General features: G+C 74.0%; 37 protein-coding genes (1 of these 37 cut by a window edge). 23 read left to right on the plus strand and 14 right to left on the minus strand.

Annotated features, from left to right (window positions below; genetic code table 11):
* Positions 1–1,276 carry the beginning of a DEAD/DEAH box helicase gene (locus tag GMA12_RS08010; protein WP_156268843.1) on the minus strand. Its footprint begins 1,895 nt before the window's first position, so 1,276 of the gene's 3,171 nt are visible here — the first part of the coding sequence; the start codon lies at positions 1,274–1,276; the stop codon falls past the left edge of the window.
* A gap of 541 nt (positions 1,277–1,817) precedes the next feature.
* Between GMA12_RS08010 and GMA12_RS08015 the strand changes: the two genes are divergently transcribed.
* The 6 genes from GMA12_RS08015 to GMA12_RS08040 all read left to right on the plus strand — a co-directional run bounded on the left by GMA12_RS08015 (position 1,818) and on the right by GMA12_RS08040 (position 7,869).
* Entirely contained in the window at positions 1,818–2,363 is a 546-nt protein-coding gene (locus tag GMA12_RS08015; RefSeq protein ID WP_370830779.1) for an HNH endonuclease family protein, read from the plus strand.
* Positions 2,364–2,817: 454 nt separating this feature from the next.
* Positions 2,818–4,098: an MFS transporter gene (locus GMA12_RS08020; RefSeq protein WP_156268847.1), complete on the plus strand. Its 1,281-nt coding sequence runs from the start codon at positions 2,818–2,820 to the stop codon at positions 4,096–4,098.
* A 14-nt stretch (positions 4,099–4,112) separates the two neighbouring features.
* A complete protein-coding gene (locus GMA12_RS08025) occupies positions 4,113–5,228 on the plus strand; it encodes an NAD(P)-dependent alcohol dehydrogenase (RefSeq protein WP_156268849.1) in 1,116 nt (371 codons plus the stop codon).
* Positions 5,229–5,230: 2 nt separating this feature from the next.
* Positions 5,231–6,133 carry an AraC family transcriptional regulator gene (locus GMA12_RS19540; protein ID WP_206064654.1) on the plus strand — a complete coding sequence of 301 codons (903 nt, stop codon included), beginning with the start codon at positions 5,231–5,233 and terminating at the stop codon, positions 6,131–6,133.
* Positions 6,134–6,186: 53 nt separating this feature from the next.
* Positions 6,187–6,825 carry a membrane protein YczE gene (gene yczE, locus GMA12_RS08035; protein WP_156268851.1) on the plus strand — a complete coding sequence of 213 codons (639 nt, stop codon included), beginning with the start codon at positions 6,187–6,189 and terminating at the stop codon, positions 6,823–6,825.
* A gap of 183 nt (positions 6,826–7,008) precedes the next feature.
* Positions 7,009–7,869: a serine hydrolase gene (locus GMA12_RS08040; RefSeq protein ID WP_156268853.1), complete on the plus strand. Its 861-nt coding sequence runs from the start codon at positions 7,009–7,011 to the stop codon at positions 7,867–7,869.
* 50 nt (positions 7,870–7,919) lie between these two features.
* On the opposite strand, the gene GMA12_RS08045 is transcribed toward GMA12_RS08040, so the two are convergent.
* Entirely contained in the window at positions 7,920–8,345 is a 426-nt protein-coding gene (locus GMA12_RS08045; protein WP_156268855.1) for a hypothetical protein, read from the minus strand.
* Between the two features lie 134 nt (positions 8,346–8,479).
* Between GMA12_RS08045 and GMA12_RS08050 the strand changes: the two genes are divergently transcribed.
* The 4 genes from GMA12_RS08050 to GMA12_RS08065 are packed head-to-tail and all read left to right on the plus strand — an operon-like array spanning position 8,480 to position 13,538.
* Positions 8,480–9,325 carry an ATP-binding cassette domain-containing protein gene (locus GMA12_RS08050; RefSeq protein WP_156268857.1) on the plus strand — a complete coding sequence of 282 codons (846 nt, stop codon included), beginning with the start codon at positions 8,480–8,482 and terminating at the stop codon, positions 9,323–9,325.
* Positions 9,322–10,095 carry an ABC transporter ATP-binding protein gene (locus GMA12_RS08055; RefSeq protein ID WP_370830789.1) on the plus strand — a complete coding sequence of 258 codons (774 nt, stop codon included), beginning with the start codon at positions 9,322–9,324 and terminating at the stop codon, positions 10,093–10,095. The genes GMA12_RS08050 and GMA12_RS08055 overlap by 4 nt, the downstream gene beginning before the upstream one ends.
* A gap of 51 nt (positions 10,096–10,146) precedes the next feature.
* Positions 10,147–11,703, plus strand: coding sequence for an ABC transporter substrate-binding protein (locus GMA12_RS08060; RefSeq protein WP_206064656.1), 1,557 nt, complete (start codon positions 10,147–10,149; stop codon positions 11,701–11,703).
* Positions 11,700–13,538, plus strand: coding sequence for an ABC transporter permease subunit (locus GMA12_RS08065; protein ID WP_162459625.1), 1,839 nt, complete (start codon positions 11,700–11,702; stop codon positions 13,536–13,538). The genes GMA12_RS08060 and GMA12_RS08065 overlap by 4 nt, the downstream gene beginning before the upstream one ends.
* Before the next feature lie 145 nt (positions 13,539–13,683).
* Here GMA12_RS08065 and ykgO read toward each other — a convergent pair whose 3' ends face one another.
* Both ykgO and GMA12_RS08075 read right to left on the minus strand, forming a co-directional pair.
* Positions 13,684–13,806, minus strand: coding sequence for a type B 50S ribosomal protein L36 (gene ykgO, locus GMA12_RS08070; RefSeq protein ID WP_026544400.1), 123 nt, complete (start codon positions 13,804–13,806; stop codon positions 13,684–13,686).
* Positions 13,807–13,872: 66 nt separating this feature from the next.
* Positions 13,873–14,988 carry a GTP-binding protein gene (locus GMA12_RS08075; protein ID WP_156268859.1) on the minus strand — a complete coding sequence of 372 codons (1,116 nt, stop codon included), beginning with the start codon at positions 14,986–14,988 and terminating at the stop codon, positions 13,873–13,875.
* Positions 14,989–15,084: 96 nt separating this feature from the next.
* Here GMA12_RS08075 and GMA12_RS08080 point away from each other — a divergent pair, with 96 nt between their 5' ends.
* The 7 genes from GMA12_RS08080 (at position 15,085) to ulaA (ending at position 21,425) form a co-directional block, all read left to right on the plus strand.
* Positions 15,085–15,903, plus strand: coding sequence for a metal ABC transporter ATP-binding protein (locus tag GMA12_RS08080; RefSeq protein ID WP_156268861.1), 819 nt, complete (start codon positions 15,085–15,087; stop codon positions 15,901–15,903).
* Between the two features lie 2 nt (positions 15,904–15,905).
* A complete protein-coding gene (locus GMA12_RS08085; protein ID WP_156268863.1) occupies positions 15,906–16,826 on the plus strand; it encodes a metal ABC transporter permease in 921 nt (306 codons plus the stop codon).
* Positions 16,827–16,828: 2 nt separating this feature from the next.
* Positions 16,829–17,221, plus strand: coding sequence for a Fur family transcriptional regulator (locus GMA12_RS08090; protein ID WP_370830794.1), 393 nt, complete (start codon positions 16,829–16,831; stop codon positions 17,219–17,221).
* Positions 17,222–17,280: 59 nt separating this feature from the next.
* The gene (locus GMA12_RS08095) at positions 17,281–18,288 is read left to right on the plus strand and encodes a metal ABC transporter substrate-binding protein (protein WP_156268867.1); all 1,008 of its coding nucleotides are present in this window, start codon (positions 17,281–17,283) and stop codon (positions 18,286–18,288) included.
* Between the two features lie 122 nt (positions 18,289–18,410).
* Positions 18,411–18,950: a hypothetical protein gene (locus tag GMA12_RS08100; RefSeq protein WP_156268869.1), complete on the plus strand. Its 540-nt coding sequence runs from the start codon at positions 18,411–18,413 to the stop codon at positions 18,948–18,950.
* A gap of 80 nt (positions 18,951–19,030) precedes the next feature.
* The gene (locus GMA12_RS08105) at positions 19,031–19,858 is read left to right on the plus strand and encodes a PTS sugar transporter subunit IIAB (RefSeq protein ID WP_156268871.1); all 828 of its coding nucleotides are present in this window, start codon (positions 19,031–19,033) and stop codon (positions 19,856–19,858) included.
* A 13-nt stretch (positions 19,859–19,871) separates the two neighbouring features.
* A complete protein-coding gene (ulaA, locus tag GMA12_RS08110; RefSeq protein WP_156268873.1) occupies positions 19,872–21,425 on the plus strand; it encodes a PTS ascorbate transporter subunit IIC in 1,554 nt (517 codons plus the stop codon).
* Between the two features lie 53 nt (positions 21,426–21,478).
* Here the strand turns inward: ulaA and GMA12_RS08115 are convergent, their stop codons facing one another.
* The 3 genes from GMA12_RS08115 to GMA12_RS08125 form a co-directional block, all read right to left on the minus strand.
* A complete protein-coding gene (locus GMA12_RS08115) occupies positions 21,479–22,579 on the minus strand; it encodes an alanine racemase (RefSeq protein ID WP_156268875.1) in 1,101 nt (366 codons plus the stop codon).
* Between the two features lie 67 nt (positions 22,580–22,646).
* Entirely contained in the window at positions 22,647–23,621 is a 975-nt protein-coding gene (locus GMA12_RS08120; protein WP_162459627.1) for a M56 family metallopeptidase, read from the minus strand.
* Positions 23,622–23,625: 4 nt separating this feature from the next.
* Positions 23,626–23,955: a BlaI/MecI/CopY family transcriptional regulator gene (locus tag GMA12_RS08125; protein ID WP_156268995.1), complete on the minus strand. Its 330-nt coding sequence runs from the start codon at positions 23,953–23,955 to the stop codon at positions 23,626–23,628.
* A gap of 143 nt (positions 23,956–24,098) precedes the next feature.
* Between GMA12_RS08125 and GMA12_RS08130 the strand changes: the two genes are divergently transcribed.
* The 3 genes from GMA12_RS08130 (at position 24,099) to cydD (ending at position 30,263) form a co-directional block, all read left to right on the plus strand.
* On the plus strand, positions 24,099–25,688 hold the full coding sequence (locus tag GMA12_RS08130) for a cytochrome ubiquinol oxidase subunit I (protein ID WP_156268877.1): 1,590 nt from the start codon (positions 24,099–24,101) through the stop codon (positions 25,686–25,688).
* Between the two features lie 91 nt (positions 25,689–25,779).
* Positions 25,780–26,886: a cytochrome d ubiquinol oxidase subunit II gene (cydB, locus tag GMA12_RS08135; RefSeq protein ID WP_156268879.1), complete on the plus strand. Its 1,107-nt coding sequence runs from the start codon at positions 25,780–25,782 to the stop codon at positions 26,884–26,886.
* Positions 26,883–30,263, plus strand: a complete 3,381-nt coding sequence (gene cydD / locus GMA12_RS08140; RefSeq protein ID WP_156268881.1) for a thiol reductant ABC exporter subunit CydD — start codon at positions 26,883–26,885, stop codon at positions 30,261–30,263. Before cydB ends, cydD begins: the two co-directional genes overlap by 4 nt.
* Positions 30,264–30,284: 21 nt before the next feature.
* Here the strand turns inward: cydD and ald are convergent, their stop codons facing one another.
* Positions 30,285–31,406: an alanine dehydrogenase gene (gene ald, locus GMA12_RS08145; RefSeq protein ID WP_156268883.1), complete on the minus strand. Its 1,122-nt coding sequence runs from the start codon at positions 31,404–31,406 to the stop codon at positions 30,285–30,287.
* Positions 31,407–31,522: 116 nt separating this feature from the next.
* Between ald and GMA12_RS08150 the strand changes: the two genes are divergently transcribed.
* On the plus strand, positions 31,523–32,029 hold the full coding sequence (locus GMA12_RS08150) for an Lrp/AsnC family transcriptional regulator (protein ID WP_240898720.1): 507 nt from the start codon (positions 31,523–31,525) through the stop codon (positions 32,027–32,029).
* A 16-nt stretch (positions 32,030–32,045) separates the two neighbouring features.
* On the opposite strand, the gene GMA12_RS08155 is transcribed toward GMA12_RS08150, so the two are convergent.
* The 4 genes from GMA12_RS08155 to GMA12_RS08175 all read right to left on the minus strand — a co-directional run bounded on the left by GMA12_RS08155 (position 32,046) and on the right by GMA12_RS08175 (position 36,876).
* The gene (locus GMA12_RS08155; RefSeq protein ID WP_156268887.1) at positions 32,046–33,869 is read right to left on the minus strand and encodes a glycoside hydrolase family 15 protein; all 1,824 of its coding nucleotides are present in this window, start codon (positions 33,867–33,869) and stop codon (positions 32,046–32,048) included.
* 85 nt (positions 33,870–33,954) lie between these two features.
* Positions 33,955–34,431, minus strand: coding sequence for a hypothetical protein (locus GMA12_RS08160; RefSeq protein ID WP_156268889.1), 477 nt, complete (start codon positions 34,429–34,431; stop codon positions 33,955–33,957).
* Between the two features lie 368 nt (positions 34,432–34,799).
* The gene (locus GMA12_RS08170; protein ID WP_162459628.1) at positions 34,800–35,513 is read right to left on the minus strand and encodes a sulfite exporter TauE/SafE family protein; all 714 of its coding nucleotides are present in this window, start codon (positions 35,511–35,513) and stop codon (positions 34,800–34,802) included.
* Between the two features lie 13 nt (positions 35,514–35,526).
* Positions 35,527–36,876 carry an MFS transporter gene (locus GMA12_RS08175; protein ID WP_156268891.1) on the minus strand — a complete coding sequence of 450 codons (1,350 nt, stop codon included), beginning with the start codon at positions 36,874–36,876 and terminating at the stop codon, positions 35,527–35,529.
* 186 nt (positions 36,877–37,062) lie between these two features.
* On the opposite strand from GMA12_RS08175, the gene ppgK reads away from it, so the two are divergent.
* Both ppgK and GMA12_RS08185 read left to right on the plus strand, forming a co-directional pair.
* Complete coding sequence (gene ppgK, locus GMA12_RS08180; protein ID WP_156268893.1) at positions 37,063–37,920, plus strand: polyphosphate--glucose phosphotransferase; 858 nt, start codon at positions 37,063–37,065, stop codon at positions 37,918–37,920.
* Between the two features lie 80 nt (positions 37,921–38,000).
* A complete protein-coding gene (locus GMA12_RS08185) occupies positions 38,001–38,492 on the plus strand; it encodes a nucleoside deaminase (protein ID WP_156268895.1) in 492 nt (163 codons plus the stop codon).
* Positions 38,493–38,562: 70 nt separating this feature from the next.
* Here the strand turns inward: GMA12_RS08185 and GMA12_RS08190 are convergent, their stop codons facing one another.
* The gene (locus GMA12_RS08190) at positions 38,563–39,585 is read right to left on the minus strand and encodes a zinc-dependent alcohol dehydrogenase family protein (protein ID WP_156268897.1); all 1,023 of its coding nucleotides are present in this window, start codon (positions 39,583–39,585) and stop codon (positions 38,563–38,565) included.
* Positions 39,586–39,877: 292 nt separating this feature from the next.
* A complete protein-coding gene (locus GMA12_RS18885) occupies positions 39,878–40,822 on the minus strand; it encodes an energy-coupling factor ABC transporter permease (protein WP_156268899.1) in 945 nt (314 codons plus the stop codon).
* Positions 40,823–41,091: the final 269 nt, after the last annotated feature.

Here is a 41,091-nt window from a genome sequence, read left to right on the forward strand (position 1 = left end):
CAAAGGCATCGGGGGCGAAGCGGCCCAGGTTCTTGGTGTTGAGGGATTGAATCGACGCAAAGACGTGCCTCCCTCGGACTGGCTGATGGCCGTCGACCATGAGTTCGCCGAAGGCGCCGTCACGCAACACCGTGGCGTAAGTCTGACGTGCCTGCTCGAGAATCTCTCGGCGATGGGCCACAAAAAGCAGCGAAAGCTCGTTGAGGGTGTCGGCCTGCAACCGGCGATAGTCCAAAGCCGCGACGATGGTTTTTCCCGTGCCTGTCGCGGCGACCACGAGATTCCGATGGCGGTCGTGAATGACACGCTCGGCCTCCAACTCCTGGAGCATTTGCGCTTGGTAGGGGTAGGGCTGGACATCCAGGTGCGCGATGGACACGTCCGAGGACACCCGCCCGCTGCCTGCGGCGAGGGCCCTCGCCAGGCGTTCGCCGTCATCGTCCGGGTTGTAGGGCTCAAAACTCTCTGACGCCCAGTAGCTCTCGAAGGTCGCCTCAAACTTCTGGAGAAGCGCCGGCGTCGCGACGGAGGAGAGGCGCACGTTCCACTCCAGCCCGTCCAGCATGGCGGCGTGCGACAGATTTGAACTGCCGACATAGGCCGTGCTGAAGCCGGTCCTGCGGTGGAACATCCACGCCTTGGCGTGCAGGCGCGTATTGCGGGTTTCGTAGCTGACTCGAACTTCCGCGCCGTACTTGCGCGCCAATGCGTTGATGGCCTTGGCGTCGCTGGCCCCCATGTAGACCGTGGTGAGCACCCGGAAAGGCACGCCGCGGTCCTTCAGATTCTGCAGCTCCTTGTCCATGACATGGAGCCCAGACCACTTCACGAAGGCGATCAGGAGATCGACCCGGTCCGCACTTTCCAACTCCTTCGCAATCTCCCGGCCGACTTGTGGCTCGTGTGGAGTATTGGTGAGCAGAGCCGCGTCTGACAGGGGCGTTGCCGGCCTCCGCAAAGGCGTGCTGGCCTCCTGGGTGACGGCCATCAATTGGCGAGGACCCGGCGCAATGTAGAACGCTTCATCTGCCCCTCGGTCAAGAAGTTCCAGAATGCGATTTGCCTCGTCGACGCGATGCCGTGCTGGAACCGACTGCAAGTGCCTATGAATGCGATGCGCCAGGTAGCGGCTCAAGACGTGGGGGCTGTCCGCATCATCGACATCGTCGAGCGCTACCCTTCCGGGCGCCAACGTCGCTATTTGCTGAGTAAGCCGCTCATCCTCGAGATGCTCGTACAAACCGGGGAAGAGTCGCTCGTTGTCAGTGGAGGGCATTGGACGCATAGGCGCAGCCTAGATGCAATACATGGTCTGACCCCGTCGAGGACAGGGCTTCGAGTGTCGCGGCTGCGGTGCCCGAAAGGAATCTGGGAACTGCTCCAGTCCTGGTTTTCGGGATCGAGCGATATGCGTTGAGCGCTCACCCCGTAGTCAGGGGTGAGTCGGGGCGCTTCCGCCTATGCCATCCTGCAGATCGAGTCCGTAGCCAGTACGCACCGATGGCGAGGCTTTAGGCCCACCGTGGAGGAATGTCCCCATAAGTGTGATCACGCACGGGGCGACACGCCACCGCTATTTGCAGTCGTAATGCCAAGATGAGAAGACGCCCCCGCCGGCGCCTCATCCCCCATTCTGGAGGCCCCCGATGCTTTTCGGACTCTTTTCCCGTGCCCGCACTGCTGTTTCCGAATCGCTCGCTGCCCGTGGCCAGCACCGGGCTACCGCCGCCTCTGTGGTTGTGGCAGGACTGCTCCTCGCCGGTGGCGTGATGCCTGCCGAAGCCGCGGGTACCTACAGCGCCCCGTTGCGCACCGCGGTGAAGTCCCTCCCTGTGGCTGGGGAGAACAACACCGGCTACGACCGGGACCGGCAGTTCGGCGACTGGAACGACGCCAACCGCGACTGCCAGAACACGCGGGCCGAGGTGCTGCAGAACGAGTCCAAGGTGAAGACCAGCTTCACCACGGCCAAGCGCTGCACCGTCAAGGGCGGGCGCTGGGTCACCACCTGGGACGGGAAGACCCACACCTCGGCCACTACCGTGCAGATCGACCACACCGTGCCCGTCCACGAGGCCTGGGGATCCGGGGCCCGGTACTGGACCAAGGCCAAGCGGGTGGCGTTCTACAACGACCTCGGGGACCACCGCACGCTCAGCGCCCAGACCTCCAAGCTGAACTCGACCAAGCAGGCCCGCGGCCCCGAGGCGTGGATGCCGCCGAAGCACCGCTGCGCCTACATCGGGGAGTGGGTGGCAGTGAAGCATCGCTGGGGCCTCAAGGTCGACAGCGCCGAGAAGGCCGCCCTGACCCAGATTGCAGGCTCCTGCCCCAACGTCACCCTCACCGTCAGTAAAGCCTGATCGCCGATCGAAAGCCGAGCGCCTTGCGGCAAAGCCTTGAGCACTGCTGTGCCCGGGGTGCCCACGGCGTTTCGGGAGGTCTAGTGGTGAATTAGAAGCAAGGGAATGCTGCACAGTCGGATTCACAACCAAGACGTCACCGCCAGAGAAGCCCGGAAAAGCTGGATCTACAGGCTGGTATCTGCCCCTGAATAGGACGCTCAGCGCTGGTTCGTGGCCCATCCTCGGTGTTATGCGGGCCGCCGAGGAGTTCAACGCAATGGGATACCGGCCCGGTGCGCTTTGGCGTCACCATGCACCCTGGTTGTGAGCACACAAAAGTATCAGCCCGTGCGGGATTAATCGGCTAGTGGCCCGCATCACACCTCCGTAGCGTTGAGGGCATCGCGCACCGGCTGCCCGCTCTTCTGCTCGCCAGGTGCATCCCACCTGGTGTCCACGAAGGAGTGCCCGCATGTTCGGCATGCCCCGCCGCCTGCTCTTCGGCTATCTCGCCCTCGCCGTCTTCATGACCGGTGATGGTTTTGAGCTCACGTTCCTGTCCCGCTTCCTCGTCGAGAACGGCTTCACGCCCACCCAGGCCGGCCTCGTCTTCACCGTCTACGGCCTGGTGGTCGCCGTCTCGGCGTGGACCACCGGCGTGCTCGCCGAGGTCGTGGGCGCCAAGCGCCTCATGGTCCTCGGCGGCGTGCTCTGGATGGTGCTGCACGTCCTGTTCCTCACCGTGGGGCTGCAGAGCGTGCTCGGCACCATCCTGATCTACAGCCTGCGCGGGGTCGCCTACCCGCTGTTCATGTACTCCTTCGTGGTGCTCATCGCGCAGTCGGTGCACCCCAGCCGCCTGGCCTCGGCCATGGGCTGGTTCTGGGCCTCCTTCTCCCTGGGTATCGGCGTGATGGGCGCCTACGTGCCCAGCCTGCTGGTCCCGGTCATCGGCGAGTACGCCACCCTGTGGGCGTCCCTGCCCTTCGTGGCGGCCGGCACCCTGATGTGCGCCTTCCTCGTCCCCGGCGCCCCGCCCGAGACCGACCTCTCCCAGCAGCTGCACGGCGCCGAGCGCACCCGCGAGCTGCTGCGCGGGGTGACCATCCTGGTGGAGAACCGGCAGATCGCCCTCTCCGTGGTCATCCGGGTGCTGTGCAACCTCACCCTCTACGCCTTCCCGATGATGATGCCGCTGTACCTGACCACCGGCGAGATCGGCGGCGCGGCTTGGTTCTCCCTGCCCGAGTGGATGATGCTGTGGGCGATCATGAACACCCTCACCATCGGCGCCAACATCGTCTGGGGCCGGCTCGGGGACCGCTACGGCTGGATGCGACAGATGCGCTGGTTCGGCTTCGGCGGCATGGCGATTGCGGTCCTGGCCTTCGCCTACGTGCCGGTGTGGTTCGGCCCCAGCTTCCCGCTGATGGTCGGGGCCGCCGTGCTCTTCGCCCTGTCCGTCACCGCGTTCGTCCCGATGGGCGCGATCTTCCCGGCCCTGGCCCCCGAGCACCGCGGGGCGGCGATCTCCGCCCACAACCTCGCCTCCGGGCTGACCACGTTCCTCGGCCCCGGCATCGCCACCCTGCTGCTGCCCGTCCTCGGCCCGGTGGGCGTGTGCTGGGTCTTCGCCGGCCTGATGCTCCTGGGCACCGTCACCACCTTCTTCATCCACCCGCCCCAGCCCGGCATCACCTCCGACGACGGCCGGATGCTGCCGCGCCGCGAGCGCCTTGCCGTCGCCGCCTGAGGAGACCTGAGACCATGAACCCCACGACGCTCACCACCACGAGTCCTGCGACCACCGCCCCGAAGACCTCGAACACCCAGGAGAGCCCCATGGACGCCGTCGTCCTCGAACGCCAGCACGAGATCCAGGTTCGCCCCGTCCCGGGACTGCGCCCGGTGGGCCCCGGCGAGGTGCGCATCGGCGTGCACACCGTGGGCATCTGCGGCAGCGACGTCCACTACTTCACGCACGGTCGGATCGGGCCCTACGTCGTCGAGGCGCCGATGGTCCTCGGCCACGAGGCCTCCGGCACGGTGCTGGAGGTGGGGGAGGGCGTGGAGCACCTCGCCGTGGGGGACCGGGTCTGCATGGAGCCGGGCATCCCCAACCCGCGCTCGCGCGCCGCGCGGCTGGGCATGTACAACGTGGATCCGGACGTGCAGTTCTGGGCTACGCCGCCGGTGGACGGCTGCCTGCAGCCCGAAATCATCCACCCCGCCGACTTCACCTACAAGCTCCCGGAGCAGCTCTCGCTGGAGGAGGGCGCCCTGGTCGAGCCCTTCGCCGTGGCGGTGCACGCGGTGACCAAGGCCGGCCTGGCGCCGGGCGACGTCGTCGTGGTGGTGGGCGCCGGCACCATCGGGGTGCTCACCGCCATCGCCGCCGCCGCGAGCGGGGCGTCCCGGGTGTACATCTCGGACGTGGCGCCGGAGAAGTTCGCCAAGATCGAGGCGTATCCGACCATCCATGCCGTGGACGTCTCCCGCCAGGACCTCGGCGAGGTGGTGCGCGAGGCCACCGACGGCTGGGGCGCGGACGTGGTCTTCGAGGCCAGCGGCAGCCCGCACGCGTTCGGCAACCTGTGGGAGATCCCCGCCCCCGGCGGGACCGTGGTGCTGATCGGCATCCCCGTGGACCCGGTGCCGCTGGACGTCGCCGCCGCCCAGGCCCGAGAGCTGCGGATCGAGACCGTGTTCCGCTACGCGAACTCCTATCAGCGGGCGATCGAGCTCGCCGCGTCCCCGGCGGTGGACCTGGGCGCCCTGATCAGCGCCACCTATTCGTTCGAGGAGGCCGTGGCCGCCTTCGAGCGCGGCGCCGAGGGCCGGCCCACCGACACGAAGATCCAGATCCGGGTGGCCGGAGCCTGACCGTGGCTACCGCCGCACGGAGCACGACGCCGGAGGACGCCGCCTCCCCGGTCCGGGAGCTGGTGATCCCGGACCCGTCGAGCTCCGTGCGGTGGCACGAGCACGACTGGCCCCATCCCCTGGCCCGCTGGCACTACCACCCCGAGGTGGAGGTGCACCTGATCCGGGAGTCCTCCGGGACGGTCATGGCGGGCGACTACGCCGGGCCCTTCGGTGCCGGCCACCTCAGCATCATGGGCTCCTTCCTGCCGCACAACTGGATCTCCCACCGCGACGACGACGCCGTGGTCCGCAACCGGGACGCCGTGCTCCAGTTCGACCAGGAGCGGTTCTTCGCCGCGGCCGGGACGCTGCCGGAGCTCGAGGCCCTGCGGCCGCTGCTGGAGGCCGCGGCCCGGGGAATCGAGTTCACCGGCCGGACCGCGCTCGCCGGTGCGGCGGCGCTGGAGGCGGTGAACGGGACGTTCGGGCTCCGCCGGCTGGCCGCGGTGGCGGAGCTGCTGGGCGTCCTCGCCGAGTCCCCGGAGTCCGAGCGGCGCTACCTCGACAGCCACGGCGGGTCCTACCGCCTGGACGCCGACGAGGCCGAGATCTTCAACCGGGCGCTGGGCTACATCACCGAGCACCTGGACGGGCGGATGCTCGTGCCCGAGGTGGCCGAGGCCGTGGGGCTGAGCCGGGACGCGTTCTCCCGGCTGTTCGCCAGGGCCACCGGTGTGGGCTTCAACCGCACGGTCACCCGGATGCGGCTCACCGAGGCCTGCCGGCTGCTGCGCGGCACCGACCTGCCGGTCTCGGACATCTGCTACCGGGTGGGCTTCACCAACCTGTCCAACTTCAACCGGCACTTCCGCGCCACCACGGGCACCACCCCGTCCCGGTACCGGCGGCTCGACGAGGTCTGAGCGCGGCCGGTCCGGTGCGCCGCGACCGCCTCACCGGTGCGAGGATGGTGGGCATGCATTGGCGTCCGCGCGGCCTGGTCCGCTCAAGTGACCGTCCGGGCTCGCGCCGGCTGCCCCGGCGGCTCGTCCAGCTCTACGCCGGCCTGGTGCTCTACGGCATCACCATGGCGCTGTTCGTGCGGGCGGAGCTCGGCGTCATCCCGTGGGACGTGCTTCACCAGGGGCTCTCCCGGCAGCTCGGGGTGAGCATGGGCACGGTCGTCATCGCCGTGAGCCTGCTGCTGCTCCTCGTGTGGATCCCGCTGCGCGAGCGGCCCGGCATCGGCACCCTCAGCAACGCGGTGGTGGTCGGGCTGGTGCTCGACGCGACCCTGGCGGTGCTGCCGCCGGTCGAGTCGCTGCCGGTGCGGGTGCTGTTCGTGCTCGCGGGCGTGCTCCTCAACGCCGTGGCGACCGCCGCCTACATCGGGGTGCACCTGGGGCCCGGTCCGCGGGACGGGCTGATGACCGGGCTGGTGCGGCGCACCGGAGGGTCGGTGCTGATCGTGCGCACCTCGATCGAGGTGGTCGTGGTGGTCGCCGGGTGGCTGCTCGGCGGCACCGTGGGCCTGGCCACGGTGCTCTACGCGCTGGCCATCGGGCCGCTGGTCCAGGTGCTGATGCCCCGGCTGAGCGTGCCGCTCGACCGCTGACGTCGCCCCCGAGGCCCAGGACCGGCGGCTCCTGCCGGTGCCGCGGTCCGGGGCGTCGGATCCACCGTGCGGGTCAGACGGGCCACGGCGAGGGGTGGCGGAGGATCACTGCGGGGAACAGAATGGCCCGTGTCGCCGGGACCGCCCCGGCCGCGACTCGTCCGGGGGGAACGGAGACGCACCATGCACTCAGGAACTCGATCATTCACGCGCCGGGGGCGCCTCGCGGCGGCCCTCACGGCGCTGCTTCTCGCAGTGGGCGGTGCCGGCACGGCCGCCGCGGCGCCGACCTCCGCCGTCGAAACCACCGATCCGGCGGTCACCCGCCTGCAAGCCGATCTGGACGCGCTGGCCGCCCAGGTGCCGGGGGAGCTGGGACTCGTGCTCCTCGATCCGGCCGGTGGAGAGGTGGTGACCCGCAACCCGGACCGCTCCTTCACCAGCGCCAGCCTGTACAAGCTCTTCCTGGCCCACGCCGTCCTCGACCGGGTGGACCGGGGTCTGATCGCCCTGACGGACACCGTGCCGGGCACGACCTTCACCGTCCGGGAGGCCGTGGAGCGGATGATCACCTGGTCGGACAACGTCTCCGGCGCGGCCCTCGGGCGGTGGCTCGGCTGGCACGAGGTCCAGGTGTTCGCGCAGGGGCAGGGCTTCGAGTCCACGACCTACGACCCGGACACCGGGGAGGCGCGGACCGTGGCCATGACCACCACACCGGACGACGTCGCCGACCTCCTCGACCGGCTGCGCGGAGGCGAACTCCTCTCCGGGCCCTCGACCACCCTGCTGCTCGGCTTCCTCGCGGCCCAGCAGCTGGACTACGCCCTGTCCACGGGACTGTCCCCGGACGTGGAGTTCGCGCACAAGACCGGCCTGCTGATCCAGGTCTCGCACGACGCCGGGCTCGTGCGGCTGAACGGCAAGGAGTACGTGGTGGCCGTGCTGACGGACGGCTGGTCCGGCTACGACGACGCGAGGCCGTGGTTCCGGACGGCCGGGCAGGCGATCGACGCCTACCTGCACGCAGCAGCGGCAGCCTGACCGCCGGGGAGCTCGCCGGGCATCGGTGACCGACTCCCGGCCGGGCCGGGTCAGTGGGCGCGACGCGCGACGGCGGGAGGCGGTCCGAAGCCGCTCACGGCGTCCCGCAGGCACCGGGGGGCGCCGTGCTCGGGCTGGTGGATCCGCTGGGGGCCGCCCGAGGCCACCCAGCGGTTGAGCGCCTCCGCGCGGTCCGCGTCCTCGAGCCCGCTCAGCCACACGGTGGGGCCGACCTGCCCGCTGGGCCCGTCCCGTCGGGCGATGGCGACCAGCGAGGCCATCTCGCACCGGCCCATGCACGACGACGAGATCAGCACGGCTCCTGCCGTGCCCCTCACCACCTCCTGGAGGTGCTCCACCTGATCGGCCGTCCCGGTCAGCCGGCGCAGGCCGGCGCACCGGTGACCCTGGCACACGGCGACCAACGGCCCGCCGGCATCGGTGGGGGTCCTGCTGGGGGTGCTCTTGCCACTCATGGGGGGTGCCTCCCGGGTCGAGGGGCGAGGTCGTAAGCCGATGGATCCGGTGACCCGCCCGTGTCGGATTAGTTGTTGAGAATGAAACTCATTACCATCACATCGTGTGGAGTCGATATTGGCAAGGGGGACGCATGGGTGACGGGACCGGTACGGAGCTGCGGGACCTCGAGGTCTCCGTGGCCGGACAGCCGTTGCTGCACCACGTGGGCCTCCGGGTGCAGCCCGGCCGGCGGGTGGCCCTGCTCGGGGCCTCGGGCTCGGGCAAGTCGCTCACGGTGCTGGCGTTGCTGGGCCTGCTCGGGCCGCAGTTCCGCGTGCAGGGCACCCTGCGGGTCGACGGCCGTGAGCTGCCCTGGCGTCAGGCACCGGGGCGGCGCCCGGGCATGGCGGCGGTCTTCCAGGACTCCCAGGCCGCGCTGAACCCCGTGGTGCGCCTGGACCGGCAGCTGCTGCCCGCCGTGGCCCGCCGCCGCCGGACCGGCGCGGCGGAGGCCGGTCGGATCGTGGCGGAGCTGCTGCGCGAGGTCGGCTTCGAGGACCCGGAGCGGATCCTGCGGGCCCATCCCTCCCAGCTCTCGGGCGGGCAGCGACAACGCGTGTGCCTGGCCCTGGCCCTGGCCTCGGCGCCGGACCTGCTGGTGGCCGACGAACCCACCACGGCCCTGGACATGATCAGCCAGCGGCAGGTCGTCGAGGCCCTGCGCCGCTGCACGGGGCCGGGGCGCAGCGCGCTGCTGTTCATCACCCACGACCTCGCGGTCGCCGCCGACCTCTGTGACGACGTCGTGGTCCTCGAGCGGGGGCGGGTCGTCGAGGCCGACCCGATGCCGCAGGTGCTCCGGTCGCCCCGGGCGGCGTTCACCGTGGCCCTGGTCGCGGCCGCCCGCGCCGGCCTCCGGCCCGCCGCGGCGCCGCAGGAGCCGGACGCACGCACCGGCCTCGAGCCCGTCGCCGTACCGCTGGGCGCGGTCTCGTGACCCGGCAGGCAGGGCCGACGACGCTGCGCGGCACCGGACTCACCCGGACCTACCGCACCCGCTCCGGGGAGGTGACCGCGGTGCGCGGGGTCGAGCTCGAGGTGCGCGAGGGCGAGGCGCTGGGCGTGGTGGGCCCCTCCGGGTCGGGCAAGTCCACGCTGCTGTCCCTGCTCCTGGCCGTGGAGCGCCCGGACCGGGGCGAGGTCCTCTTCGACGGCGCGCCGCTGACGGGCCGGCAGCAGATCCGGCGAGCCCGGCAGGCCGTGCAGCACATCCCGCAGGACCCGGCCTCCAGCATCGATCCGCGGCGCAGCGTCGAGCGCCAACTGCGGGAACCGCTGCGGCGCTTCCGCGTCCCGGGCGACCACCTGCGCCTGGTCCGGGACGCCCTGGAGCAGGTGGGGCTCGGCGCCGAGCACCTGGGCCGGCGGGCCCACGAGCTCTCCGGCGGCCAGGCCCAGCGCGTGGCCATCGCCCGGGCCCTGGTGACCCGCCCCCGGATCCTCCTGGCCGACGAGGCGGTCAGCGGCCTCGATCTGCCGCTGCGCCACCAGGTCCTGGACCTGCTGCGGGACCAGCACGAGCACCGAGGTCTGGGGCTGCTCTTCGTCTCCCACGACCTCACCGCGGTCCGTTCCCTGTGCGAGCGCGCCCTGGTCCTCGACCACGGGCAGGTGGTGGAGGAGGGCTCTGCCGACCGGCTCCTCGAGAGCCCCCGCCACTCGACGACGCGGCAGCTGGTGGACGCCGTGCCGCGCCTGCCCGCCTGAGACCTGCCCTCCCCGACCGTTCATCGCCCACCACACCGAAAGAGCCTTCTGATGCCCCCTCGCTCCTCCGTCCCCGTCCACCGTTCCGCCCGCGGAGCCACCGGCCTCGGGCTGGCCGGGGTCGGCCTGCTGCTGCTCACCGGCTGCTTCGCCGAGGGCTCCGGCGCCTCCTCCGCCGAGGGCTCCGGCGACAGCACCGACGCCCGCGTGGAGCTGGCCATGCTCCAGCCGCCGCGCTCGGGGCTGTCCCCGCTCAGCGACGACGCCTTCAAGCTCTCCCGCTGGTCCACCGCCGAGACCCTGGTCCGGCTGGACGAGGCCGGGGACGCCCAGCCGATGCTGGCCACCGCGTGGGAGCAGGTCGACGACACCACCTGGTCCTTCACGATCCGGGACGGGGTCACCTTCCACGACGGCACGGAGCTCACCGCCGAGAACGTCGCCGCCTCCCTGGACCGGGCCGTGCAGGCCGAGCCCGCCCCGCGCATCCTCGACGGAGTGGAGATGACCGTGGCGGCCGAGGGCGACACCGTGCGGGTCACCACCGCCGAGACCGACCCGCTGGTCCCGCAGCGGCTGTCCAGCCCGCAGCTGTCCGTCCTGGCCCCGGCCGCCTACGAGGGTGCCGCGGTGGACCCGGTGGGCCACGGCACCGGACCCTTCGAGCTCACCGCCGTGGACGGCACCTCCGGCGCCACCCTGGAGCGCTACGACGACCACTGGAACGGCGCCGCGGCCGCCGCCGGCATCGACGTGTCCTTCGTGCCCGACGGCACCGCCCGGGCCGCCGCGCTGCGGACCGGGGAGGCCGACGTCGTCGAGGCCGTGCCGGTGGGCCAGGCCGCCCAGGTGGAGGAGGACCTCCTGGAGGAGGTGCCGATGCCGCGCACCAACACCCTCTACCTCAACACCGGGGAGGGCCCGTTCGCCGACCCCGCCCTCCGCGCGGCCGCCCGCGAGGCCCTCGACCCGCAGAGCGTCGTGGACGGCGTCTACGAGGGCCGGGCCGACGTGGCCGCCGGCCTGCTCGGACCCGCCATCCCCTACGCCGCGGAGGGCCGCGACACCGACGCCTACCGCGAGCGGCTCGCCGACCGGCCCGAGGCCGGGGACCCCGCCGGGCGGAAGATCACCATCGGCACCTTCACGGACCGCGCCGAGCTGCCCGAGGTCGCCGTGCAGCTCCAGCAGCAGCTGGAGAAGGCGGGCTTCGAGGTGGAGCTCGACGTCCGGGAGTACCAGTACATCGAGACCGACGCGATCGAGGGCGCGTTCGACGCCTTCATCCTGTCCCGGGCCACCGTGCTGGACTCCGGGGACCCGGTGGCCTACATGGTCAGCGACTTCGGCTGCGAGGGCTCCTTCAACATCTCCCAGTTCTGCTCGGAGGCCGTCGACGCCGCCCTGGACACGGCCGGGAAGGCCGCCCCCGGCGAGGAGCGCCGGACGGCGATCATGGCGGCCGAGGCCGCGATCCTCGCCGAGGACGCCGCGATCCCGATGCTCCACGAGCGCGTCATCCAGGGCGAGCAGGACGGCGTGGCGGGCGCGGCCCGCGACCCCCGCGAGCGCGAGCTGATCACCGCCCAGACCAGCGTCGCCGAGTGAGGGTCCGGGGAGGGGCGGCGGCCCTCGTCTCGCGGGTCGTGGCCTTCACCGCCGTCGTCGTGCTGATCGGCGCCCTGCCGTGGCTGTCGGGCAACAGCCCGGAGTACACGGTCCTGCGCGCCCGCTACGCCGACCGGGAGGCCACCCCCGAGGTGCTGGCCCAGATCCGGACCGAGCTGGGCCTCGACCGCGGTCCGGCCGCGGTCTTCGCCGACTGGGCGTCCGGGGTCCTCACCGGGGACTTCGGCACCTCCTGGATCAGCGGCCGGCCGGTCCTGCCCGGTGTGCTGGAGGCCCTGGGGGTGTCCGTCACCCTGATGGGTGCGGCCCTGGCCGTGGCCCTGCTCGTGGCCGCCCTGACCTGCGTCCCCACCGTCCGCGTCGGGCTGGCCGGGCGCCCCGCCCGCGGGGCCGGGGCCGCGGCCGCCGCGCTGACCGCGCTGCCGGAGTTCCTCCTGGCAGCCGTCCTGCTGATCGTCGTGGCGGTGTGGTGGGGCTGGCTGCCGCCCTACGGGTGGCGCGGCCCGCAGCACGTGGTGCTGCCGGCCCTGGCCCTCGGGCTGCCCGCGGGCGGGCTGATCGGGCGGCTGCTCAGCACCGCGCTCGCCGGGGCGTTCACCGAGCGCTGGGTGCACACCTGGGCGGTGGCCGGGCACTCCCGGGCCCGGATCGCCCGCGCCGTCCTGCACCGGGCGCTGCCCGGAGTGATCGGGCAGGTCGCGCTGGTCGTCGTCGGGCTCACGGGCGGGGCCGTGGCGGTCGAGGAGGTCTTCGCGATCCCCGGCCTGGGCCGGTCCCTGCTGGGGGCCGCCGCGGCCCAGGACATCCCGGCCCTGCAGGCCGGGGTGCTCCTGCTGCTCGTCCTCGCGGCGGCCCTGGGGGCCCTGGCCGCCCTCGTCCGCCGGTCCCTGCTCGGGCCGGCCGCCCGCTCCGGGGACCTGCCCGTCCCCGGCCCCCCGCCGGCTCCGCGCCGGTCGTGGTGGGTGGTGCCGGCGGTCTCCGCAGGCGCGCTGCTCGCTGTGATCGTGGCCGGGCTGCTCCGGGACCCCTACACCTCCGCCCACGCCCGGCTCGAGGCGCCGTCCTGGGCGCTGCCGCTGGGGGCGGACGCCGCCGGCCGGGACGTGCTGGCCCGGGTGGGCCACGGCGCGCTGGACACTCTCGGCCTGGCCCTGGCCGTGGTCGCCGCGTGCCTGTTGACCGGGCTGCTCGTCGGGATGGCCGGGGTGTGGTCCACCGGCCCGGTGGAGGTCACCAACGCGGCGCCCCCGATCATCGCCGGCATCCTCGTCGTCGCGGTGGCCGGGCCCTCGGCGGCCGGGGCCGCCGTGGCCGTCGCGCTGGTGAGCTGGGCGCCGCTGGCCGCCCACACCGCCGCCCTGGTGGCCGAGATCTCGGCCCGCCCCTACGTGCGGGTGCTGCCCCTGCTGGGCGCGGGGCGCGCGCGCATCCTGGCCGGCACGGTCCTGCCCACCCTGCTGCCCGAGGTGGCCCGGCACGCGGTCCTGCGCCTGCCCGGCACCGCCCTGGCCATCGCCGCGCTCGGCTTCCTGGGTCTGGGGCAGCAGCCGCCGGCCCCGGAGTGGGGGCTGCTGCTGGCCGAGGGCATCGGCTACGTCGAGCGCGCCCCGTGGACCGTGCTCGGTCCCGCCGGGGCGCTGGTGCTGGCCTCCGTCCTGGCCGTCTCGCTCTCCAGCGCGGAGAGGGCGCGGCGGGTCTCCCGTCCCGGACCGGGGCATGCCGCCGTGGCCCCCGTGCCCGGTCCCGGCCCGGAGTCCACGGGGTCCGCAGGGAGTGCGGGCGCTGCCGAGCGGGCGCGGCAGCTGCAGACCTGATGACGTGCTCGCCCGGCGGTGCCGGCGTCCGGGCGGCCGGGGCCGGTCTCGCCCGAGGGCTGGGCGCCGTGGGCTCATCTCGAGAATGCGCGAACGGCCGCTGCCGGACCGGGGTCCGGCAGCGGCCGTCCGTCGTCGTCCGGGCTCAGCCCTGGCGGGCCTTCATCCGGGGGTTCTTCTTGTTGATGACGAAGGTGCGGCCGCGGCGGCGGACCACCTGGGCGCCGGGGACCTTCTTCAGGGCGCGCAGCGAGTTGCGTACTTTCATGTCGTCCTCCTGATTGTCGTGCTGGTCGTCGTGCTGGTGGCGGAGTCCGGTGCGGACCACCCGGGTTCAGTGGGGCGAGCTGATGCCGAACGGGTCGGTCAGCCCGGTGATCCCGGCCCGCAGCTCCTCCTCCGTCAGCTGGCACGCGGCGGGCAGCCCGGTCAGCTCGGCCGCGTCCAGATCGGCGCCCGTGGCGGCCAGCACCGTGGCGTGCTCCCCGGGAGCGGCCGGCACCGCGTCCGCGCCGGCAGCCTCGGCGGTCCCGTGCGGGTCGCGGAGCTCGAGGCGGGGCGCCGCCGGCCACGGCCCGGCGTTCTCCAGCCACACCCGCGGGCCGACGCCCTGGACGAGGATGCGGTGCTCCGGGGCCACCGCCAGGCAGACGTGCCCGCGCAGCCAGCAGCAGCCCGCTGCCAGCGCGGAGAGCGCGTGCCGGAAGCGCTCCGGGTGCAGCGGGCGCTCCACCCGGTGCACCACGGTGGTGAACGGGGAGGACGGCGTGCCCCGGGGAGGTTCCAGGCACCCGGAGGCGACGCGGTGCAGGGCCTCGGCGGGACGGTGGCGTCCCGGGCGGATCTCCGCGCCGTGCTCGACGACGTCCGCGTGCCGGGCCAGCTCCCGCAGCAGCTGGACACCGCGGGCGCGCTGCTCGGCGTCGACGGGCACCAGCTCGGGATCGGCCAGCAGCACCGTGTCGGCGAAGGCCAGCTCCTCGACGAGGAACTCCCCGCAGGTCCGCTCGTCCCCGTCCACGGCGGTGCAGCCGGCCTCGGCGAGGGACTGCCCGTCCCAGATGCGGTCCTCCACCGCGGCGGGGGAGCAGGCGAGCACCGCCGACTCCACGGCCGGCGGCCGGTCCAGCAGGTGCTGCAGGGCGCGGGTCGCCGTGGAGGTCGGCACTCCCGGCGACAGGCCCACGACCACGCGCTCCGCCCCGGCCTCCTGCAGGCGGGCGAGGGCCGGGACGAGGTCGAGGCGGACGGCGCAGCTGGGGCAGCCGTGCTCCAGCGGAGTCGTCTCCCGCTGGGCGGCGAAGCCCGGCCGGAGCGTCCGGCGGACCACCGTGCCGTCGTCGAGCAGGTCCTGCAGCACCACGACGGCGCGGGGGAGGGCCTCCGCGAGGGACGCGCAGGCCCGCCCGCGGCTGAGGGCGTCCAGGGAACTGACCATGACGAGGTGCATGCCCGCCACTCTACATAAGAACCATTCTCAAAGAAAGAACGGCTGCCGGCCGTCGGCGAATTGACCATCGTTCTCATTTTCTTGAGAATGGGTCTCATGAAACTGCGATCCACGCCGGCGACCCCGGCTCCGGGGGCCGGTCCGGCGATCCGCACGGAGGGACTCACCGTGGCGTTCGGCGCCACCCCCGTGCTGCGCGGGGTGGACCTGTCCGTGGCCGACGGCGAGGCCGTGGCTCTGATGGGCGGCAACGGCTCCGGCAAGTCGACGCTGCTCAAGGCCCTGCTCGGCATCGTGCCCGTCGCATCCGGGGAGGCCCGGCTGTTCGGCGCCGACGTCACCGTCCGCCGGAGCGTGCCGTGGTCGAGCATCGGCTACGTCCCCCAGCGCGTCGGCGTCGGCGCCGGGGTGCCGGCCACGGCGCTGGAGGTCGTGTCCGCCGGGCTGACCGGCCACCGGCGGCTGCGCCCGGGTGCCGGCGCCCGGCGCGCCTGCCTCGACGCGCTCGAGCAGGTCGGCCTGGCCGACCGGGCCGGCGAGAGCGTGGCGATCTTCTCCGGCGGCCAGCAGCAGCGGGTGCTGATCGCCCGGGCGCTGGTGCGGCGCCCGCGGCTGCTGCTGCTGGACGAGCCGCTGTCCGGGGTGGACCAGGTCTCCCGGGAGGCCCTGGCCCGCATCCTGGCGCAGCTGCGGGCCGAGGGCACCACGCTGCTCGTCGTGCTGCACGAGCTGGGCGGGCTGGCCCCGCTGCTGGACCGCGCCGTGGTGCTGCGCCACGGGCACGTCGTCCACGACGGCAGCCCCCCGCAGCCGGCCCCGGGCCACGACGCCCCCGACCACGAGCACCTGCACCTGCACGGGGACGTGCCCGCCGCCGTTCCCTCCGCTCCCGATTTCCACGGAAAGCCGCAGTGACCATGATCGAGACCCTCACCGCCATGCTGGCCAGTCCGCTGATGCAGCGCGGTCTGCTGATCGCCGTCCTGGTCGGGGTGTCCGCGCCGGTGATCGGCACCTACCTCGTGCAGCGGCGCCTGGCCCTGCTCGGGGACGGCATCGGCCACGTGGCCCTGACCGGGGTGGCCATGGGCTGGCTGGCGGGCTCCGCGGCCGGGCTCACCGCGCACGACGCCCTGGCCGTGCCCGGCGCGGTGGTCGCCGCCGTCGTGGGCGCGGTGCTCATCGAGGTCATGCGCACCCGGGGACGCACCAGCGGCGACGTCGCGCTGGCCCTGCTGTTCTACGGCGGCATCGCCGGCGGGGTGCTGCTGATCGGGCTGGCCGGCGGGACGTCGGCCAACCTCACCGGCTACCTCTTCGGCTCCATCGCCACCGTCACCACCACGGACGTCTGGCTCACCGCCGGACTGGCCGCGGTGGTCCTCGGCGTCGGGCTCGGCCTGCGCCCGGCCCTGTTCTCCCTGTGCCACGACGAGGAGTTCGCCCTCGCCACCGGGCTGCCCGTCCGGGCGCTGAACATCCTGGTGGCCGTCATGGCCGCCCTCACCGTGTCCGTGTCGATGCGCGTGGTCGGCGTCCTCCTGGTCTCGGCGGTGATGATCGTCCCGGTCGCCGTCGCCCAGCTGCTCACCCGCTCCTTCGCCGGGACCATGGGCACGGCCATGGCCGTGGGGGCCGCGGTGTGCGTGACGGGCCTGTCCATCACCTACTTCCAGCCCCTGTCCCCGGGCGCCATGATCGTGGTCCTGGCCATCGGCTGCTACGTGCTCGCCCTGCTCGTCCGCCCCCTCCTGGTGCGCGTGCGGCCCCACGGCGGGCCCCACGGCGCGGAGGAGATCCACGGCGTCGAGGACGACCTCCAGCTGCGAGGAGCATGACCATGTCCCGGACCACACGGCAGCGCTCCGCCCTGACCGAGCTGCTGGAGCGGACCTCCGAGTTCCGCTCCGCCCAGCAGCTCCACGCCATGCTGGCGGAGCAGGGGGAACCGGTCTCCCTCGCCACCGTCTACCGCAACCTCAGTGCCCTGGCCGAGGCCGGGGAGGTGGACGCCCTCGCCGCCCCGGGCGGAGAGATGCGCTACCGCCGGTGCGCCCGCACCGAGCACCACCACCACCTGGTGTGCCGCCGCTGCGGGCACACCGTGGAGGTGGCCGAGACGGCGGTGGAACGGTGGGCCGCCCAGGCCGCCCGCCGGCACGGCTTCACCGACGTCGCGCACGCGATCGAGCTCCACGGGATCTGCGGGGCCTGCCGGTCGGCCGTGTCCTGAGCTCCTCGGCGGCGACCCTGGATTGACAACGGTTCTCACTTTTCACGAGAATCGTTCTCATGACCCCTCGTCGCGCTCTCGTTGCTCCCCTCTCCCTGGCCGCCGCTCTCGCCCTCTCCTCCTGCGCCGCGGACTCCACCGACCCGTCGGCGGCCACCGCCGGCGGTGGATCGGGGGAGGCGCTGACCGTGCAGGCGTCCTTCTACCCGCTGCAGTACGTCACCGAGCGCGTCGGCGGGGACCTCGTGGAGGTGGAGTCGCTCACTCCGGCCGGGGCCGAGCCGCACGACCTGGAGCTGTCCCCCGCAGCGGTCGACGGGCTGCGCACCGCGGACGCGGTGGTCTACCTCTCCGGGTTCCAGCCGGCGGTCGACGACGCCGTGGCCCAGGCGGCCCCCGAGCACGCCCTCGACGCCGCGCACGCAGGAGTGGAGGGCGAGGAGGCCCACTCGGCGGAGGAGCACGCGGCCGCGGACGAGTCCCACAGTGCCGAAGCCCACAGCGGGGAGGAGCCCGCCGAGGCGGCCGGTGAGGACGGCCACGACCACGGCGGGGAGGACCCGCACTTCTGGCTGGACCCCGAGCGACTCGCCGCGGTCGCCACGGAGGTCTCCCACGAGCTGGCCGAGGTGGACCCGGACAACGCCGCCACCTACGAGTCCAACGCCGAGCAGCTGACCACGGAGCTGACCGCCCTGGACGAGGAGTTCACCGAGGGACTGGCCACCTGCGAGCGGGACACCATCGTGGTCGCCCACGAGGCCTACGGGTACCTGGCGGACAAGTACGGCCTCGAGCAGGTGGGCATCGCCGGGCTCGACCCCGAGACCGAGCCCTCCCCGGCCCGGCTGGCCGAGATCGGCGAGATCGTCGAGGCCGAGGGCGTCACCACGGTGTTCTCGGAGTCCCTGGTCAACCCGAAGGTCGCCGAGACCCTGGCGGCCGAGCACGGGGTGGAGACCGCCGTGCTGGACCCGGTGGAGGCCCAGGCCGACGAGAACGCCGACTACCAGCAGGTCATGCGGAACAACCTCGAGGCGCTGCGCACCGCGCTGGACTGCGCGTAGGGCGGCGGCGGTCCGCGCGGGCCCGGTCCACGACCGGTCCCCGGCGGCGTAGCGTAGGGCGTCCGGGAACGGCCAGCACACGGTCGTCCCGCCGCCCGCCGAACGCCAAGGAGACAACACCCGTGGAACCCCTGCCGCTGGAGCCCCTCACCCGATTCCTCGCCGTGGACCGCGCCGAGGACCTCGCCGGGCTGGCCGCGCGGATCCCCGGCTCGGGCTTCCTGTGCTTCTACCCCAACGACGAGGAGTACGCCGGCTTCGTCGACGGGACCGGCCGGCTCTGGCTGCGCGGCGACGACGCCAGCCCGGCCCGGGAGCTGCTGGAGGTGCTCGAGCCGCCGTTCCGCATCGCCTATCCCGTGGCCCCGGCCGTCACCGGCGACGAGGAGGCGGTGGTCTCCGCCGGGGTGCTGCAGACCCCCGAGGAGCTGGAGGACTACCGGGCCCGCTTCGCCGACCTGGAGGGCGGCGTGGACCTGGACCACCAGGCCCACGCCGTGGACGCGAACGGTCAGCACTGGACCCTGATGGTCGGACCCGATCCCGCGACGGTGCTCGCCCTGTGCGTGGGCCGCGACGAGGACGGCAACCCCTTCTCCGAGCAGATCGCCTTCGACGCGCAGTCCCTGCCGCTGCCGGTCACCGTCGTCGAGCTGGACTGAGCTCGGGGGCCCGAGCCACCGACGGCCCGCTCCGCGCCCGCGCCGCCGGCACCGGTGGCGCTCCGGCCTAGGATGGTGACATGTCTGACATCAGTCGTCTGCTCCATCTCGCCTCCATCCGCCTCGACGAACCGGTGGACGACTGGCGTGCCGCCATCAGGTGCGCCGGCGGGCTCCTCGAGCGACAGGGCGCCATCAGCGCCGAGTACACCCGGGCCATGATCACCAGCGTCGAGGAGAACGGCCCGTACATCGTCGTCGCCCCCGGGTTCGCCTTCGCCCACGCCCGGCCCTCGGAGGCCGTGCACCGCACGGCGATGTCCTGGGTCCGGCTGGCCCACCCCGTCGAGTTCGGGCACGCCTCCAACGACCCCGTGAGCCTGGTCGTCGCCCTCTCGGCGACGGACCGCAAGGAGCACCTGCAGGCCATGCGGCAGCTGGCCACCCTGCTGGCTGCGCCGGAGACCCGGACGGCCCTGGACCGGGCGGCGACACCCGAGGAGGTGCTCGCCCTGCTCGGACAGGACGCCCCGGCGCCTGCGGCGACCGGATCGGCGCCCGCGACGGCGGCACCTGCGTCCGTGGAGACGTCGGGCACGACGACGGGGGCGGTCACGGAGAGCCGCCACAAGATCCTCACCGTCTGCGGCAACGGGCTCGGCACGAGCCTGTTCCTGAAGAACACCCTGGAGCAGGTGCTCGACCGCTGGGGCTGGAGCCCCTACCTCACGGTCGAGGCCACCGACACCATCTCGGCCCGCGGCAAGGCCAAGGAGGCGGACTTCATTCTCACCTCCGGGGAGATCGCCCGCGCCCTGGGGGACGTGGGCGTGCCCGTGAGGGTGATCGAGAACTTCACCAGCACCACCGAGCTCGACGCCGCCATGCGCGACCTCTACGACGTCTGAAAGCAGGCCCGCAATGAACTGGCTCGTCAGTATTCCCGAGTTCCTGGTCAGCGAGATCCTGGCCGTCCCCGCCTTCCTCATCGGCATCATCACCGCGGTGGGCCTGGTGGCCCTGCGCAAGAGCACCGGCCAGGTCATCGGCGGGGCCATCAAGGCCACGCTCGGCTTCCTGCTCATCGGCGCCGGCGCCACCCTCGTCGTCGCCTCCCTGGAGCCCCTGGGCGCCATGATCCTCGGCGCCACCGGTGCCCAGGGCGTCATCCCCACCAACGAGGCCATCGCCGGGATCGCCCAGGCCGAGTACGGGGCCCAGGTGGCGTGGCTGATGATCCTCGGCTTCGCCGTCAGCCTCCTGCTCGCCCGGTTCACCCCGCTGCGCTACGTCTTCCTCACGGGGCACCACGTCCTGTTCATGGCCACGATGCTGACCATCATCCTGGCCACGGCCGGCTACGACGCCTGGGTGACCGTGTCCCTGGGCGCTCTGCTCCTGGGCATCCTCATGGTGTCCCTGCCGGCCTTCGTCCACCCGTGGACCCGCCGGATCACCGGCGACGACAGCGTGGCCATGGGCCACTTCGGCACCGCCGGATACATCGCCGCCGGGGCGGTGGGACAGGTGGTGGGCAGGAACAGCCGCTCCACGGAGGACGCGAAGCTGCCGGAAGGACTGCGCTTCCTGCGCGACTCCATGGTCGCCACCGCGCTGTCCATGGCCATGATGTACGTGGTCCTCGCCGTGCTCTTCCTGGTCCGGGCGGGCTCCGAGGAGGCCTTCACCGCGTTCGAGGGCGGCGCCACCGGCGTGGGCAACTACATCATGATGTCGATCACCCAGGGGCTGCAGTTCGGCGTGGCGGTGGCCGTGATCCTCTTCGGCGTGCGCACCATCCTGGGCGAGCTGGTCCCGGCGTTCCAGGGCATCGCGGCCAAGGTGGTCCCCGGGGCCATCCCGGCCCTGGACGCGCCGATCGTCTTCCCCTACGCGCAGAACGCCGTGCTGCTGGGCTTCATCTCCAGCTTCGTGGGGGGCCTGATCGGTTTGTTCGTGCTCTCCGTGTGGCTCAACCCCGCCATCGGCATCGCCCTGATCCTGCCGGGGCTCGTCCCGCACTTCTTCACCGGCGGCGCGGCCGGCGTCTACGGCAACGCGACCGGCGGACGCCGCGGGGCGCTCGCCGGCGGCTTCGTCAACGGCCTGCTCATCACGTTCCTGCCCGCGTTCCTGCTCTCCGTCCTGGGCGCCTTCGGCTCCGAGAACACCACCTTCGGCGACGCCGACTTCGGCTGGTTCGGGATCGCCGTCGGCTCCGCGGCCAAGATCGGCTCCGTGGGGGGCATCGTGGTGATCCTGCTGATCGGCCTCGCGGTGCTGGGGCTGGCCGTCCTGGTGCAGCGCCGGCTGGTCGACACCGGGTGGGACCCGGCGGCAGGCCGGGCCTGGCCGGGCGCTGCGGGCTCTCCGGGCGAGCGGGAGACCGCGGCGGCCGCCTCGGGCCCTTCTGCCGCGCACCCCAAGATCGCTCCGCCGAAGGGCGCCCCGGTACCCCCGCCGCCGCCGCGCTGAGCGCCCGGCCCCGGGGCACCGGGCGGTCGGCGCGGGGTGCGGAACGGGCCGCTTCAGGAGTTGCGGCCGCGCGCGGCCACCGTCCAGCGCTCCAGGAGCACGCCGTCACGCACCACCGCCACGTCGTCGACGAGGTTCATCGTGATGCACACGTGGTTGGGGACCACCCGCAGCCGCTCCCCGAGAGCGGGCAGCGGGGAGTCCTCCGGCCACACGACCGTGGCGTGGTGCTCGGACAGCGCGGTGATCCGCGCGTCCGGGTGGTCGAGCAGCCGCCCGTGGCCGGTGGCCCAGGCGGGCCGGTCGGTGCCCAGGACCTTGCTGCCGGCGTCCAGCACGATCCGCCGCGGGACCCCGTGGCCGCCCTCGTGCCGGCTGACCACGGTGGAGGCCACGGTGAGGGCCACGTCCTCCCAGGCGCACCGGCCCAGCTCCAGCTGCTGGGCGTCGCCGAAGACGTAGACGCCCGGGCGGACCTCGGTCGCGGCGGAGCTGTCGGTCAGCAGCGCCGAGGGCGTGGAGCCGCCGCTGCGGCGCAGCACCTCGATCCCGGCGTCCCGCAGCCGCTCCGCGGCCCGCTCCAGGGCCTGCTGCTCCTGGGCGGCGGCCTCGGCCGGCATGCCCGGGGCGTAGCTGTGGCCCGGGAAGGTGAAGACCCCCTCCACGCGCAACCCGGCCCGGACCGCCGCGCGGGCCACGTCCGCGGCGGCGTCCGGGTGGACCCCGCTGCGGTGGTGGCCGCTGTCGATCTCCACCAGCACGGCGACGTCCCCGGCCGCGTCCCCGAGCTGCGCGCCCATGGCCGCGGCGGCCTCCGCGGAGTCCACACCGGCGCTGAGCCGCGCCGCGGCGCTCAGCCGGCGCAGGCGCTCCGCCTGCCGCGGCCCCACCCACAGCGGATAGGCGAGGAACAGGTCCTGCGCCCCGTGCGCGGCGAAGACCTCTGCCTCCCCGATCGTGGCCACGGTCAGGCCCACCGCGCCCGCGGCCAGCTGCAGCGCGGCGATCTGAGGGATCTTGTGCGTCTTGGCGTGCGGGCGCAGGGCCAGCCCTCTCGCGCGCACGGCCGCGGCCATCCGATCGATGTTGCGGCCGAGCACCTCCCGGTCGATCAGGACGTCCGGGGTGTCGACGGCTTCAGGAATGCGGTCCATGGGGCTCCTCGCCGGTGCGGTGCTCGGATGGGTTCCGCCCATCGTAGGGCCGCCGCCGGCCCGCGGCTCAGACGAGCAGCCGGCCGAGGCCGGGCCCCAGCAGCAGGAGCGTGGGGACGACCACGAGGGCGGTGGCCGCCCCGATCACCGCCGCGGTCCGCCCGGGCGGCAGCGGGGGCACCGCCAGGCGCAGGATCCGGTCCCGGGCCTCGTCGGCCAGCGTCCGTCCCGGGGCGGCGCCGGAGGGGCGCACCGGATCATCGGCTCCCGCAGCGTGGAACGCCAGCCCCGGCCCGCCGGCGCTGACCAGGGCGATGGCCCGCGCCAGCACGTCGTCGTCGACGGTGCGCCGTGCGTGGTCGTCCGCGAGCATCTCCACGAGCAGCCCGACCTCGCGCTGGGCGCGACGGGCGATCGGGAACCACGGCAGCGAGGCCTTCCAGGCGCGGAAGAGGACGAGCACGATGTCGTGGCGCTGGTCCGCGTGGGCCCGCTCGTGCTCGACGACGGCGGCGAGCTCGTCCTCCTCCAGCAGCGACACCAGTCCCACGGAGAGCACGGTCAGCGTGGTGAACGCCCCCGGGAGGCAGTAGGCCACCGGGGCCGGGTCGTCGAGCAGCCGGGTGCCCGGCGCGTCCGGCAGGGGCGTGCTGAGCAGCAGGACCAGCTGGGCGTGGCGGCGGCGTTCGCGCTCGGCCCGCACCACGGTGACGAGCAGGTTCAGCAGCAGGTGCCCGCCCAGCAGCAGCGCGCCCGCGAGGGCGAGGACCTGGAGCGGCCCGAAGGCCCGTCCGAGGTCGTGGCCCTGGAACTGTGCGGAGAGGCTGATCCCGCTGCTCACCAGGTCCGGGCCGAACGGGGCCAGTCCGAACGTGACGAGGGCGCCGAGCATCGACAGCCCGCCGGCCAGGGCGATCGCCTGCCACAGCACCAGGGCCGTGGCGGGCGCGCGGGCGGGCCACCGCGCCCGGGCCAGCAGGACCGGGACGGGCCAGGCCAGGGCGACGGCGAGCGCCGCGAGCACCAGCGAGGTGGCGACCACGCGGTCAGGTGCCGCCGAGCAGCCGGCGCAGGGTCTGGGCCTCCTCGGGGCTGACCTGCCCGACGAAGCGCTCGAGGACGGCGGTGCGGTCGTCCGAGGAGCCGAGCACCTCGTGCATGAGGTTGGCCATGTGCTCCTCGCGCGAGGCCGCGGCGCGGTACCGGTGCGGCCGGAAGGCGCGGTCGCGCCGGACGAAGCCCTTGCGCTCGAGCCGGGAGAGGACGGTGAGCACGGTGGTGGCCGCGCGCGGGCGGGCGCCGTCCTCGGAGTCGGGCAGCCGGTCCTGCAGGTCGTAGGCGGACAGGGGGTCGGCGGCCTGCCAGAGGATCTCCATGATGGATCGCTCGAGCTCGCCGAGGGGGGCTGCGCGCTGGGGGTCGTTTCGTGCCACTGCCCGATTGTAGCGCGGACCGCCGGGTGTTCTACAGTGTGTAGAAGTAGTTCTACGCCGTGTAGAAAAGTTGGGGGAAGCAGCCGATGGATCCTCTGGAGATCGCCCGCTGGCAGTTCGGGATCACCACCGTCTACCACTTCGTGATGGTCCCGCTCACGCTCGGGCTCGGGCTGCTGGTGGCGCTCATGCAGACGATGTGGGTGCGCACCGGCAATGATCGCTGGCTGCGGATGACCCGGTTCTGGGGCAAGCTCTACCTGATCAACTTCATCATGGGCGTGGCCACCGGGCTGGTGCAGGAGTTCCAGTTCGGCATGGCCTGGAGCGAGTACTCCCGGTTCGTGGGCGACGTCTTCGGCGCCCCGCTGGCGATGGAGGGGTTGCTCGCGTTCTTCTTCGAGTCCACCTTCCTGGGCCTGTGGATCTTCGGCTGGGACCGGCTGCCGCAGAAGGTGCACCTCGCCACCCTGTGGACGGCGGTGCTCGGCTCCGTGGTCTCGGCGTTCTTCATCATCGTGGCCAACTCCTGGATGCAGCACCCGGTGGGGGTGGAGATGGTCGACGGCCGCCCGGTGATGAACGACGTCTGGGCGGTGCTGACCAACAACACGGCCCTGGTGGCCTACGCGCACACCCTCGCCGGCGCCGTGGCCGTGGGTGCCGCCTTCCTGGTGGGCATCGCCTGGTACCAGCTGTGGCAGCGCCGCCGGGACGGCATCGACACGGTGGACGAGCGCGGCGCCGTGGTGGTGGGGGAGCGGGCCGACGTCCCCGGACGGGACCGCACCGACCACGGCGTGTGGCTGTCCAGCCTGCGGATCGGGGCGGTCGTGGCCGTGCTCGGCTTCGGGGCCGTGGCCGCGAGCGGTGACGTCCAGGGCAAGCTGATGTTCGAGCAGCAGCCGCTGAAGATGGCCGCCGCCGAGGCCGCCTGCCACGACGGCACGAGCTTCTCCGTGCTGGCGGTCGGCCCGCTCGGCGGCCAGGACTGCGACGAGGTGGTCAACGTCGTGGAGATCCCCGGGCTGCTGTCCTTCCTGGCCCACGGGGACTTCGACACCGAGGTCAAGGGCGTCAACACCCTGATCCCGGAGTACGAGGCCGCCTACGGCACCCACCTGCCGGACGACCCCGTGTACGGGGAGCGCGCCGGGCAGGAGATCGACTACCTGCCGCTGATGGAGGTCACCTACTGGGGCTTCCGCCTGATGATCGGCTTCGGGGTCCTGGCGGCCGCCTTCGCCGCCCTGACGCTGTGGATCACCCGGAAGGGCACCGTCCCCGCCTCCAAGCCGATGATGTGGGTCGCCGTGGCCTCCATCCTCGCGCCGTTCGGCGCCAACATCGCCGGGTGGGTGTTCACGGAGATGGGCCGGCAGCCCTTCGTGGTGGCGCCCAACCCCAACCCCAGCGGCGTGGACGGGGTCTACATGTACACCGCCGCGGCCGTCTCCCCGGGGATCAGCGGGCAGGAGGTGATCTTCTCGCTGGCCGTGCTGGGACTGATCTACGCCGCGCTGCTCGTGGTGGAGGTCATGCTCCTGGTCCGCTACGTGCGCGGCGGGGTCGCCTCCGCGATGCCGGAGCTGGCGCACGACGACCACGACGACCACGGTGCGGGCCACGACGGCGCCCACGGCCGGGGCGACGACGTGCTCGCCTTCGCCTACTGACCCCGGCGCCCGGCCGCACCGACTTCGCCGCACCGACCCGGCCACCTCGACCCTGACGCGCCCGCCCGACCGGCGCAGAAAGCCTGCCGACATGGACTTCCTCCCCACCCTCTGGTTCATCGCCATCGCCGTGCTGTGGACCGGGTTCCTGCTCCTCGACGGCTTCGACCTCGGCGTGGGCATGCTCATGCTCACCAGCACCCGGGACGAGCGCGAGCGCCGCCAGATGCTCAACACGATCGGCCCGGTCTGGGACGGCAACGAGGTGTGGCTGATCACCGCGGCGGCCGGGCTCTTCGCGGCCTTCCCGCTCTGGTACGCCTCGCTCTTCTCCGCCCTGTACCTCCCGCTGGTGTTCGTGCTCGTGGGCCTGATCTTCCGGGCGGTGTCGATCGAGTACCGCGGCAAGGGACACAGCGACCGGTGGCGGCGGTGGGCCGACCGGGGCCTGGGCACCGGCTCCTTCCTGGCCGCCTTCGGCCTCGGCGCCGCCCTGGCCCTGACCACCACGGGCCTGCCGATCGACGCCAACGGCGACCGCGTGGGCGGCGCCTTCGCCTGGTTCACCCCCTACGCGCTGCTCGGCGGCCTCGCCGCGGTGGGCTTCTGCCTGGTGCACGCCGCGGCCTTCCTCGGGCTGAAGACCGAGGGGCCGGTGCGGCTGCGCGCCCGCCGCCTGCTGGTGCGCTTCGGGCTGCCCGCGCTGCTCCCGCTCGCCGGCTGGGTGGTGGCGGTGCAGCTGCTCACCGGCAGGTCCTGGACCTGGCTGCTCCTGGGGGGTGCCGTCGTGGCGGGCCTCTTCGGCTGGGCCAGCGCCCGCCTGGGCCGCGAGGTGCGGGCCTTCGCCGGCACGTCGGGCGTGCTCGTCCTCGGCGTCGCCTCGATCTTCGCCAACGTCTACCCCGTGGTGCTGCCCTCCACGCTGGATCCGGCCTGGCACCTGACGGTCGCCAACGCCTCCAACAGCGACTACACGCTGGGGGTGCTGACCGTGGTGGCCGGTCTCGGCCTGCCCCTCGTGCTGCTCTACCAGGGCTGGAGCTACTGGGTCTTCCGCCGCCGCCTGACCACCGACCACCTGCCCGCGGCCCACGCGGTGCGGGCGGCCGTGGCCCCCGCGGCCGGCGCCGTGTCGCCCGGCAGCACGTCCGGGGGTCACCGGCGGGCCGGCGGCCCCGAGGACGCGGGCCCGGCATGAGACGACCTCCTCTGGGCCCGGGCGGGGCCGCGGCCGTGCTCGCCCTCGGGGTCCTGGCGGCCCTCAAGGCGCTGGCCCTGGTGCTGCTGGCCGAGGCGGTGGCCCGCGGCGTCGTCGGGGTGCTGGCGGACAGCCCCGACGCCTGGCGGCGCGCCCTCGCGCTCGGCGTCGGCGCCGGGCTGCTGCGGGCCGCGACCACGTGGGCGGGTCAGTACGTCGCCGTCCGCGCCGCGGGCGAGGCCAAGCGCGGCCTGCGCCGGGAGCTCGCCCGCCGGGTCCTCGCCGGCGGCGGCCACGACGTCGGTGCCACCACCGTCGTCGGGACGGTGGGGCTCGACGCGCTGGACGACTACTACGCGCGCGTGCTGCCCGCGGCGGTCACGGCCGCCACCGTGCCGCTGCTGGTGGGGCTGCGCATCCTGTCCGCCGACTGGGTGAGCGCGCTGATCGTGGTGCTCACCGTGCCCCTGGTGCCGCTGTTCATGGCCCTGGTCGGCCTGCACACCCAGGACCGGGTCGACGAGTCCTCCGCCGTGCTGCAGCGGCTCTCCCACCACCTCGTGGAGCTCGCCCGGGGCCTGCCCGTGCTCGTAGGCCTCGGCCGGGTGCAGGAGCAGGCCGCCGCCCTGCGGGAGGTCTCCGAACGGCACCGGGAGACCACCCTGGTCACCCTGCGCACCGCCTTCCTCTCCTCGCTCGTGCTCGAGCTGATCTCCACCCTCTCGGTCGCCGTCGTCGCCGTCTTCGTGGGGGTCCGGCTGGTGCACGGGGACCTGGACCTGCTGACCGGGCTCGTCGCGCTGCTGCTCGCCCCCGAGTGCTTCGCGCCCTTCCGGGACCTCGGCGCCGCCTTCCACGCCTCCCAGGACGGGCGGGCCGCCCTGCGCCGCGCGGACGAGATCGTCGCGGAGCCGGTGCCCGCGGACGTCCGCCGGGCAGGGCCCGCCCCGTCCGGCCCGCCGGCCCTCCGGATCTGTGGGCTCAGCGTGCACCACCCCGGCCGTCCCGTCCCCGCCCTGTCCGGGGTCGACGTCGAGCTCCCCGGCGGGTCGGTGCTCAGCGTGGAGGGACCCAGCGGCAGCGGGAAGTCCACGCTGCTCGGCGTGCTCGCCGGCACCGTGCCGGCCGGCTCCGGCAGCGTGGAGGGCGTCGACCCGGCCGCCGTCGCCTGGGTGCCCCAGCACGTGCACACCGTGGCCGGGACCGTCCTGGACGAGGTGCTCCTGCACACCGAGGACGAGACCGCCGCCCGGGACGCCCTCGCCCGGGTGGGGCTGACCCGGCTCTGCGGCGCGGACCCGGACCGGCTCAGTCCGGGGGAGCTGCGCCGGTTGGGCCTCGCCCGCGGCCTCGCCCGGGTGGCCGCCGGCGCCCGGCTGCTGCTGCTGGACGAGCCGACCGCCCACCTCGATCCCGCCGGCGCCCGCCGCGTCGAGGCGCTCGTCGACGAGCTGCGCGGCCGGGTCACCGTGGTCCTGGCCTCCCACGAGACGGAGGTGACCGCGCTCGCGGACCAGCAGCTCCTGCTGGGGGCCGCGGCCGTGCCCCGCGCCGAGGGCGGCCCCGACCTGTCGCCGGCTCCGGAGACCGCCGTCCCGTCCGGTGCGGACGGCGCGCTCCCCGCGCCGGGGACGGCACCGCCCGTCGCCTCCGGCGACGGTCCGTACGAGGCGCTGCGGGAGCTGGCGGCGTTCCTGGCCCCGGCCCCGTGGCGGACCGCCGGCGCGGTGGCCCTGGGCACCGCCGCGGCCCTGTTCGCCGCCGGGCTGACCACGCTCTCGGGCTGGCTGATCGTGCGCGCCAGCCAGCAGCCCGGGATCATGTACCTGATGGTCGCCATCGTCGGCGTCCGCTTCTTCGGCATCGGCCGCGCCGTGCTGCGCTACGCCGAGCGGCTGGTCGGCCACGACGCGGTGCTCGCCTCGACCACCGAGCTGCGGGCCCGGGTCTGGGCGGGACTGGCCGTGCGCGGGGTGGCCTCCCGCAGCCTCGCGACCGGCGGCGCGGCCCTGGACCACCTCGTCGCCACCGCCGACCGGGTGCGCGACCTCGTGCCCCGCGTCGTGCTGCCGCCGTTGATCGGGGCCGGCACCGCAGCCGGCGCGGGCATCGCGGTCGCGGCCCTGCATCCCGGCGCGCTGCCGGCCCTGGCCGTCGCGCTCGTCGGCGGCCTGCTCGTCGGGCCCCTCCTGGCGCTGCTGGCCGACCGCTCCGCCGCCCGCGGCGCCACCGTGCTGCGCTCCGGGGTGCTCCGCCGGTTCGCCGCGATGGTCGCCGCCGCCGACGAGCTGCGGGCCAACGGGCGCGCCGCGGCGATGCTCTCCGAGCTCGAGGTCCTCGAGCGGGACGCCGAGCGCGCCGCCCGCCGCAGCGCCTGGGCGCTGGGACTGGGCAGCGCCACGGCGGTGCTGGCCTGCTCGGTGTCGTCCGTGCTGATGCTCGCGGCCACCGCGGACCCGGCGCGCGAGGGCGCCCTGGCCGGGCCCGTGGTCGCCGCCCTCGTGCTGCTGCCCCTGGGGCTGCTCGAGCCGATGCTCGGGGCGGTGGACGCGGTGCAGCAGTGGCCGGCGCTCTCGGCGTCCCTGCGCAAGCTCCGCCCGCTCACCGAGGCGGCCCGTGCGGCGGCCGGCGACGGATCCGGCCTCCCGGACGGGACGGACCCCGCGCCGGTGCCCGTCCACGACCTCGCCCTGCACGGGCTCGCGGTCGCCTGGCCCGGAGCGCCCGCCCCGGCGTTCCGCGGGCTCGAGGCGTCGGTGCGGCGCGGGCAGTGGCTCGTGGTCGAGGGGCCCTCCGGGGCGGGGAAGTCGACCCTGCTCGCCGCGCTGCTCGGCCACCTCCCGGCGGCCGAGGGCCGGTGGTCCGTCGACGGCGTCGACAGCCGGGAGCTCGACGCCGCCGGGCTGCGGCGCAGCGTGGCCTGGTGCCCGCAGGAGGCGCACCTGTTCGACTCCACCCTGCGCGGCAACCTGCTGCTGGCCCGCGGCCGCGAGGACCGGCCGTCCGACGCGGAGCTCCGGGCCGCCCTGGAGCGGGTGGGCCTCGGCCCCTTCCTGGCGGAGCTGCCGGAGGGCCTCGGCACCCGGGTCGGCCCCGGCGGGGCGCACCTGTCCGGGGGGCAGCGCCAGCGCGTGGCGGTGGCCCGGGCCCTGCTCACCCGCGCCGACATGGTCCTGCTCGACGAGCCCACGGCCCACCTGGACGCTCCCGCGGCGCGGTCGCTGCTGGCCGACCTGCGGCAGGGGCTGGCCGACCGCGTCGTCGTCCTCGTCACCCACCACCTCGCCGACGGGGCCGCCGCGACGGACGCCCGGCTGCGGCTGCCGGGCGCCCACCCGGAGTGGACGGCCGCATCGGCGGTGCCGGTCGCCTGCTGACGCGGTGGACCCGCGCCGGCGTCAGGCGGCGGGCACGAGATCGGCGCGGTCGGTGAACTCCAAGCCGTGCGCCTCGCTCACCGAGCGGTGGGTCACGTGGCCGGCCATGGTGTTCAGCCCGGCGGCCAGGGCCGGGTCGGCGTCCAGGGCCGCGGTGACGCCCTGGTCGGCCAGGGCCACGGCATAGCGCAGCGTGACGTTGGTCAGCGCGTAGGTCGAGGTGTTCGGCACCGCCCCGGGCATGTTCGCCACGCAGTAGAAGATGGTGTCGTGCACCCGGAAGACCGGGTCCTGGTGGGTGGTCGGCCGGCTGTCCTCGAAGCACCCGCCCTGGTCCACGGCGATGTCCACCAGCACGCTGCCCGGCTTCATGGCCGCGACCATGGCGTTGGTGACCAGCTTCGGGGCCTTGGCGCCCGGGATCAGCACGGAGCCGATGACGAGGTCCGCCTCGGTCACCGACCGCTCGATCTCGAGCCGGTTGGAGGCGACCGTGCGCACCCGCCCGGCGTAGCGGTCGTCGAGCTCGCGCAGGCGGTCCACGTTCACGTCCAGGACGGTGACCTCCGCGCCCAGGCCCACGGCCATCGCCGCGGCGTTGGTGCCGGCCACCCCGGCGCCGATCACGGTGACCTTGGCCGGGCGCACGCCGGGCACCCCGCCCAGCAGCACGCCCTTCCCCCCGGCCGGAGCGGTCAGGGCGGCGGCCCCGGCCTGCACCGACAGCCGGCCGGCGACCTCGCTCATCGGGGCCAGCAGGGGCAGCCGCCGGTCGGCGGTCTGGACGGTCTCGTAGGCGATGGCGGTGACCCCGGACTCCAGCAGCGCCGCGGTGAGCTCGGGCTCGGCGGCCAGGTGCAGGTAGGTGAACAGCACCAGCCCCTGCCGGAACCGGTGGTACTCGGAGGCCACGGGCTCCTTGACCTTCAGCACCAGGTCGGCGCGGGCCCACAGCTCGTCGGCGTCGGCCACGAGCTCGGCCCCGGCCGCGGCGTAGTCCGCGTCGGGAATGCCCGAGCCGACGCCGGCGCCGGACTCCACGAGCACGCGGTGGCCGTGGGCGACCAGCTCGTGGACCCCGGAGGCGGTGATCGCCACGCGGTGCTCGTTGTTCTTCACTTCGCGGGGGACGGAGACGATCATCGAGGGCCTTCTTCCGCAGGAACCGTAGACTGGGTGACAACAAAACTACGGTTTCCGGCTGTGTCCGTGGGGTTTTCCGACGATCCTTCGGCAATCGCCGCAGAACTGGAGGAATGATGGAGCATGTGACCCGCGACACGCGGCGTTCACCGCAGGATCTGCGCCCGGCCCCCGAGCTGGACGAGCTGGACCGGCGGCTGCTGGCGCTGCTGCGGGAGAACGCCCGGATGACCAACCAGGCGCTCAGCGAGGCGCTCGGGGTCGCTCCGTCCACCTGCCTGGCGCGGATGAAGAACCTGCAACGCACCGGGGTGATCCGCCGGTTCACCGTGGAGGTGGAGCCGCGGGCGATCGGACGCAGCATCGAGGCGCTGATCAGCGTGCGGCTGCGCCCCGGCGCCCGGCACCTCATGTCGGCGTTCGGGGAGGGGCTCAAGTCGGTGCCGGAGGTCTCCCAGTTCTTCTTCCTGGCCGGCACGGACGACTTCCTCATCCACGTCACCGCCCGGGACACCGACCACATCCGCCAGTTCGTCCTGGAGCACCTGTCCTCCAACCAGGCGGTGGCCGCCACCCAGACCAGCCTGGTGTTCGAGCACGTCCAGGGGTCGGTGGAGCCTTGAGCCGCCGGTCCCGGGGTCACCCCCGGTCCGCCGGCGCGGTGCAGCGCAGGGACAGAGCGGCCTGGACGAGAGCGGCGTGGGTGAGGGCCTGGGGGAAGTTGCCGAGGTGCTCCCCCGAGACGGGATCCATCTCCTCCCCGAAGAGGCCCAGCGGACCGGCGCGTCCGAGCAGGTCCTCGAACAGCGCCAGGGCCTCGAATCGGCGGCCGGTGCGCGCCAGGGCCTGCACGAGCCAGAAGGAGCAGGGCAGGAAGGCTCCCTCCCCTCCAGGCAGTCCGTCGCGCCCCGGGGGATAGCGGTAGAGCAGCGGGCCGCCCGCCGAGAGCTCGCGCCGGACGGCGTCCACCGTGCCGCGTGTCCGCGGCGAGCCGGGCGGGTCGAAGCCCAGCACCGGCAGCACGAGCAGCGCGGCATCGAGGTCGGTGGAGCCGTAGGCGCGCGTGTAGCTGCCCAGGACCGGGGCGAAGCCCTGCGTGCGGATCTGATCGGCGAGGGCGGCTCGGGCTCTCTCCCAGCACCGCCGCTGCCGCTCGGCCAGCCGGTGGGTGGCGCCCAGCCGCAGGGCCCGGTCCAGGGCCAGCCATCCCATGAGCTTGGAGTGCACGTGGTGGGCCGCGTCGTCGCGGATCTCCCAGATGCCGGCGTCGGGCTCCCGCCAGCGGCGCGCGACGGTGTCGGCGAGCCCGCGCACGGTCCGCCACGTCTCGGAGTTCAACCGCCGGCCGCTCCGCTCGTACCCCCAGGCGGCGTCGAGCACCCATCCGTAGCCGTCGAGCTGGTGCTGCGCCGCAGCCCCGTTGCCGGTGCGCACCGGGGTGCTGCCGGCGTAGCCGGGCCAGCCGGTCAGCGTGCGCTCCTCCGGCACCCGGCACCCGGTCAGGGTGAGCAGGGCGGGCAGCCGGGGACGGTCCAGGCGGCCGGCGTGGAGCAGCCACCTGAGGAACTGCTCGGCCTCCACCGGCTTGCCGACGGCCAGGAAGGTCGCCACGCCGATGCTGGCGTCCCGCGGCCACGTGTAGCGGTAGTCCCAGTTGCGCACGCCGCCCGGCTCCTCGGGCAGGGACGTGGTGGGGGCGGCGACCGGGGCCCCGGTCGGGGAGTGGGTCAGCAGGCGCAGGGTGAGCAGGCTGCGGACCACAGCGGGACGGTGCGGGAGGTCCGGCCGGATCCCGGCGACCCAGTGCCGCCAGAAGGCCTCGTCCGCGTCGGCGAGGTCCCAGGCGGTGGCGGGGTCCACGTGGACCAGCGGCTCGCCGAAAGCGGCAGCCAGCACGACGGTGACGGGCCGGCCCGGCGCGACGGTGACCGTGGCCGGACGGCCGGGCAGGACGTCCAGACGCGGATGACAGTCCAGGGACAGCGCCAGGCGCCCGAAGTCGCAGATCAGTTCCGGGTGCCGGCGGATGCGGGGGCGACGGTGGTGCTCTCCCAAGCGGGGGTCGAAGTCGACCACGGCCGCCACGGGTTCCCCCTCGGCCGAGAGCCGCCGGATCAGCAGCGTGCTCGGCAGCAGCCGCCCGGAGACCTCGGCGATCATGGTCTCCGTGAGCGTCAGGCGAGCGGAACCGGCGACCCAGGTGGTCTCGAGGGTGGCCGTGTCCTCCCGGTAGCGCCGTGACGGGGGCGAGCCCGGTTGCAGCGGCCCCATGCGGAAGTGCCCGGCGCACGCTCCGCCCAGGAGGGAACCGAACACCGGGGTGCCGTCGAAGGCCGGTAGGCAGCACCAGTCGATCGTGCCGTCGTCGGCCACCAGCGCGGCCGTCCGCGTGTCCGCGAGCAGGCCGTGGCTGCCGATGGGCGCCGGCGGGGACGGCGCCGGCGCGGTGCCAGGGCCCGTCATGGATCCACCTGCCGCCCGCTTCCCGTCCGGTGGTCACGGTCGGACGCCGGTGCGCGGGACGCCCGCACGTCGTGGGGCCGCCCGGTCACCGGGGCCCCAGAAGCAGGCCCAGCACGGTGCCGTAGAGGAGGTGGGCCACCGCGGCCACGACCGGGGTCTGGAACCCGTAGTTCAGGCCCAGCAGTCCGGGCGGTTCCAGCACCGGACGGCCGGAGGGTCCGGCGCGGGAGGACGCCATGCGCGGATGCACGCCGGGCAGGAGCGGCAGGATGAGTGTCAGGGCGACGGCTCCGTGCAGCAGGCCGAGCAGGGCGCCGAGCCACCAGGTGGCCCGGCCCAGCAGGGCGAACGTGCCTGCGTAGCCCAGTGCGAAAGCCTGACCGACGACCAGGTGCACGAGGCCGCCGAGGACGCGTGCGCGGTCCGGGTCGGACGTGAGGACGGTGCCGAGCACCAGGGGCAGGTCGAGCCGGGACAGCCCCGCCATCTGCGCCGCGATCATCACCAGAGTCAGCGCACTGGTGGCCAGCAGCCCGAACAGCGCCCACCCGGACCAGTCCATCTCAGTCCACCGCCTGCCCCGACCGGTCGTTCACCGTCCGGGGCAGCGCCCTCTGCGCGCGCACCCGGCGGGTCACCGCGCCGGCGATCTGCTCCTCAGGACCACCGATGGCGTCCATCCGCTCATTGTCCCACCACCGGGGGCGCGGACGAAGGCTGACCGGCTCACCGCCTGTCCAGCGCCCGGGCCGGCGTGACCCCCGCGCGGTGCGCGCCCGGTGACCGGGGAATGGACACCGACCACATCCGCCAGTTCGTCCTGGAGCACCTGTCCTCCAACCAGGCGGTGGCCGCCACCCAGACCAGCCTGGTGTTCGAGCACGTCCAGGGGTCGGTGGAGCCCTGAGCTGCCGGTCCCGGCGGCGCTGCTCAGAGGGCCTGCACGAGGACGAGCACCGCGCCGGCGGTGGACGCCGCCAGCCCCACCCGGCGCACGAGGACCTTGTCGAGGCGCCCGTTCACCACGCCCGAGGCGGCGAAGCCGAGCAGCACGGCCGGGAGCAGCGCGGCGGAGAACAGCAGGACCTCCCGGCCGATGGAGCCCACCGCGGCCAGGGCCGTGATGGACACCAGGGCGCCGGCCAGGAAGAAGGCGCTCATGGTGCCGCGGATCCGGGCGGGGGAGAAGCCGTGCCAGACGAGCGCCATGGGCGGGCCGCCGATGGCTGTGGCCGTGCCCATGAGCCCGGAGGCGGCCCCCGCGGCGGCGACCGCCGCCGGGCGCGGCCGGGGCCGCCAGCCGCAGACGCTGAGCAGTACGGCCAGCAGGACCGTGCCCGCCACCGCGAGGGCCAGGGTCTGCGGGGGCAGCGCCGCCACCAGCAGGGCACCCGCCACCGTGCCCGGCACCATCCCGAGCAGTGCCCACCCGGTGCCCCGGAAGTCCACCGAGGTGCGGTCGCGCAGCACGCCGAAGACGGTGAGCCCCGCCGCGAGCAGCACGATGGAACCGGGGAGCAGGCCGGGGTCCAGCAGCCCGATCACCGGGGCGGCCAGCATGCCGAGGCCGAAGCCGATCGTGCCCTGGAGGCAGGACGCCAGGAACACCACGAGCGCGACGAGAGCGATCTCCAGCCCGGTCACCGCTCGCCCCCGCTCACCGGGCGGAGGCGCCGAGCACGTCGGCGGCCGGCGCGCCCGGACGCCCGGGGCCCGGGGACCGCGGGATCAGCGCCACGGCGCCGGCGGCCACCAGGGCCACGGCGGCGAAGACGACGAAGTTCCACTGGAACGGCAGGGCCATCGAGGCGATCCAGCCGCCGATGAGCGGGCCGGAGATCGCCCCGATCCGGGCGAAGGACAGCGCCCACCCCGTGGCGGTGGCCCGGGCGTAGGAGGGGTAGTAGTCGGCCACCCAGCCGGTGAGCACCAGTGAGGTGGAGATCGAGCCGATCCCGGCCAGGGCGACGAAGACGTAGTTGACCACGATGTTGTTGGGGAACATCAGCAGCAGGATCCCCACCCCGCCCAGCAGGTAGAAGGTCACCAGGATCAGCTTCTTGCCGTAGGCGTCGGCCGCCCGGCCCAGGGCGATGCCGCCGGCGGCCGAGGCGAGGCTGAAGACCACCAGGAACATCAGGGCCGGGCCCAGGGCGTAGCCGGCCGAGCGCATGATCGAGGGCAGCCAGGTGTTGAGCCCGTAGACGAGGACCATGCCGCAGAACAGCGAGGTCCAGAAGAAGACGGTGGGCCGCAGCCAGTCGCGCGAGAACATCGCCGTAAGGGACTGCCGCCACCCCGCGGACCGCGGCGCCTCGGCCGGGGCCCAGTCACCGGGCACGAACGGCTCGACGCCCAGCCGGGCGGCCGCCCGGGCGGCGTCCTCCGCCCGGCCCTTGCCCACCAGGTACTCGAGGGACTCGGGCACGAGCCGGGCCAGCACCGGCAGCAGCAGCACCGGCACGAACCCGGCGCCCACGACCCACCGCCAGCCCAGCGTGGGCAGCAGCAGCAGCGCCACCAGCGCCGCGATGAGGATGCCCAGCGAGTAGCCCGAGTACATCACCCCGTAGTTGAAGGAGCGCCGGTGCGGGGCGGAGTACTCGATGGTCAGGGCCGCGGCCACCGGGATGATGCCGCCCATGCCCAGCCCCCCGAGCAGCCGGAAGAGCCCGAACAGCTCCGGGCTCGGGGCGAGGGCGGCGCCCAGCTGCATCGTGGTGAAGATCGCGACCGAGGCCAGCAGCATCTTCCGGCGCCCCACCCGGTCGGAGAGCGTCCCGATGACCATCGCCCCGATGAGCATGCCGATCAGGGCATACGATCCCAGACCGCCGAGCTCCAGCGGGGTGAGGTCCCAGGCGCGGTACTCCGCCAGGGCGGGCAGCACGGCGCCGAGCACGCCGACGTCGTAGCCCTCCGCCAGGATGGCCAGCCAGCAGGCGAGCAGCACGCGGCGGGTGGTGCGCTGCGGCACGGGCCAGGGGACAGGGGCGGATGCGGTCATGCGGGAGGCCCTTCGGCGAGGGGGCGCACCGGCCCGGCGGCTGCGGGGACGGGGCCGGTGGTCCGGACCCCTCGATTCTAGGGAACGATCCCCGCCGGAGCGTTGTTGTCATCGTGCGGTTGTATTCTCGTTCAAGCGATGCTCTCGCGTGGGCGCGCTGCGCCGACCCCGACCCAGGACCGTGACATGACCCGCACCCCGTCGTTCCCGCGGACGACCTCCCCCCTCCGGCCCGTCGAGGGCACGCCCGTCGACGACGCGGGCGGTGGCGACGTCCGCCGCATCGGGGTGGACATCGGCGGCACGGCCATCAAGTACGCCGTCGTCGACCCGGTGCGCGGGGTGGTCGCCGGCCCGCTGCGGCGGATCCTCACGCCGTCCCCGGCCACGCCGGACGCCGTGGTCTCCGCACTGGGGGCGGCGCTGGCGGAGCTGAGCACCGGGCCCGGCGCCGTGGATCCGCGCAGTCCCGTGGGCGTGGGCGTGCCGGGCATCATCGACCGCGGCATCACCCGCTCGGCCGTGCACCTGGACGACTCCTGGCTCGGCCGGCACGCCGGCCACCTGCTCAGCGCCGGGCTGGGCCGCGACGTGGCCGTGCTCAACGACGCCGACGCCGCCGGGCTGGCCGAGGCCCGCTTCGGGGCCGCCCGCGGGGTGGGCGGCACCGTGCTGATGATCACGCTGGGCACCGGCATCGGCTCGGCGCTGTTCCACGACGGGCAGCTGCTGCCCAACACCGAGCTGGGGCACGTGGACCTGGACGGCCGGGACGTCGACGGCTGGGCCGGCGCCTCCGCCCGCGTGGCGGAGGGCCTGGACTGGCCGACGTACACGGACCGGCTCCAGCGCTACCTCGCCCACCTGGAGACCCTCGTCTCCCCGGACCTCATCGTGCTGGGCGGGGGCATCAGCGAGCGGCACCAGCAGTTCCTGCCCCAGCTGCGGCTGCGCGCCCGGATCGTGCCCGCGCAGCTGCGCAACGCGGCCGGCATCATCGGCACCGCCCGTCAGGCCCACCTCGGCCACTTCCTGATGCAGTAGCTCCGGCCGGGCCTGTCGCCGTCCGCACGGCACCGCTACGGTGAGCGGACGACGACGCCGACCCGCAGGAGGCTGGACCCATGACCGAGAACCCGCTCACCGACGCCGAGACGGCCCTGCTGCGCCGCTCCGTGGAGATCGCCGCCGCGGCGCGGGAGGCCGGCAACCACCCGTTCGGCGCCCTGGTCGCCGACGAGTACGGCGAGATCGTGGCGGAGGCGGGGAACCACGCGCTGCCCCCGGACGGGGACCCGACCCAGCACGCCGAGCTACGCGCCGTCGCCGCGGCGGTCCGGGCGATCGGGCCCGAGCGAATGCGCCGTGCCACGCTGTTCACCAGCGCGGAGCCCTGCGCCATGTGCACCGGCGCCGCCTACTGGACCGGTGTGGGCCGCATCGTCTACGGGCTCGCGGAGTCCTCGCTGCTGGCGCTCACCGGGGCGCACGAGCAGAACCCCACCCTGGACCTGCCCTGCCGGGAGGTGCTGCGCCACGGGCAGCGGGAGATCGCCGTGCTCGGTCCGCGGCTCGAGGACGAGGCCGCCCGGGTGCACGAGGGCTACTGGGTCTGATCCGGGACCGCTCGGGTCCGCCCCGCCGCCCGGGGCCGGTGGCCCGGGGCGGCGGGGCGGACGGGGCGGATCAGGGGGTGAGCAGGGCCTTGACGGCGCGGCGCTCGTCCATGGCCCGATAGCCCTCGGCGGCCTGCTCCAGGGGCAGGGTGAGGTCGAAGACCTTCCCGGGGTCGATGTGTCGGTCCCAGATGAGCTGGATCAGCTCCGGGAGGAACCGGCGCACCGGGGCGGGGCCGCCGTGCAGGTGCACCCCGGAGAAGAACAGCTCCTCCCCGGGCAGCGCCACGTCGTGGGCCACCCCGACGTAGCCGACGTGGCCGCCGGCGCGGGTGGCGCGGATGGCCTGCATCATCGACTCCTGGGTGCCCACGGCCTCGATCGTGCTGTGGGCACCCAGCCCGCCGGTGAGTTCCTTGATCCTCGCCACGCCCTCGTCGCCGCGCTCCTCCACGATGTCCGTGGCCCCGAACTCGCGGGCCAGGGCCTGGCGGTCGGCGTGGCGGGACATCGCGATGATCCGCTCCGCGCCCAGCTGCCGGGCGGCCAGCACGCCGAGCAGCCCCACGGCGCCGTCGCCGACGACGGCGACGGTCTTGCCGGGTCCGACCTCGGCGGCCACGGCACCGAACCAGCCGGTGCCCAGCACGTCGGAGGCCGCCAGCAGCGAGGGGATCAGCTCCGGGTCGGGCTGCCCCGGGGTGGCCACGAGGGTGCCGTCGGCCAGCGGCACCCGCACGTACTCGGACTGGGCGCCGGTGGCCGCCCCGGGCTGCCGCTGGACGCAGTGGGTCTGGTAGCCGGCCCGGCAGATCTCGCAGGTGTTGTCGGAGGCGAAGAAGGACCCGACGACGAAGTCGCCCACCTTCACGGTCCGCACCTCGTCGCCGACCTGGTCCACGACCCCGACGTACTCGTGGCCCATCGGGGAGGGGCCGTCGACGTCCTCGACCCCGCGGTAGGGCCACAGGTCGGACCCGCAGACGCAGGCGGCGGCGACCTTCAGGACCGCGTCGGTGGGCTCGAGGATCGCCGGGACCTCGCGGTCCTCGACCCGGACGTCGCCGGGGGCGTGCATGATGACTCCGCGCATGGGGTGCTCCTTCGGGGCAGTGGTTCCAGGTGTCGTGCCGTGCGGTTCTGCTGTGCGGTTCTGCTGTGCGGTTCTGCTGTGCGGTTCTGCTGTGCGGTTCTGCTGTGCGGTTCTGCTGTGCGGCTTGTCCGTGCAGCGGTGCTGCGAGGTGGCCGGCACCGTCAGTCGACCGTGTCAGGATCCGTCCGGGCGGGCAAGTGCCCGCGCGTCGTGGATGCGCCTGCCCTCGGCGCACACGCTGTGGGCCCGCGCGCCGGGGATCCAGGCGGGCGGGCCCACGTGGAGCAGCGGGTCAGCGCCGTGCGGCTGCGGGACGCCCGGCGGTGAGCGCGCCCACCGCCCCGGCGGCCAGCAGCCCGGTCAGCACCAGCCCGACGACCCCGGCCAGGGCCACCGACAGGCCGGCCGCCTCGCCGTAGCCGGCGAGGACGGCGCCGGCGAGGGCGTGCGGCGCCGCGGCCTCCGCGAACGAGTAGGCCAGGGCCACGGACTCCAGTCCGTCCGGAGCAGAGGCGGCCACCGCGGAGAGCACGGCGGCGCACAGCAGCCCGGCACCGGCCACGCCCAGCACCCCGCGGCGGGCGCGGACCGGGGCGAGCGGACGGGGGTCGACGGCGGCCAGACCCGGGGCCACGGCCAGGACCAGGGACAGGACGGCCACGGTGATCACGGCCTCCCCGACCCCGATCAGGGCGTGCACCCCCACCATGGAGGCGGCCAGTCCGCCGGCTTCCACCGGCACGGTGCCGCCCACGGCGTACAGGCCGGAGAAGACCAGGGCGGCCGCCGGCACGGACAGCACGGCGCCGAGCCCTGCCGCCGTGCGCGGCGCGGACCGGCCGAGCACGCGGGCCAGGGCCGTGCCCGCGGCCCAGGCCACGGCCACCCCGACGACGGCCATCAGGGTCACGTTGGTGCCCAGGGCGGTGAGCCCGCCGTCGGCGAAGACGACCGCCTGGACGGCCAGCACCACGGCCACCGAGAGCATGCCGAGCCACGGGCCCAGCAGCGCCGCGGCCAGGGCGGCGCCCAGGAAGTGGCCGCTGGTGCCGGGCAGCACGGAGTAGTTGACCATCTGGGCGGCGAAGACGAAGCCCGTCACCGCTGCGGCGAAGCCCAGCCGGTGGGCGGACGCGTGCTGCCGCACCTGCCAGGCGGCCACGGCCACCCCGGTCAGTGCCACGGCGGCCGTGGTCGTGCTGACCACCGGGTCGAGGAAATGGTCCGGAACGTGCATCGGGGAACCGCCCTTCGGGATCGCGCTGGGCCGGTCTCGGACGAGACCGGTGCGGTTCCGATGGTGCCAAGCCCGTGTTTCGCCGGGATGACGGACGGCGCGGACGGGCGACGCCGGATGGGCTGCAGGGGCTCGGGTCCGGGGCCGTCAGGCGTGCTGCGGGGGCTCCGCCCGGCAGGAGTCGTCGCCCACGTCCTCGGCGGCGTCGACGGCGTCGGCCATGGCGTGCAGGAAGGCGGTGACGGTGGCGGCCTGCTCGGGGTCCAGGG

Origin of the sequence: Kocuria sediminis, from assembly GCF_009735315.1 — a bacterium.
Lineage (GTDB): Bacteria > Actinomycetota > Actinomycetes > Actinomycetales > Micrococcaceae > Kocuria > Kocuria turfanensis.

What these genes read in the sequence shown, in the direction of transcription:
- GMA12_RS08020 (WP_156268847.1), top strand. Translation starts at nt 2,818, where the DNA reads ATGTTCGGCATGCCCCGCCGCCTGCTCTTCGGCTATCTCGCCCTCGCC.
- GMA12_RS08025 (WP_156268849.1), top strand. Translation starts at nt 4,113, where the DNA reads ATGAACCCCACGACGCTCACCACCACGAGTCCTGCGACCACCGCCCCG.
- yczE (WP_156268851.1), top strand. Translation starts at nt 6,187, where the DNA reads ATGCATTGGCGTCCGCGCGGCCTGGTCCGCTCAAGTGACCGTCCGGGC.
- GMA12_RS08040 (WP_156268853.1), top strand. Translation starts at nt 7,009, where the DNA reads ATGCACTCAGGAACTCGATCATTCACGCGCCGGGGGCGCCTCGCGGCG.
- GMA12_RS08045 (WP_156268855.1), bottom strand. Translation starts at nt 8,345, where the DNA reads ATGAGTGGCAAGAGCACCCCCAGCAGGACCCCCACCGATGCCGGCGGG.
- GMA12_RS08050 (WP_156268857.1), top strand. Translation starts at nt 8,480, where the DNA reads ATGGGTGACGGGACCGGTACGGAGCTGCGGGACCTCGAGGTCTCCGTG.
- GMA12_RS08060 (WP_206064656.1), top strand. Translation starts at nt 10,147, where the DNA reads ATGCCCCCTCGCTCCTCCGTCCCCGTCCACCGTTCCGCCCGCGGAGCC.
- ykgO (WP_026544400.1), bottom strand. Translation starts at nt 13,806, where the DNA reads ATGAAAGTACGCAACTCGCTGCGCGCCCTGAAGAAGGTCCCCGGCGCC.
- GMA12_RS08075 (WP_156268859.1), bottom strand. Translation starts at nt 14,988, where the DNA reads ATGCACCTCGTCATGGTCAGTTCCCTGGACGCCCTCAGCCGCGGGCGG.
- GMA12_RS08080 (WP_156268861.1), top strand. Translation starts at nt 15,085, where the DNA reads ATGAAACTGCGATCCACGCCGGCGACCCCGGCTCCGGGGGCCGGTCCG.
- GMA12_RS08085 (WP_156268863.1), top strand. Translation starts at nt 15,906, where the DNA reads ATGATCGAGACCCTCACCGCCATGCTGGCCAGTCCGCTGATGCAGCGC.
- GMA12_RS08090 (WP_370830794.1), top strand. Translation starts at nt 16,829, where the DNA reads ATGTCCCGGACCACACGGCAGCGCTCCGCCCTGACCGAGCTGCTGGAG.
- GMA12_RS08095 (WP_156268867.1), top strand. Translation starts at nt 17,281, where the DNA reads ATGACCCCTCGTCGCGCTCTCGTTGCTCCCCTCTCCCTGGCCGCCGCT.
- GMA12_RS08105 (WP_156268871.1), top strand. Translation starts at nt 19,031, where the DNA reads ATGTCTGACATCAGTCGTCTGCTCCATCTCGCCTCCATCCGCCTCGAC.
- ulaA (WP_156268873.1), top strand. Translation starts at nt 19,872, where the DNA reads ATGAACTGGCTCGTCAGTATTCCCGAGTTCCTGGTCAGCGAGATCCTG.
- GMA12_RS08115 (WP_156268875.1), bottom strand. Translation starts at nt 22,579, where the DNA reads ATGGACCGCATTCCTGAAGCCGTCGACACCCCGGACGTCCTGATCGAC.
- GMA12_RS08125 (WP_156268995.1), bottom strand. Translation starts at nt 23,955, where the DNA reads ATGGAGATCCTCTGGCAGGCCGCCGACCCCCTGTCCGCCTACGACCTG.
- GMA12_RS08130 (WP_156268877.1), top strand. Translation starts at nt 24,099, where the DNA reads ATGGATCCTCTGGAGATCGCCCGCTGGCAGTTCGGGATCACCACCGTC.
- cydB (WP_156268879.1), top strand. Translation starts at nt 25,780, where the DNA reads ATGGACTTCCTCCCCACCCTCTGGTTCATCGCCATCGCCGTGCTGTGG.
- cydD (WP_156268881.1), top strand. Translation starts at nt 26,883, where the DNA reads ATGAGACGACCTCCTCTGGGCCCGGGCGGGGCCGCGGCCGTGCTCGCC.
- ald (WP_156268883.1), bottom strand. Translation starts at nt 31,406, where the DNA reads ATGATCGTCTCCGTCCCCCGCGAAGTGAAGAACAACGAGCACCGCGTG.
- GMA12_RS08150 (WP_240898720.1), top strand. Translation starts at nt 31,523, where the DNA reads ATGGAGCATGTGACCCGCGACACGCGGCGTTCACCGCAGGATCTGCGC.
- GMA12_RS08155 (WP_156268887.1), bottom strand. Translation starts at nt 33,869, where the DNA reads ATGACGGGCCCTGGCACCGCGCCGGCGCCGTCCCCGCCGGCGCCCATC.
- GMA12_RS08160 (WP_156268889.1), bottom strand. Translation starts at nt 34,431, where the DNA reads ATGGACTGGTCCGGGTGGGCGCTGTTCGGGCTGCTGGCCACCAGTGCG.
- GMA12_RS08175 (WP_156268891.1), bottom strand. Translation starts at nt 36,876, where the DNA reads ATGACCGCATCCGCCCCTGTCCCCTGGCCCGTGCCGCAGCGCACCACC.
- ppgK (WP_156268893.1), top strand. Translation starts at nt 37,063, where the DNA reads ATGACCCGCACCCCGTCGTTCCCGCGGACGACCTCCCCCCTCCGGCCC.
- GMA12_RS08185 (WP_156268895.1), top strand. Translation starts at nt 38,001, where the DNA reads ATGACCGAGAACCCGCTCACCGACGCCGAGACGGCCCTGCTGCGCCGC.
- GMA12_RS08190 (WP_156268897.1), bottom strand. Translation starts at nt 39,585, where the DNA reads ATGCGCGGAGTCATCATGCACGCCCCCGGCGACGTCCGGGTCGAGGAC.
- GMA12_RS18885 (WP_156268899.1), bottom strand. Translation starts at nt 40,822, where the DNA reads ATGCACGTTCCGGACCATTTCCTCGACCCGGTGGTCAGCACGACCACG.